General features: G+C 72.2%; 51 protein-coding genes and 2 pseudogenes. 22 read left to right on the forward strand and 31 right to left on the reverse strand.

The genetic code is table 11. From position 1 onward, the window contains the following. Positions 1-496: 496 nt before the first annotated feature. The 3 genes from proC to ACZ60Q_RS25385 form a co-directional block, all read right to left on the reverse strand. Entirely contained in the window at positions 497-1306 is an 810-nt protein-coding gene (gene proC / locus ACZ60Q_RS25375) for a pyrroline-5-carboxylate reductase (protein WP_469638915.1), read from the reverse strand. Between the two features lie 96 nt (positions 1307-1402). Next, the gene (locus tag ACZ60Q_RS25380; protein WP_469638918.1) at positions 1403-1933 is read right to left on the reverse strand and encodes a hypothetical protein; all 531 of its coding nucleotides are present in this window, start codon (positions 1931-1933) and stop codon (positions 1403-1405) included. Positions 1934-1977: 44 nt separating this feature from the next. Continuing rightward, the gene (locus ACZ60Q_RS25385) at positions 1978-2316 is read right to left on the reverse strand and encodes an SH3 domain-containing protein (protein WP_469638921.1); all 339 of its coding nucleotides are present in this window, start codon (positions 2314-2316) and stop codon (positions 1978-1980) included. Between the two features lie 133 nt (positions 2317-2449). On the opposite strand from ACZ60Q_RS25385, the gene ACZ60Q_RS25390 reads away from it, so the two are divergent. After that, entirely contained in the window at positions 2450-4624 is a 2175-nt protein-coding gene (locus tag ACZ60Q_RS25390; protein WP_469639536.1) for a protein kinase domain-containing protein, read from the forward strand. Between the two features lie 59 nt (positions 4625-4683). On the opposite strand, the gene ilvD is transcribed toward ACZ60Q_RS25390, so the two are convergent. The 4 genes from ilvD to ACZ60Q_RS25410 all read right to left on the reverse strand — a co-directional run bounded on the left by ilvD (position 4684) and on the right by ACZ60Q_RS25410 (position 9298). Further along, the gene (gene ilvD / locus ACZ60Q_RS25395; RefSeq protein WP_469638924.1) at positions 4684-6534 is read right to left on the reverse strand and encodes a dihydroxy-acid dehydratase; all 1851 of its coding nucleotides are present in this window, start codon (positions 6532-6534) and stop codon (positions 4684-4686) included. Between the two features lie 161 nt (positions 6535-6695). After that, positions 6696-7313 (reverse strand): TetR/AcrR family transcriptional regulator, encoded by a 618-nt coding sequence (locus ACZ60Q_RS25400; RefSeq protein ID WP_469638927.1) that lies wholly within the window; start codon positions 7311-7313, stop codon positions 6696-6698. Beyond that, a complete protein-coding gene (locus tag ACZ60Q_RS25405) occupies positions 7310-8140 on the reverse strand; it encodes a sugar phosphate isomerase/epimerase family protein (protein ID WP_469639539.1) in 831 nt (276 codons plus the stop codon). Before ACZ60Q_RS25405 ends, ACZ60Q_RS25400 begins: the two co-directional genes overlap by 4 nt. Positions 8141-8347: 207 nt before the next feature. Beyond that, a complete protein-coding gene (locus ACZ60Q_RS25410) occupies positions 8348-9298 on the reverse strand; it encodes a Ppx/GppA family phosphatase (protein ID WP_469638930.1) in 951 nt (316 codons plus the stop codon). A 39-nt stretch (positions 9299-9337) separates the two neighbouring features. On the opposite strand from ACZ60Q_RS25410, the gene ACZ60Q_RS25415 reads away from it, so the two are divergent. Next, positions 9338-10195 (forward strand): DUF3109 family protein, encoded by an 858-nt coding sequence (locus ACZ60Q_RS25415; RefSeq protein ID WP_469638933.1) that lies wholly within the window; start codon positions 9338-9340, stop codon positions 10193-10195. Positions 10196-10252: 57 nt separating this feature from the next. Here ACZ60Q_RS25415 and ACZ60Q_RS25420 read toward each other — a convergent pair whose 3' ends face one another. Beyond that, positions 10253-12151: an RNA polymerase sigma factor gene (locus ACZ60Q_RS25420; protein WP_469638936.1), complete on the reverse strand. Its 1899-nt coding sequence runs from the start codon at positions 12149-12151 to the stop codon at positions 10253-10255. Positions 12152-12369: 218 nt separating this feature from the next. On the opposite strand from ACZ60Q_RS25420, the gene radA reads away from it, so the two are divergent. Together radA and disA are read left to right on the forward strand one after the other, a co-directional pair. Beyond that, positions 12370-13791 (forward strand): DNA repair protein RadA, encoded by a 1422-nt coding sequence (gene radA / locus ACZ60Q_RS25425; protein WP_469638939.1) that lies wholly within the window; start codon positions 12370-12372, stop codon positions 13789-13791. A 79-nt stretch (positions 13792-13870) separates the two neighbouring features. Then, positions 13871-14995 (forward strand): DNA integrity scanning diadenylate cyclase DisA, encoded by a 1125-nt coding sequence (gene disA, locus ACZ60Q_RS25430; protein ID WP_469638942.1) that lies wholly within the window; start codon positions 13871-13873, stop codon positions 14993-14995. A gap of 279 nt (positions 14996-15274) precedes the next feature. Here disA and ACZ60Q_RS25435 read toward each other — a convergent pair whose 3' ends face one another. Then, entirely contained in the window at positions 15275-16006 is a 732-nt protein-coding gene (locus tag ACZ60Q_RS25435; protein ID WP_469638945.1) for a hypothetical protein, read from the reverse strand. Between the two features lie 302 nt (positions 16007-16308). On the opposite strand from ACZ60Q_RS25435, the gene ACZ60Q_RS25440 reads away from it, so the two are divergent. The 5 genes from ACZ60Q_RS25440 to cseC all read left to right on the forward strand — a co-directional run bounded on the left by ACZ60Q_RS25440 (position 16309) and on the right by cseC (position 21056). Continuing rightward, a complete protein-coding gene (locus ACZ60Q_RS25440) occupies positions 16309-17214 on the forward strand; it encodes an HhH-GPD family protein (protein WP_469638947.1) in 906 nt (301 codons plus the stop codon). Between the two features lie 228 nt (positions 17215-17442). Further along, positions 17443-18114 (forward strand): SigE family RNA polymerase sigma factor, encoded by a 672-nt coding sequence (locus ACZ60Q_RS25445; RefSeq protein WP_469638950.1) that lies wholly within the window; start codon positions 17443-17445, stop codon positions 18112-18114. 161 nt (positions 18115-18275) lie between these two features. Next, positions 18276-18944, forward strand: coding sequence for a hypothetical protein (locus tag ACZ60Q_RS25450; RefSeq protein ID WP_469638953.1), 669 nt, complete (start codon positions 18276-18278; stop codon positions 18942-18944). 64 nt (positions 18945-19008) lie between these two features. Beyond that, positions 19009-19722: a two-component system response regulator CseB gene (cseB, locus tag ACZ60Q_RS25455; protein WP_469638956.1), complete on the forward strand. Its 714-nt coding sequence runs from the start codon at positions 19009-19011 to the stop codon at positions 19720-19722. Beyond that, positions 19719-21056, forward strand: coding sequence for a two-component system sensor histidine kinase CseC (gene cseC / locus ACZ60Q_RS25460; protein WP_469638958.1), 1338 nt, complete (start codon positions 19719-19721; stop codon positions 21054-21056). The genes cseB and cseC overlap by 4 nt, the downstream gene beginning before the upstream one ends. Positions 21057-21288: 232 nt before the next feature. On the opposite strand, the gene ACZ60Q_RS25465 is transcribed toward cseC, so the two are convergent. Next, a complete protein-coding gene (locus ACZ60Q_RS25465; RefSeq protein WP_469638961.1) occupies positions 21289-21960 on the reverse strand; it encodes a M23 family metallopeptidase in 672 nt (223 codons plus the stop codon). Between the two features lie 445 nt (positions 21961-22405). Between ACZ60Q_RS25465 and ACZ60Q_RS25470 the strand changes: the two are divergent. Beyond that, a pseudogene (locus ACZ60Q_RS25470) lies at positions 22406-22772 on the forward strand (trypco2 family protein); the annotation flags it as partial. Between the two features lie 280 nt (positions 22773-23052). On the opposite strand, the gene ACZ60Q_RS25475 reads toward ACZ60Q_RS25470, so the two are convergent. Further along, a complete protein-coding gene (locus ACZ60Q_RS25475; RefSeq protein ID WP_469638964.1) occupies positions 23053-25581 on the reverse strand; it encodes an ATP-dependent Clp protease ATP-binding subunit in 2529 nt (842 codons plus the stop codon). A 450-nt stretch (positions 25582-26031) separates the two neighbouring features. Here ACZ60Q_RS25475 and ACZ60Q_RS25480 point away from each other — a divergent pair, with 450 nt between their 5' ends. Beyond that, on the forward strand, positions 26032-26634 hold the full coding sequence (locus ACZ60Q_RS25480; protein ID WP_469638967.1) for an SCO3374 family protein: 603 nt from the start codon (positions 26032-26034) through the stop codon (positions 26632-26634). Here the strand turns inward: ACZ60Q_RS25480 and ACZ60Q_RS25485 are convergent. From ACZ60Q_RS25485 to ACZ60Q_RS25530, 10 genes are all read right to left on the reverse strand, one after another. Continuing rightward, on the reverse strand, positions 26613-26948 hold the full coding sequence (locus tag ACZ60Q_RS25485; protein ID WP_003968298.1) for a histone-like nucleoid-structuring protein Lsr2: 336 nt from the start codon (positions 26946-26948) through the stop codon (positions 26613-26615). The genes ACZ60Q_RS25480 and ACZ60Q_RS25485 overlap by 22 nt on opposite strands. A gap of 144 nt (positions 26949-27092) precedes the next feature. Beyond that, on the reverse strand, positions 27093-27662 hold the full coding sequence (locus tag ACZ60Q_RS25490) for an amino-acid N-acetyltransferase (protein ID WP_469638970.1): 570 nt from the start codon (positions 27660-27662) through the stop codon (positions 27093-27095). Positions 27663-27671: 9 nt separating this feature from the next. After that, positions 27672-28127 (reverse strand): BlaI/MecI/CopY family transcriptional regulator, encoded by a 456-nt coding sequence (locus ACZ60Q_RS25495; RefSeq protein ID WP_469638973.1) that lies wholly within the window; start codon positions 28125-28127, stop codon positions 27672-27674. 132 nt (positions 28128-28259) lie between these two features. Beyond that, entirely contained in the window at positions 28260-28439 is a 180-nt protein-coding gene (locus tag ACZ60Q_RS25500) for a hypothetical protein (RefSeq protein ID WP_469638976.1), read from the reverse strand. 80 nt (positions 28440-28519) lie between these two features. After that, positions 28520-29104 carry a hypothetical protein gene (locus ACZ60Q_RS25505; protein ID WP_469639542.1) on the reverse strand — a complete coding sequence of 195 codons (585 nt, stop codon included), beginning with the start codon at positions 29102-29104 and terminating at the stop codon, positions 28520-28522. 162 nt (positions 29105-29266) lie between these two features. Next, positions 29267-30064 carry a type III pantothenate kinase gene (locus tag ACZ60Q_RS25510; protein ID WP_097915092.1) on the reverse strand — a complete coding sequence of 266 codons (798 nt, stop codon included), beginning with the start codon at positions 30062-30064 and terminating at the stop codon, positions 29267-29269. Next, positions 30064-31122 (reverse strand): carboxylating nicotinate-nucleotide diphosphorylase, encoded by a 1059-nt coding sequence (gene nadC / locus ACZ60Q_RS25515; protein ID WP_469638980.1) that lies wholly within the window; start codon positions 31120-31122, stop codon positions 30064-30066. The genes ACZ60Q_RS25510 and nadC overlap by 1 nt, the downstream gene beginning before the upstream one ends. 111 nt (positions 31123-31233) lie before the next feature. Then, positions 31234-32916 (reverse strand): L-aspartate oxidase, encoded by a 1683-nt coding sequence (locus tag ACZ60Q_RS25520; RefSeq protein WP_469638982.1) that lies wholly within the window; start codon positions 32914-32916, stop codon positions 31234-31236. Continuing rightward, the gene (gene panC / locus ACZ60Q_RS25525; RefSeq protein WP_469638985.1) at positions 32913-33932 is read right to left on the reverse strand and encodes a pantoate--beta-alanine ligase; all 1020 of its coding nucleotides are present in this window, start codon (positions 33930-33932) and stop codon (positions 32913-32915) included. Before panC ends, ACZ60Q_RS25520 begins: the two co-directional genes overlap by 4 nt. Before the next feature lie 112 nt (positions 33933-34044). Then, positions 34045-34995, reverse strand: coding sequence for a Rossmann-like and DUF2520 domain-containing protein (locus ACZ60Q_RS25530; RefSeq protein ID WP_469638988.1), 951 nt, complete (start codon positions 34993-34995; stop codon positions 34045-34047). 179 nt (positions 34996-35174) lie between these two features. Between ACZ60Q_RS25530 and ACZ60Q_RS25535 the strand changes: the two are divergent. Together ACZ60Q_RS25535 and ACZ60Q_RS25540 are read left to right on the forward strand one after the other, a co-directional pair. Next, positions 35175-35570 (forward strand): annotated as a pseudogene (locus ACZ60Q_RS25535) (threonine aldolase); the annotation flags it as partial. Between the two features lie 323 nt (positions 35571-35893). Continuing rightward, entirely contained in the window at positions 35894-37006 is a 1113-nt protein-coding gene (locus ACZ60Q_RS25540; RefSeq protein WP_469639545.1) for a DUF5937 family protein, read from the forward strand. A 172-nt stretch (positions 37007-37178) separates the two neighbouring features. Here the strand turns inward: ACZ60Q_RS25540 and ACZ60Q_RS25545 are convergent, their stop codons facing one another. Both ACZ60Q_RS25545 and ACZ60Q_RS25550 read right to left on the reverse strand, forming a co-directional pair. Continuing rightward, positions 37179-37859, reverse strand: a complete 681-nt coding sequence (locus ACZ60Q_RS25545; RefSeq protein ID WP_469638991.1) for a response regulator transcription factor — start codon at positions 37857-37859, stop codon at positions 37179-37181. Between the two features lie 73 nt (positions 37860-37932). Then, on the reverse strand, positions 37933-39135 hold the full coding sequence (locus tag ACZ60Q_RS25550; protein ID WP_469638994.1) for a sensor histidine kinase: 1203 nt from the start codon (positions 39133-39135) through the stop codon (positions 37933-37935). Positions 39136-39231: 96 nt separating this feature from the next. Here ACZ60Q_RS25550 and ACZ60Q_RS25555 point away from each other — a divergent pair, with 96 nt between their 5' ends. Then, complete coding sequence (locus ACZ60Q_RS25555) at positions 39232-40236, forward strand: SAM-dependent methyltransferase (protein ID WP_469638997.1); 1005 nt, start codon at positions 39232-39234, stop codon at positions 40234-40236. A gap of 51 nt (positions 40237-40287) precedes the next feature. Continuing rightward, the gene (locus ACZ60Q_RS25560) at positions 40288-41430 is read left to right on the forward strand and encodes an NADH-quinone oxidoreductase subunit D (RefSeq protein WP_469639000.1); all 1143 of its coding nucleotides are present in this window, start codon (positions 40288-40290) and stop codon (positions 41428-41430) included. 84 nt (positions 41431-41514) lie between these two features. Here ACZ60Q_RS25560 and ACZ60Q_RS25565 read toward each other — a convergent pair whose 3' ends face one another. From ACZ60Q_RS25565 to ACZ60Q_RS25580, 4 genes are all read right to left on the reverse strand, one after another. Beyond that, complete coding sequence (locus ACZ60Q_RS25565; RefSeq protein ID WP_469639003.1) at positions 41515-42621, reverse strand: hypothetical protein; 1107 nt, start codon at positions 42619-42621, stop codon at positions 41515-41517. 141 nt (positions 42622-42762) lie between these two features. Beyond that, on the reverse strand, positions 42763-43734 hold the full coding sequence (locus ACZ60Q_RS25570) for an ABC transporter substrate-binding protein (protein ID WP_469639005.1): 972 nt from the start codon (positions 43732-43734) through the stop codon (positions 42763-42765). A 131-nt stretch (positions 43735-43865) separates the two neighbouring features. Next, a complete protein-coding gene (locus tag ACZ60Q_RS25575) occupies positions 43866-44540 on the reverse strand; it encodes an ABC transporter permease (protein WP_469639008.1) in 675 nt (224 codons plus the stop codon). 2 nt (positions 44541-44542) lie between these two features. After that, positions 44543-45313 carry an ABC transporter permease gene (locus ACZ60Q_RS25580; protein WP_469639011.1) on the reverse strand — a complete coding sequence of 257 codons (771 nt, stop codon included), beginning with the start codon at positions 45311-45313 and terminating at the stop codon, positions 44543-44545. Positions 45314-45534: 221 nt separating this feature from the next. Between ACZ60Q_RS25580 and ACZ60Q_RS25585 the strand changes: the two genes are divergently transcribed. The 7 genes from ACZ60Q_RS25585 (at position 45535) to ACZ60Q_RS25615 (ending at position 51550) form a co-directional block, all read left to right on the forward strand. Beyond that, complete coding sequence (locus ACZ60Q_RS25585) at positions 45535-46740, forward strand: ABC transporter ATP-binding protein (RefSeq protein ID WP_469639014.1); 1206 nt, start codon at positions 45535-45537, stop codon at positions 46738-46740. Between the two features lie 232 nt (positions 46741-46972). Continuing rightward, positions 46973-48460 carry a phosphatidylglycerol lysyltransferase domain-containing protein gene (locus ACZ60Q_RS25590; protein WP_469639017.1) on the forward strand — a complete coding sequence of 496 codons (1488 nt, stop codon included), beginning with the start codon at positions 46973-46975 and terminating at the stop codon, positions 48458-48460. A 38-nt stretch (positions 48461-48498) separates the two neighbouring features. Then, positions 48499-49359 (forward strand): dihydropteroate synthase, encoded by an 861-nt coding sequence (gene folP, locus ACZ60Q_RS25595; protein ID WP_469639020.1) that lies wholly within the window; start codon positions 48499-48501, stop codon positions 49357-49359. Next, a complete protein-coding gene (locus ACZ60Q_RS25600; RefSeq protein ID WP_469639023.1) occupies positions 49356-49829 on the forward strand; it encodes a nuclear transport factor 2 family protein in 474 nt (157 codons plus the stop codon). The genes folP and ACZ60Q_RS25600 overlap by 4 nt, the downstream gene beginning before the upstream one ends. A 190-nt stretch (positions 49830-50019) precedes the next feature. Next, positions 50020-50379: a dihydroneopterin aldolase gene (gene folB / locus ACZ60Q_RS25605; protein WP_003968268.1), complete on the forward strand. Its 360-nt coding sequence runs from the start codon at positions 50020-50022 to the stop codon at positions 50377-50379. Next, positions 50376-50987, forward strand: a complete 612-nt coding sequence (gene folK, locus ACZ60Q_RS25610; RefSeq protein ID WP_469639027.1) for a 2-amino-4-hydroxy-6-hydroxymethyldihydropteridine diphosphokinase — start codon at positions 50376-50378, stop codon at positions 50985-50987. Before folB ends, folK begins: the two co-directional genes overlap by 4 nt. 74 nt (positions 50988-51061) lie before the next feature. Then, a complete protein-coding gene (locus ACZ60Q_RS25615; protein WP_469639030.1) occupies positions 51062-51550 on the forward strand; it encodes a DUF3180 domain-containing protein in 489 nt (162 codons plus the stop codon). 412 nt (positions 51551-51962) lie between these two features. Here ACZ60Q_RS25615 and folE read toward each other — a convergent pair whose 3' ends face one another. The 4 genes from folE to tilS all read right to left on the reverse strand — a co-directional run bounded on the left by folE (position 51963) and on the right by tilS (position 56734). After that, the gene (gene folE / locus ACZ60Q_RS25620; RefSeq protein ID WP_469639033.1) at positions 51963-52568 is read right to left on the reverse strand and encodes a GTP cyclohydrolase I FolE; all 606 of its coding nucleotides are present in this window, start codon (positions 52566-52568) and stop codon (positions 51963-51965) included. Between the two features lie 163 nt (positions 52569-52731). Continuing rightward, positions 52732-54777 carry an ATP-dependent zinc metalloprotease FtsH gene (gene ftsH / locus ACZ60Q_RS25625; RefSeq protein ID WP_469639036.1) on the reverse strand — a complete coding sequence of 682 codons (2046 nt, stop codon included), beginning with the start codon at positions 54775-54777 and terminating at the stop codon, positions 52732-52734. Between the two features lie 194 nt (positions 54778-54971). Then, on the reverse strand, positions 54972-55511 hold the full coding sequence (gene hpt, locus ACZ60Q_RS25630; protein WP_069756216.1) for a hypoxanthine phosphoribosyltransferase: 540 nt from the start codon (positions 55509-55511) through the stop codon (positions 54972-54974). A 98-nt stretch (positions 55512-55609) separates the two neighbouring features. Next, on the reverse strand, positions 55610-56734 hold the full coding sequence (gene tilS, locus ACZ60Q_RS25635) for a tRNA lysidine(34) synthetase TilS (protein ID WP_469639039.1): 1125 nt from the start codon (positions 56732-56734) through the stop codon (positions 55610-55612). Positions 56735-56781: the final 47 nt, after the last annotated feature.

Raw genomic sequence — 56781 nt, forward strand, 5'->3', positions numbered from 1 at the left:
CCTCCGGGCGCTTCCCTTCGTTACTACTTTGTCTTGCTGTCCTGCGTTTCCGACTCTATCAGACTCTTTCGTGTCCGATTCCCGGTCGAAGCGGGCCCCGCATTTCGCTTCCAGGTCCTTCGCTTTCGCGTTTTCCCTTTCCGGCGAGTCCGACTCTACCAGATCCTTTCGGGCCTGATTCCCGGTCAGCGGGATTCGTCTTCCCGGCTGTTGGGCCGTTCCGACGAGTGAGACTTTAGCGGAATCATGCGCCCCGACGCTAATCGGGGTGCGTCCTCTCGAACGCGGATTCCTCATTTCGCGCAGGCACACGAAAAGGCATGCGGCACGAGGTCGCGCGTCCTGTCGTGATTACTGCGGAATGGCTGTCCGGGGACCGACCGGGGTCGGCGCTCACGTCGGACAACTCGGAGCACACTACGGAGGTGTCCGGGGTGTGTCAACCCCCGGCCGGTGGGGCCGGGGGCCGGGACGGACGGTGGCTCCGAGCCGGGCGTCAGCCGTTGCCGGAGGCCAGTTCGCGGCTGCGGTCGCGGGCCGCCTCCAGGGCCGCGATGAGGGCCGCGCGCACTCCGTGGTTCTCCAGCTCGCGGATGGCGCTGATGGTCGTGCCGGCCGGGCTGGTGACGGCTTCGCGGAGCTTGACCGGGTGTTCGCCACTGTCCCGGAGCATGACGGCGGCGCCGATCGCGGCCTGGACGATGAGGTCGTGGGCCTGGGCGCGGGGCAGGCCGAGCAGGATGCCCGCGTCGGTCATGGCCTCGACCAGGAAGTAGAAGTAGGCGGGGCCCGAGCCGGAGAGGGCGGTCGCCGCGTCCTGCTGGGACTCCGGGACGCGCAGGGTCTTGCCGACGCCGCCGAAGATCTCCTCGGCGGTGGCGAGGTGCGCGCCGGTGGCATGGCTGCCGGCCGAGATGACGGACATGCCCTCGTCGACGAGGACCGGGGTGTTGGGCATGACCCGGACGACCGGGGTGTCCGGGGCGAGCCGGTCCTCGATGAACGCGGTGGTGATGCCGGCCGCGGCGCTGATGACCAGGCGGTCGGAGGTGACGTGCGGGGCGAGTTCGTCCAGGAGTTTGCCCATGTCCTGCGGCTTGACCGCGAGGATGAGGATGTCGGCGTGGCCGGCCGCCTCCGCGTTGGTGACGGACTCGACCCCGTACCGCGTGCGGAGTTCCTGGGCCCGGTCGCCGCGGCGGGTGGTCACCAGGAGGTGGGCCGGTCGCCAGCCCGCCCGGATCATCCCGCTGAGCAGGGCCTCGCCGATCTTGCCGGTGCCGAGGACTGCGACTGTCTGGGTCATGCGTTCACTCTCCGGGCGGTGCTGGTCTGTGCTCTGGGCTGTGCTCTGTCGTCTGGTTCGGGCCGTCTTCGACCCTCGACTGCCCCCCGCCCGCCCTCAGCCGCGCTTCGGGCGCTTGCGGCCGGAGGTCCTGCGGGCCGCCGGGTTGCCGGTACGGGTCGAGCGGCGCTTCTCGAACCGGCCGCGGGCCGTCTCGTACTCGGTGCGTCGCAGCTTCTCGCCCGGGGCCTCGGTGAGCGAGCGGACGAAGTAGGCGAGGAGCGAGCCGATGAAGCCGATCGACTTCAGTCCGCGCAGGGAGTCCTCGCGGGCCGGGTCCTTCGGGCGGGCGGCGAAGCCCTCCCAGGTCTTGCGGAACGCGATGGCGCTGCAGATGGAGAACATCGCGATCACCAGCATCCCGACGAGGCCCCCGACCTCCGCGATCTCCAGTCCCTCGTAGGCGAAGCGCAGGAGGAAGCAGGCGGCCACGGCGGCGGCCAGCGAGCCGACGGCGACGCCGACGCGCCGGAGGCCGTAACCGCCGTCGTGGTCGACCCATGTCGTGCCGAAGAAGCGGATGGGCTCGGGCTGCGGGCCCGGGGCCGTGGCGGGCGGGGGGCCGGGGGCTGCGCTGTTCTCGCTCACGGGGTCGATTATCCCCGTTGCCCCCGGCCGGCCGGGCGGAGCCGTCAGTCGCAGCGCGGTGCGATGTAGCCGTCACGCCCCGTGTAGACGTAGGCGTCCGCGACGAACTGGCCGTTGGCGATGTTGTCCCAGAGATTCGATGTGCCGTACGGGCCGGTGACCCGCTCCCCCGGCTTCTGGCAGTAGATCGGGATCTTCTGGTCGTACGGGAGGGTCCTGACGATGCGGTAACCGGTGCCCGGTCCGGTGCGGACGTTGACCCGGTGGCCCGGGGCGATCGGATAGCGGGTGCCGGTCGCGGCGGCCTCCGCCGCGGCAGTCGCCCCTGCCACCTCTTCCACCTCGTCCCGGGTGGGCTCCGCGGTGTGCTCTTCAACGCCCATGTGGGCCTCCCCCGTTGAGAAACGCGTACGCGGGAACACGTACGACGCGCAGGCTAGCAAGCCCCGTGCCTCTCCTACGCACCATCGACTAGGCTCCGTGCGTCGCATGCGCACGAACACACGGGGGTGGGCGATGCCGCCGCTGCGAGAGCCCGGAGCGCATCCGGAAGCGGAGTTTCCGCAGTACGCCGGCGCCTACCGTCTTGAGGCCCGTCTCGGCTCGGGCGGCATGGGGGTCGTGCATCTGGCGCGCTCGGCCTCGGGGATGCAGCTCGCGGTGAAGGTCGTGCACGCGCCGTACTCGGCGGATCCCGAGTTCAGGGCGCGGTTCCGGCAGGAGGTGGCCGCCGCGCGGCGGGTGAGCGGGGCGTTCACGGCGCCCGTCGTCGACGCCGATCCGGAGGCCGGGCGGCCCTGGATGGCCACCCTCTACGTTCCCGGTCCCACGCTCTCCGAACAGGTCAAGCGGAACGGCCCGATGACCCCCGCCGAGCTGCGCAGACTGACCGCCGGGCTTGCCGAGGCGCTGCGGGACATCCATCGGGCGGGCGTGATCCACCGCGATCTGAAGCCGAGCAACGTGCTGCTGACCGACGGGGGCCCCAAGGTCATCGACTTCGGGATCTCCCGGCCGTACGACAGTGATCTGCGCACCGAGACGGGCAAGCTGATCGGCTCGCCGCCCTATATGGCTCCCGAACAGTTCCAGCGACCGCGCGAGGTCGGGCCGCCGGTGGACGTGTTCGCGCTGGGGGCCGTGATCGTCCACGCGGCGACGGGCCGGGGTCCGTTCGACTCGGACAGCCCGTACATCGTGGCGTACCAGGTGGTGCACGACCAGCCGGACCTCGGCGGGGTGCCGGAGGACCTCGCGCCGCTGGTCGCCCGGTGCCTGGCGAAGGACCCGGCCGAGCGGCCCACGCCGGGCGAGGTGATGGAGGCGCTGCTGCCCCCGTCGTACGAGGCCGACGCGTTCATACCGTCGCAGCGGCGCCGGGCGGTGGTCGCGGCGGCGGTGCCGCCGGCCCGGGAGCGCGACGGTTCGGAGGAGGACACGCATGTGCGCGCCGCGCCTCCGGTAAGGCGCCGGGGTCTGCCGCGCGTCCGGCTGATCGTGGCGGCGGCGCTGCTCCTGCTGGTGGCGGGGGCGGGCGCCGGGGCGTACGCCGTGTGGGGCGGCGGTACGGACGCGAGCCGCCCGGGGCCGGAACGCGCGGGCGCCGGGGGCGGGGAGGGCGACGACGCCGTCACGCCGTGGCGTACCGGGCTGCGGACCTCCGGCACCGCCACTCCCGTCTGTTCCACCGCCGGGGCGGGGGGTGCGCTGTACTGCTCGGCGGCCGGGGCCGGCACCGCCAGGATCGATCCGGCGGACGGGCGCGTGCTGTGGTCGGCCCGGTCCTCCCCGTCCCGGGCGACCGCCCACGCTCCGATCGTCTCGGGCGGGGTCGTGCTGTCCGCCGGCCCGGACGGGAAGCTCCGCGCGTTCGACCCGGTGGAGGGCACCGCGGTCCGGGACACCACGCTGTCCGCGAGTCCCGGCGGCGCGTTCCCGGCGGGCGACATTCTGCTGGCCGTCGCGGACGACGGCACGGTGACGGCGCTGGACGGGGCGAGCGGGGCGGCCCGCTGGAAGGGACCGCTGGCGAAGCACACCCGGCCCGGCTTCGCCCTGTACGACGGGGCGTCCGGGCTCGCCTACGCCTTCGAGCACGCGGCCTCCGGTGCGTCGACCCTGGTCACGGCGGTGGACGCGGTGAGCGGCCGGGCGGCCTGGCAGCGGCGGCTGGACGGGGTGCTCACCCCGGTCGGCACGGCCGGGGCCGGGGAGCTGGTGATGACGGCGATGGACGGGAACTCGGACACCTCCGAGCTGGTCCGGTACGCGCCCGGGACCGGGAGGTCCACCCGGGTGCCGCTGCCCTTCACGTTGGACGGGCCGCAGGTGGTCATGGCGGGGGACGTCGCGTATCTGCTGGCACGGGGCGGGTCGCTGCTGGCCGTCGACACCGCGGCGGGCGGTGCGAAGGCCGAGCTGTGGCGGCTGGAGACGGGGGTCGGGCGGGCTTCCGCCCCGGTGCTCGGGGAGGGCGGCCACCTGTACTTCTCCGCCGCGGACGGGCGGCTGCTGGCCGTCGACACGGACCGGGGTGCGCTGGTGGGGCAGACCCGGGCGCGGCTGAGCGGCGGAAAGCTCGCCTATGCCTCGGACCTGCCCGCGCCGGTGACGGCGGGACGGCTGGTGGTGGGGACGGCGCCGGACGGGTCGGTCTTCGCGGTGGACGGGGCGGACCCGGGCGCCTGGTGAGGCCCCGGGTCCGGCTCCGCGAGTGCTGGAGGGGCTGGAGGGGCTGGAAAGCCGAAGGGTCAGCCGAGCTTGGTGACGTCGCGGACCGCGCCGCGGTCCGCGCTCGTCGTCATCGCCGCGTAGGCGCGCAGCGCGGCCGAGACCTTGCGGTCGCGGTTCTTCGGCGCGTACACGCCGTTCAGCGCCGCGCGGCGGGTGGCCAGTTGCGCGTCGTCGACGAGCAGCTCGATGGAGCGGTTCGGGATGTCGATGCGGATCCGGTCGCCGTCCTCGACGAGCGCGATGGTGCCGCCGGAGGCCGCCTCGGGCGAGGCGTGGCCGATGGAGAGGCCGGACGTGCCGCCGGAGAAGCGGCCGTCGGTGACCAGCGCGCAGACCTTGCCCAGGCCCCGGCCCTTGAGGAAGGAGGTGGGGTAGAGCATCTCCTGCATGCCGGGGCCGCCGCGCGGGCCCTCGTAACGGATGACGACGACGTCGCCCGGCTCGATCTCCTTGCGGAGGATCTTGTCGACGGCCTCGTCCTGCGACTCGCAGACGACGGCCGGGCCCTCGAAGGTCCAGATCGACTCGTCGACACCGGCCGTCTTCACGACGCAGCCGTCGACGGCGAGGTTGCCCTTGAGGACCGCGAGCCCGCCGTCCTTGGAGTAGGCGTGCTCGACGTCGCGGATGCAGCCGCCCGCCGCGTCCAGGTCGAGGGTGTCCCACCGCTCGGACTGCGAGAAGGCGGTCGCGGAGCGGACGCAGCCGGGGGCGGCGTGCCACAGCTCGGTGGCCTCGGGGGACGGGGAGCCGCCGCGCACGTCCCAGTTCTTCAGCCACTCGGCGAGGGTGTCGGAGTGCACCGAGTGCACCTCCTCGTTCAGCAGACCGCCGCGGTGGAGCTCGCCGAGGAGGGCGGGGATGCCGCCGGCCCGGTGGACGTCCTCCATGTAGTACGTACCGCCGGGGGCGACGTTGGGAGCGACTTTGGAGAGGCACGGGACCCGGCGCGAGACCTCGTTGATGTCGTCGAGGTCGTAGGCCAGCTCCGCTTCCTCGGCGGCGGCCAGCAGGTGCAGGATCGTGTTGGTCGAGCCGCCCATGGCGATGTCCAGCGCCATCGCGTTGTCGAACGCGGCGCGGGTGCCGATGGCGCGCGGCAGGACCGTCTCGTCGTCCTGCTCGTAGTAGCGCTTGGTGATCTCGACGACCGTGCGGCCGGCGTCCTCGTAGAGGGCCCTGCGGGCGGTGTGCGTGGCGAGGACGGAGCCGTTGCCGGGGAGGGAGAGGCCGAGGACCTCGGTCAGGCAGTTCATCGAGTTGGCGGTGAACATGCCGGAACAGCTGCCGCAGGTGGGGCAGGCGTTCTCCTCGATGCGGAGGATGTCCTCGTCGGAGATGGACTCGTCGACCGCGTCGCTGATCGCGTTGACCAGGTCGAGTTTGCGGACCGTGCCGTCGACGAGGGTGGCCTTTCCGGCCTCCATCGGGCCGCCGGAGACGAAGACGGTCGGGATGTTGAGGCGCATGGCGGCCATCAGCATGCCCGGGGTGATCTTGTCGCAGTTGGAGATGCAGATCAGCGCGTCCGCGCAGTGCGCCTCGACCATGTACTCCACGGAGTCGGCGATCAGGTCGCGGGAGGGCAGGCTGTAGAGCATGCCGCCGTGGCCCATCGCGATGCCGTCGTCCACGGCGATGGTGTTGAACTCGCGCGGGACCGCGCCCGCCGCCAGGATCGCCTCGGAGACGATCCGGCCGACCGGGGCGAGGTGGGTGTGGCCGGGGACGAACTCGGTGAACGAGTTGGCGACCGCGATGATCGGCTTGCCGATGTCCGCGCTCGCTACGCCCGACGCGCGCATAAGGGCGCGCGCGCCCGCCATGTTGCGCCCGTGGGTGACCGTGCGGGACCTCAGCTGCGGCATCGTCGCTCGCTCCTTCGGCAGAGAAGTCGGCAGAGAAGACTGCCTTCCGGATTCGGGCAGGAAAGACTGTGTTCGAGCCTACGCCCCGAATCCAGGATCTGGACAGCCTGTCCGGAATGCGGGACGTGAAGGTCGGTGGGTGGGCGGCCGTACGGGGACGGTCAGCCCTCGCCCAAGTATCGCTGGAGCGTGGGCGCCACCATCGCGACGATCTCCTCCGGGTCGGCGGAGGCGAGCGGCTCGGCACGGATCACGTACCGCAGCATCGCGATGCCGAGCATGTGCGAGGCGGCCAGTTCGGCGCGGAGGGCGGGGTCCGGCACGTCCAGCTCGGCCGCGATCCGCTCCAGCAGCTGCCGCAGCACGAAGTCGCGCAGGACGTTCGCGGCCGCCTCGTGGGTGACCGCGGAACGCAGGATCGCCAGCAGGGGCGTACGGGTGCCGGGGTCCTCCCACACGGAGAGGAAGAAGCGCGCGAGGCGCTCCCCGATGCCGTCCGGCGGCCCGCCCAGCACGGCCGGGAGGACCAGGGCGGGTTCGAAGGTGACCGCGATGGCGGCGGCGAAGACCTCGTCCTTCGTGCCGAAGTAGTGGTGGACGAGGGCCGCGTCGACCCCGGCGGCCTTGGCGATGCCCCGGATCGACGTCCTGTCGTAGCCGCGCTGGGCGAACTCCGTACGGGCCGCCGCCAGGATGCGGGTACGGGCGTCGGGACCCTCGGACGCGGCCCTGCGGGAGGGGCGCCCCCGGCGGCGCGGGGCGGGAGCGTCCCCGCTCACGGGCGGCGGATCTCGGCGGCCGGGCCGGCGGGGGCGGAGGTGGCCAGGTGGAGGCGGGTGAAGGCCAGCGCCTCCGCGAGGTCGGCCTCGCGTTCGGCGGAGGACATCGCGCGGCGGGTGTTGACCTCGATGACCACATGGCCGTCGAAGCCGGTGCGGGCCAGGCGCTCCAGCAGCTCCGCGCACGGCTGGTCGCCCCGGCCGGGGACCAGGTGCTCGTCCTTGGCCGAGCCCTTGCCGTCGGCGAGGTGGACGTGGGCGAGCCGGTCGCCCATCCGGTCCACCATGGCGAGCGCCTCGGTGCGGGCGGTCGCGGTGTGCGAGAGGTCGACCGTGAAGTGCCGGTAGTCGTCGTTGGTGACGTCCCAGTCGGGGGCGTACGCGAGCATCTCGCGGTCCCGGTAGCGCCAGGGGTACATGTTCTCGACGGCGAAGCGGACGTCGGTCTCCTCGGCCATCCGCCAGATCCCGGTCACGAAGTCACGGGCGTAGTTGCGCTGCCACCGGAACGGCGGGTGCACCACGACGGTGGAGGCCCCGAGCCTCTCGGCGGCGGCCCTGGCCCGTTGGAGCTTGATCCACGGGTCGGTGGACCAGACGCGCTGGGTGATCAGGAGGCAGGGGGCGTGCACCGCGAGAATCGGGACCCGGTGGTAGTCGGAGAGTCGGCGCAGGGCCTCGATGTCCTGGCTGACGGGGTCGGTCCAGACCATGACCTCGACGCCGTCGTACCCCAGGCGCGCGGCGATCTCGAAGGCCGTCGCGGTGGACTCGGGGTAGACCGAGGCTGTTGACAGGGCGACCTTCGCATCGGGGACGCGCACCACTGGTTCTGCCACCTGGACAGCGTACGGGCACCGGTGCGCCGCGCCGAGGGCTCCTGGCGGAAAGTGATCAGGACCATGGGGTCGTCACCGTACGTCACCGGGCCGGTGCGGCTCGTTCCGTCGTCCGGGCGCCCGCGAGCGGTGCGGCCCGGGGCCATCGCCCGCCACCCCGGCGGTGCCGCCCGGAGTCCGTCGCCGCACGTCGGGTCAGCCCGGCAGTGCGGCGTGTTCCACGGGGAGGTGGTCCAGGCGGCGCAGGATGACGCCCTCGCGCAGGGCCCAGGGGCAGATCTCCAGCTCCTCGACGCCGAACAGGTCCATCGCCCCCTCGGCCACCAGGGCCCCGGCGAGCAGCTGGGCGGCCCGGCCCTCGGAGACTCCGGGGAGCCGGCCGCGCTCCTCGACCGTCATCGCCGCCAGCTTGGGCACCCAGTCCTCCAGCGCCTTGCGGCTCAGCGAGCGCTGGACGTACAGGCCCTCGGTGGAGCGGGCGGCGCCGGCGATCCGGGCGAGCTGCTTGAAGGTCTTGGAGGTGGCGACGACATGATCGGGGCGGCCGGCCCGGCTGAACTCGCCCACCGTCCGCGCGATGCCGGCCCGGACATGCCGGCGCAACGCCCTGACCTGCTCGGGGTCGGCCGGGTCGTCCGGCAGCCAGGCGCCGGTGAGGCGGCCCGCGCCGAGCGGCAGGGAGACGGCGATGTCCGGCTCCTCGTCGATGCCGAAGGCGATCTCCAGGGAGCCGCCGCCGATGTCGAGGACGAGCAGCCTCCCCGCCGACCAGCCGAACCAGCGGCGGGCGGCCAGGAAGGTCAGCCGGGCCTCCTCCTCGCCGCTGAGCACCGCGAGGTCGACGCCGGTCTCCAGCCGTACGCGCTCCAGGACCAGGTCGGCGTTGGTCGCCTCGCGCACCGCGGAGGTGGCGAAGGCGAGCACGTCCTCGCACCCCTTGTCCTCGGCGGCCTGGACCGCCCCGGCGATCGTCGCCACGAGCCGGTCCACGCCCAGGGGGCCGATCGCGCCGTCCTCGTCGAGGAGTTCGGCGAGCCGGAGCTCCTCCTTGTGCGAGTGCGCGGGCAGCGGGCGGGCGCCGGGGTGGGCGTCGACCACCAGCAGATGAACCGTGTTCGATCCCACGTCGAGGACTCCGAGTCTCATACGGGAACGCTACTGCGCTGTTGGACCTACGCTGGGCGCGTGCCAAAGACGAAAAAGGCTAAGCAGGACAAAGCCACGAAGAAGCAGAAGTCGAACAAGCAGACAGCACAGCCGGAGGCGAGCGGACCGGACCCGTCCGACGAGAAGGGCATCGACTTCGCCCGGGCCTGGGTGGAGTTCCCCGACCCGGCCGACGACGAGCAGGTCTTCCGCTGCGATCTGACCTGGCTGACCTCCCGCTGGACCTGCGTCTTCGGCAGCGGCTGCCAGGGCATCCAGGCGGGCCGCGCGGACGACGGGTGCTGCACGCTGGGGGCGCACTTCTCCGACGAGGACGACGAGAAGCGGGTCGCCGGGCACGTGGCGCGGCTGACCCCGGAGCTGTGGCAGTTCCACGATGTCGGTGCGGAGACGGGCTGGGTCGGCGTCGACGAGGACGGCGAACGTCAGACGCGCCGCTGGGAGGGCTCCTGCATCTTCCAGAACCGGCCCGGCTTCCCCGCCGGGGCGGGCTGCTCGCTGCACATCCTGGCGCTGCGGGAGGGCAAGGAGCCCCTGGAGACCAAGCCGGACGTGTGCTGGCAGCTGCCGGTGCGGCGGACGTACGACTGGATCGACCGGCCCGACGACACGCGGGTGCTCCAGGTGACGATCGGTGAGTACGACCGCCGGGGCTGGGGTCCGGGCGGTCACGACCTGCACTGGTGGTGCACCTCGGCCACCTCGGCGCACGGGGCCGGTGACCCGGTGTACGTGTCCTACCGCCCGGAGCTGATCGAGCTGATGGGCAAGGAGGGGTACGACCGGCTGGTCGAGCTGTGCGAGGAGCGGCTGTCGTCGCTGCTGCCGATGGCCCCGCACCCGGCGGACCCGCTCCCCGCGCCGAAGAAGCGCTGAGGCGCACCGGGGATCCCTGGGCCGGCGCGGTCGGCGGCCCCTGAGCCCGTCGGCCCCTCAGCCCGTCGGGTCCGGGGCGGTGGGGCTCGGGTCGGTGGGGTCCGGTGTCGGTTCGGGCGGGCCCGTGGGGGCGGTCGGGTCCGGCGGATCGGTCGGGCCCGGGTCGGTGGGACCCGGATCGGTCGGACCGGGGTCCGTCGGACCCGGATCGGTCGGTCCGGGGTCGGTGGGACCCGGATCGGTCGGACCGGGGTCCGTCGGACCCGGATCGGTCGGTCCGGGGTCGGTGGGACCCGGATCGGTCGGACCCTGGTCCGTCGGACGGGGGGAGTCCGTTCCGGGGCGCGTGGGGTGCGGGCCGCCCGTCGTCGGGGACGTGCGCCCGTGGCCGTCGATGAGCACGGCGGATCCCGAGGGCGTCAGCGAGATCCGGGCCCGCCACGGGCCGTCCGGCTGCGCGTCCCGGATCACCGGGACCACGATCGTGGTGCTCTGCCCGGCCCCGAGCGTGCCCGACGTACGGCTGAGGCGCAGCCACGGGGCATCCGTCGCCGCCGACCAGGTGACCGGCCCCCGACCGGAGGCGGTCAGCGTGATCGTCGTGACGGCCCCGGAGGTCCGGGCCGTCACCGCCAGCCGGGCGTCGCCGTGCCGCGCGCCGCCGGTGCTGACGACCTCGGCGATGACGTCCGGGTCGCGGGCGCCGAAGCGATCGCCGGGGCGGCCGTCGCCGGTGCTGTCGGAGCCGTCGGAGGGGGCGCCGCTCATACCGCCGGCGCCGTCGGCCTCGGTGGCGGTGACCGAGGTCCCGTCGTGGCCCTCGCCGGTCTGGGGCGCCCCCCGGTACGCGGCCCACAGGGCGATCACGGGGGCGGCGACCACCGTCGCGACGACCGTGGTCGTCACGACCCGGGCGCGCAGCCGGTCCCGGCGGGCGGCCTGGTCCTTGGGGTCGAGCGGAAACCCGGCCCGGTCCAGGCGCGGGCCCGCGTCGCGGGAGCGCTGGGCCTGGGCCATCGCGACGTACACCGAGGGACGGGGGGCCTCGACGACGGGCAGGGCGGTGACCGGGGCCAGGGCCGCTCCGGGCCAGGGCCCCGCGGCATCGGCCCGCTCGGCCGCGCGGCGGCAGCGGGGGCAGTCGTCGACGTGCCGGACGAGCTCGCGGCGCAGGGTGGCGGAGAGCAGCACCTGGTGGTCGCCGGTGAGCCGGGCGACGGTGGGGCAGTCGCCGGCCTCGACGACGCCGAGGGCCGCGCGGGTGCGCTCCACCTCGCAGGCCGCGCCGGCCAGCAGCTCCCGGGCGGTGGCCGGCTCCAGACCGAGCACGGCGGCGACGGCGCGGGGGGCGAGCCGGTGACGTACGGCCAGTTCGAGGGCTTCGCGCTGCTCCGGGGTGGTGCCCGCGGCCTCGGGCCAGGCGAGCGTGGCGAGCTCCCGGCGGCGGGCTTCGGCGGCCGGCGACTCGGAAGGGGTGGGAGTGACGGCGTCCTCGGGGGTGGCCGGCGAGGTGTGCTCCGGCGTGCGCCGGGCGGTGTACGCCCCCTGGTGCCGGGACGGTGCGGGGTTCCTGGAGCCCTTGCGCGTATCGGGGGCCTTGGCCGTTCGGGGCGGCCCCACCGCCTCGGAGGGGCGGCGGTGGGCCTGGCGGCCGCGCCCGCGCTCGGTGAGGATGCGCAGGCAGGTCCAGCGGGCCAGCGCGTACAGCCAGGTTCTCCGTTCCTCCTCGGCCGTGGGGCCCCTGGCGTCCTGCCGGTCCGCGACCGACAGGACCGCGCCGAGCGCTTCGGCGGCCGCGTCGTGGTCGCAGAGCACGGAGAGGCAGTAGGTGAAGAGTCCGTCGAGATACGGCTCGTAACGTGCGGGCGGTCGCTGTGCCGGGGCGTGGGGCGCTCGACGGTGCGCCCAGTGTGCGCCGGTGGTGTGCGTCGGGGTCTCCAGCCTGCTGCTCGTCACCCGCCGACCGTAGGCAAGGGAGCGCATGCCCCAAGTACCCCTTGAGCACATTTAATCCTTACGGGTGAAGGTATCCCTCGAAAGAGTCGTAAAAGGGCACAGAGATCGCAGATTCCGCCCGTAGTGCTCCGGAGTGCATCCGTGCGCCCTGCGCGCGGATGCGCCCCGCGCGCCGCCGCCCGGGAGGCACTGTCGTACCCCACCTATACGGTGGCGTCATGGCTGCCCGTACGAAATCCGCGAAGGACCGGCCGTCCTACCGCTGCACCGAATGCGGCTGGACCACCGCCAAGTGGCTCGGCCGTTGCCCCGAGTGCCAGGCGTGGGGGACGGTCGAGGAGTTCGGCGGCGCCCCCGCCGTGCGCACCACCGCGGCCGGCCGGGTCTCCACGGCGGCCGTGCCGATCGGCCAGGTCGACAGCCGTACGGCCACCGCCCGTTCGACCGGCGTCGGTGAGCTGGACCGGGTGCTCGGCGGCGGGCTCGTGCCGGGCGCCGTCGTCCTGCTGGCGGGCGAGCCGGGCGTCGGCAAGTCGACGCTGCTGCTGGATGTGGCGGCCAAGGCGGCGAGCGGGGACCACCGCACGCTCTATGTGACCGCCGAGGAGTCCGCCAGCCAGGTCCGGCTGCGGGCCGACCGGATCCGGGCGATCAACGACCACCTCTACCTCGCGGCGGAGACCGATCTGTCCGCGGTGCTCGGCCACCTGGACGCGGTGAAGCCCTCGCTGCTCGTCCTGGACTCGGTGCAGACGGTCGCCTCGCCCGAGATCGACGGCGCGCCCGGCGGAATGGCCCAGGTCCGGGAGGTCGCCGGAGCGCTGATCCGGGCCTCCAAGGAGCGCGGGATGGCCACGCTGCTCGTCGGCCACGTCACGAAGGACGGCGCGATCGCCGGGCCCCGGCTGCTGGAGCACCTGGTGGACGTCGTGCTGTCCTTCGAGGGGGACCGCCACGCCCGGCTGCGGCTGGTGCGCGGGATCAAGAACCGCTACGGGGCGACCGACGAAGTCGGCTGCTTCGAGCTGCACGACGAGGGCATCACCGGACTCGCCGACCCCTCGGGCCTCTTCCTGACCCGCCGCGACGTGGCGGTGCCGGGCACCTGTCTGACGGTGACCCTGGAGGGCAAGCGGCCCCTGGTCGCCGAGGTACAGGCGCTCACCGTCGACTCGCAGATCCCCTCGCCCCGGCGCACCACCTCGGGTCTGGAGACCTCCCGGGTCTCGATGATGCTCGCCGTGCTGGAGCAGCGCGGCCGGATCAGCGCGCTCGGCAAGCGGGACATCTACAGCGCGACGGTGGGCGGCGTGAAGCTCACCGAGCCCGCCGCCGACCTGGCGATCGCGCTCGCGCTGGCCAGCGCGGCCAGCGACACCCCGCTCCCGAAGAACCTGGTCGCGATCGGCGAGGTGGGGCTCGCGGGCGAGGTCAGGCGGGTCACCGGGGTACAGCGGAGACTGGCCGAGGCACACCGTCTGGGCTTCACCCACGCGCTCGTTCCGACGGACCCGGGGAAGGTCCCGGCCGGTATGAAGGTCACCGAAGTCGCCGACATGGGCGATGCCCTGCGGGTCCTCCCGCGCCGGTCTCGGCAGGAGGCGCCGCAGCCTCGTCAGGAAGACAACGCGCGCCGGTAGACTTTGCCCTGGTCTCGCCCGCCCGTGGACACGGCATGGGGGACGCAAGGGCACCGCGACCTGTGACCGGAGGAGTGCAGTGGCAGCCAACGACCGGGCGACGACGCCCGGAAAGTCCGGCCAAGGCACCGGTAACGAGGCGCTGATGCGCGCCTCGTTGAGCGCGGTCGCGCCCGGAATGGCCCTGCGGGACGGCCTGGAGCGCATTCTCCGCGGCAATACCGGTGGGCTGATCGTGCTGGGCATGGACAAGACGGTCGAGTCGATGTGCACCGGCGGATTCGTGCTGGACGTGGAGTTCACGGCGACGCGCCTGCGCGAGCTGTGCAAGCTCGACGGGGCGCTGATCCTCGACAAGGACATGACCAAGATCCTGCGGGCCGGCGTGCAGCTGGTCCCGGACGCCTCGATCCACACGGAGGAGACGGGCACCCGTCACCGCACGGCGGACCGGGTCTCCAAGGCGTGCGGCTTCCCCGTCGTCTCGGTCTCCCAGTCGATGCGCCTGATCGCGCTGTACGTGGACGGGGAGCGGCGGGTCCTGGAGGAGTCCTCCGCCATCCTGTCCCGGGCCAATCAGGCGCTCGCCACGCTGGAGCGGTACAAACTGCGCCTCGACGAGGTGGCGGGCACCCTGTCCGCGCTGGAGATCGAGGACCTGGTCACCGTCCGGGACGTGACGGCGGTGGCGCAGCGGCTGGAGATGGTGCGGCGGATCGCCACGGAGATCGCGGAGTACGTGGTCGAGCTCGGCACCGACGGACGCCTGCTCTCGCTCCAGCTGGACGAGCTGATCGCCGGGGTGGAGCCGGAGCGCGAGCTGGTCGTCCGCGACTACGTGCCCGAGCCGACGGCGAAGCGGTCGCGCACGGTGGCCGAGGCGCTGACCGAGCTGGACGCGCTGAGCCACACGGAGCTGCTGGAGCTGGCGGTGGTGGCGCGGGCGCTGGGCTACAGCGGTTCGCCCGAGACGCTGGACTCGGCGGTCTCCCCGCGCGGCTTCCGGCTGCTGGCGAAGGTGCCACGGCTGCCGGGGGCGGTCATCGAGCGGCTGGTGGAGCACTTCGGCGGGCTCCAGAAGCTGCTGGCGGCGAGCGTGGACGACCTCCAGACGGTGGAGGGCGTCGGCGAGGCGCGGGCGCGCAGCGTGCGGGAGGGGCTGTCGCGGCTGGCGGAGTCGTCGATCCTGGAGCGGTACGTCTGAGGTCGGCCGCACCGGTCGAGTCGTCCGGCGGTCGAGGACGGACCCGGGCCGGGGCGGGCGGTGCTCATACGGGCTCGCCCGACCCCCCCATGGGTGCCTCGCCGGACCGCCATGGGCGCGTCGCCCGACCGCGTGGCTGGTCCGTCCTCAACCGCCGGACCGGCCGGGTTACCGCGCTTGCCCGGACCCTTGGGTGCGACGCCCGCCCACCTTGACGGTTCCGTCCTCGAACGCCGGACGGGCTCGAAGGGTCGCCGGACGAGCTGAACAGGGCCGGGCTCAGTCCTTCGCCAGCACGAAAGAGGCTCGCTGGACCGGTTCGCCGGGGGCCTTCGCCTCCAGGAGGTACGTTCCCGGGCCGGCCTTGCCGGCCGGAGGGGTCGCGCAGCCGGGGGCGGACAGCGCGCGGTTCCAGTCGACCGTGTGGATCACCGTCGCGCCCGCCGGGACCTTCAGGAACAGCGGGCCGGCCGCGGCCGGGCAGTCCTTCGAGGACCAGATCGGATCGTCGTCCTCGCCGCCTGCCTCGGTGACCGTGAGGACCGCGCTCTTCGGCCCGAGGTCGGCCTTGCAGGTGGCCGACGAGGTGTTCTTCGCGATCAGTTCGAACTTCGGCTTGTCGTCGGGGCCGTAACTGACCTTTGTCCGCAGGGTCACCCGCACCGCGGCGGGCTTGCACTCGGAGAGCGGGGAGCCGGCCGGGACCTGTTGGCCCGCCGTGCCACCGCCACCCGAACCGGCCGTGTCCGCACCGCCCGTTGACGCCCCGTCGGACGAGGCCCCGTCGCCGGAGGACGCGCCCGCGCCACCGTCGGAGCCGCCCGACCCGCCCGAGCCCCCGGATCCGCCGTTCTCGCCCGACTCGTCGCGGCCGCCCGGCTGTTGGCTGATCGCCGGGCCCGATCCCGACGGCCCGGGAGTGATCGACTCGACCGGGTCGAAGCCGCCCGACTTGCCGTCGTTCCGGCTCCCCCCACCGCCTCCGGACGTCACGCCCCAGGCGATCAACACGGCGAGCAACGCAGCCAGAAGTCCCGCTACCGCCCTTCGTCGCCAGTAGATGCTGGAGGGAAGCGGACCGACCGGATTGCGCATAGATCCCACGGCCCGAACTCTACGAGAGATCCGGGCCGGCTCAGGCCCCACCCGCCGCTCCGGTCGCAAGTTTTGCCGATCATCATCACGGGAACGGGGCGCGACCCGGTCACAGGGGACAGAACGGGTGGCGTTGTCGCCCCCTGGGCCGCCGCGTGGGCCGACACCCCCGTGCCCGTGACCGCCGCTCCCTCTTCCGTGCCAGGATCGTCCGTGCGATGACTGCCATGACTTCGACACAGACGCCCCCCGCCGCCTCCCTCCACACCCCCGTCATCGGGTGGTTCGAGCAGCATGCCCGCGATCTGCCCTGGCGCCGCCCCGAGGCGGGCGCCTGGGGCGTGATGGTGAGCGAGTTCATGTTGCAGCAGACCCCGGTGAGCCGGGTCCTCCCGGTGTACGAACAGTGGCTCGCCCGCTGGCCCCGCCCCGCCGACCTGGCCGCCGAGGCGCCCGGGGAGGCGGTCCGCGCCTGGGGCCGGCTCGGCTACCCACGCCGTGCGCTGCGCCTGCACGGGGCCGCGCAGGCGATAACGGAACGGCACGGCGGCGATGTGCCGAGCGAGCACGCCCAGCTGCTGGCGCTGCCCGGGATCGGCGAGTACACGGCGGCGGCCGTGGCCTCGTTCGCGTACGGGCAGCGGCACGCGGTGCTCGACACGAACGTCCGCCGGGTGTTCGCCCGCGCCGCGTCCGGGGTCCAGTACCCGCCGAACGCGACCACCGCCGCCGAGCGCAAGCTCGCGCGGGCGCTGCTGCCCGAGGAGGACGAGCGGGCGGCACGCTGGGCGGCGGCGACGATGGAGCTGGGCGCCCTCGTGTGCACCGCGCGCAACGAGGACTGCGACCGGTGCCCGATCGCCTCGCGGTGTGCCTGGCGGCTGGCCGGGAAGCCCGCGCACCAGGGCCCGCCGCGCAAGGGGCAGACGTACGCCGGCACCGACCGCCAGGTCCGCGGGCGGCTGTTGGCGGTGTTGCGGGACTCGGTGAGCCCCGTGGCCCAGGCCGCGCTGGACACGGTGTGGGAGGAGCCGGTGCAGCGGGCCCGCGCACTGGACGGACTGGTGGCCGACGGACTGGTCGAACCGCTGGCCGACGGCCGGTACCGGCTGCCGCTGGCCTGATCCCCGGTCCCGGGCCCCGGTCCCGGGCCGGGGCCCTGGCCAGGTTCGGGTGAGCGTCTTCTCCCGCGCTGTTACACAACCGATGGGCAGCCGTGCACCGGCCTACGGCTGCTCCGCACATCGCCGTGACAACGCCTCCGTAGCGTCTCCGACAGCAGGACAGCCGGACCGCGGAACACCCGCGGCCCGGCGGTGACACGGGGATGTTCGGGGACGGAGGCGGTTGTCATGGCGCAGGGCGAGGTACTCGCGTTCGAGGACTACGTACGCACACGGCAGGAGGCGCTGCTGCGCAGCGCGCGCCGTCTGGTTCCCGATCCCGTGGATGCTCAGGACCTGCTGCAGACCGCCCTGGTGCGGACCTACGGCCGCTGGGACGGCATCGCCGACAAGTCCCTGGCCGACGCCTATCTGCGCCGCGTCATGATCAACACCCGTACGGAGTGGTGGCGGGCGCGCAAGCTCGAAGAGGTCCCGACCGAGCAGCTGCCCGACGCGAGTGTCGAGGACGGCAGCGAGCAGCGCGCCGACCGCGCCCTGCTGATGGACATCCTGGGCATTCTGGCTCCCAAGCAGCGCAGCGTCGTCGTACTGCGACACTGGGAGCAGATGAGCACGGAGGAGACGGCCGCGGCACTCGGCATGTCGGCCGGTACGGTCAAGAGCACGCTGCACCGGGCCCTGGCACGACTGCGTCAGGAGCTGGAGAGCCGTGAGCTGGACAGTCGTGAGGCGGTCGCCAGGGAGCACGGCGGTCACCGGGGCGCGGCGTCGGCCACCTCCGTCCGTGTTCCCGCCCAGCGGTCGCCGCTCACGACGGTGCCGGGGGCGAGGACACACACACCGGCGCAGCGGAACGGGCGTCACGACGAGCGGGGGATGGAGCGGTGCGCGGCCTGAGTGGCAGCAGCGGCGGCGGGGGCGGCTTCGGGGGTGATTCCCCGTGCGGCGATCCGGGGATGGCCGCTGCCTCGAGCGATTCCTCCTTGAGTGGTTCCGGGGGCTCGGACGACGGCGACGATCCGGGGAGATCGAGCCGGAGCCGGGGATTCCGGAGCAGTATGGCGGCGAGTGGCACGGCCTTGGCCGGACTCGTCGCCTTCGGGCTGTTCGGCGTCGGCTGCTCCACGGGCGGCACCGGTACCCGGGACGAGGGCCCCGCCGGCAGTCAGCCGGTCGCCCAGATCACCCCCCAGGCCAGCCCTTCCGGCACGGCCCCGCCCGTCAGGCGGGTCGACGCCGTGCGGCTCCTCAAGGACGATCCCCAGGTGGGCGAGCAGGTCAGGGACGGGCTCAGGCCCTGCGCGGGCAAGGCCTATCCGGTCGACACCTCCTACGGGTCGATGACGGGCGGCCGGGCCGCCGACGTGGTGGTCAACGTGATGAGCTGCGCCGACTCGGTGGGCGTCGGAACGTATGTGTACCGGGCGGACGGCGACGGCTCGTACAAGAACGTCTTCGCGGCCGAGGTCCCCGCCGTCTACGGAACGATCGACCGGGGCGACCTGGTGGTGACGACCCAGGTCTACGGGTCGAAGGATCCGCTGGCGTACCCGTCCGGCTCGGAGGTGGTCACCTACCGTTGGGCGAGCGACCGCTTCGCCGAGCACGACCGGGTGCACAACGACTTCAGCCGTGCCGTCGAGGGCACGGACGGCGAACTGCCGGTGCAGTCGGAGCCGGTGGAACCGGTTCCGTCGGAGGCGCCGGTGCAGCGGGGCAGGAATTGAGACCGGTCAGGCACGGAGCCGTGCCGGTGGAACCGGGCGGGAACGGAAAGCGAGAAGCAGCCCCATGGCCGAGACCCACGTCCTCTTCGTCGAGGACGACGACGTCATCCGCGAGGCCACCCAGCTGGCCCTGGAGCGGGTCGGCTTCACGGTCACCGCGATGCCCGACGGGCTCTCCGGTCTGGAGGCGTTCCGCGCCGACCGGCCGGACATCGCCCTGCTCGACGTGATGGTGCCGGGCCTGGACGGGGTGAGCCTGTGCCGTCGTATCCGGGACGAGTCGACCGTCCCGGTGATCATGCTCTCCGCGCGGGCCGACTCGATCGATGTGGTGCTGGGCCTGGAGGCCGGGGCCGACGACTACGTCACCAAGCCCTTCGACGGCGCGGTCCTGGTCGCCCGCATCCGGGCGGTGCTGCGTCGCTTCGGCCACGCGGCCGGGCCGGACGGTCCGGGCCAAGGCGGTGTGGAGGGGGCTGCCGGGGCGTTCGGCGGGGTGCTGGTCTTCGGCGATCTGGAGGTCGACACGGACGGCATGGAGGTGCGGCGCGCCGGTGAGCAGGTGGCGCTGACACCCACCGAGATGCGGCTGCTGCTGGAGTTCTCGTCCGCGCCGGGCACCGTCCTGTCCCGCGACAAGCTCCTGGAGCGGGTCTGGGACTACGGCTGGGGCGGTGACACCCGGGTCGTGGACGTCCACGTCCAGCGGCTGCGCACCAAGATCGGCCAGGACCGGATCGATACGGTCCGCGGCTTCGGCTACAAGCTGCGCGGATGAAGCGACCGGCCCTGCGGACCGGAGTCCGCTGGAAGATCAGCATCGCCATCGCGGCGGTCGGCGCGCTCGTCGCGGTGGCGCTGAGCCTCGTGGTGCACAACGCGGCCCGCGTCTCGATGATCGAGAACGCCCGCGAGGTGCAGATGGAGCGGCTGCTGGGCGCCCAGCGCTTCTACGAGGCGACGAGCATGCAGAAGGGCGGGCCGAAGTTCGGGGCGAAGCTCAACGACCCGACGATCCCGCCGAGCCTGCGCGACGAGGTCCGCAAGAACCGCCGGGCCACCCATGTGACGCAGGGCTCCGACGGGGTCCCCGAGGTCTGGGCGGCGGTTCCGCTGGCGGGCGGGGACGTGCTCTCGCTGCACTCCCGGTTCGCGGACCGCTCCGCCACGATCATGGACGACCTGGACCGGGCCCTGATCATCGGCTCGGTCTCGGTGGTCTTCGGCGGCTGCGCGCTCGGGGTCCTCATCGGTGGCCAGCTCTCGCGCAGGCTGCGCAAGGCGGCGGCCGCGGCGGGCCGGGTCGCCCAGGGGCAGACGGACGTACGGGTCAGGGAGGCCGTCGGCGGGGTCGTCGGCGACGAGACCGACGAGCTGGCGCGGGCGGTCGACGCGCTGACCGACGCGCTGAACGAGCGGATCGAGGCGGAGCGCCGGGTCACCGCGGATATCGCCCATGAGCTGCGTACCCCGGTGACCGGGCTGCTCACGGCGGCCGAGCTGCTGCCGCCGGGCCGCCCCACCGAGCTGGTACGGGACCGGGCGCAGGCGATGCGCACGCTGGTCGAGGACGTACTGGAGGTGGCCCGCCTGGACAGCGCCTCGGAACGGGCGGAGCTTCAGGAACTGCCGCTCGGTGAGTTCGTCAGCCGCCGGATCGGGCTGCTGAACCCCGAGGTGACCGTGCGGGTGGTGCACGAGTCGTGGGTCTCCACCGATCCGCGCCGGCTGGAGCGCATCCTCGGCAATCTGTTGGGGAACGCCGCCAAGCACGGCTCGACCCCGGTGGAGGTCACGGTCGAGGGCCGGGTGGTGCGGGTCCGCGACCACGGTCCGGGATTCCCGGAGGAGCTGCTGCGGGACGGACCGAGCCGGTTCCGTACCGGAAGCATGGACCGGGCCGGGCACGGACACGGGCTCGGGCTGACGATCGCGGCAGGCCAGGCGAGGGTGCTGGGGGCCCGGCTGACCTTCCGCAACGCGGCGCCCTCGGGCGCGGCGGAGGGCACGGGCGGGGCGATCGCGGTGCTGTGGCTGCCGGAGCACGCGCCGACGGTCACCGGGAGCTTCCCGGTGTTGCGGATGGCGGACCAGCTTCAGGCGTCGGACTGAGCCGTACGGCCGTCGAGCGCTTCTCGGGCCGGAAACGCCGACGGCGACCCCGAGGAGTGAGCCGTGAGGCTCTCCTCGACGTCGCCGTCGGTCGGGTGGCCCGGGCGCACGCCCCGGGTACCGGGGTGCAGCGGGTCCACTGACTCTGTTCGGTTGTGCCGCGCGCCCGCCGGGGTTCCGGCGGGGCCGCGCGGTAGGGGGTGTCCGCCGGGCACCCCCTGCGCCGGGCGGATCAGATGGAGACGTGCACCGAGCGGAGGAACGCGGCCGGGTTCAGCGCCGAGCCGTAGTTCGGGGTGGTGCGGATCTCGAAGTGCAGGTGCGGGCCGCTGGAGTTTCCGGTGTTGCCGGACAGGGCGATCTTCTCGCCCGTCTTCACGGTCTGGCCGATCTTCACGTTGACCTTCGACAGGTGCGCGTACTGCGAGTACTTGCCGTTGGAGTGCTTGATCACGACGGCGTTGCCGTACGCGGGGCCGTCGCCGCCGCCGTTCGGGCCGGCCTTCACGACGGTGCCCTTGTTGGCGGCCACGACGGTGGTGCCGACCGGCACGGCGAAGTCCTGGCCCGAGTGCTTGGCGGCCCAGCGGGCGCCGCCGGTGCCGTAGCCGGCGGTCAGCGTGTACTTCTTGACCGGGGACTTCCAGGAGGTGGCCTTCTTCTTCGCGTCGGAGGCCTTGTTCTTGGCGGCCTCGGCTGCCTTGCCCTGCGCGGTCGCCTGCTGGGCGAGCGAGTCGGCGGCCGTGGCGGCGGCGAGCGGAGCCACAGCGGCTTCACTGCCGCTGGACGCGAACGCCGATCCGGCACCCAGCACCACGGACGCTCCCAGGCCGGCGGCCAGGACGGCGCCACGGACGCGGAAGGCGGACGGGCGGATGGTGTGCTGGTTCGTTGCGCGCTTCATACGAGGAAGTCCTCCGAAGGTGAGTGGACCCGGCGTGCTGTCCGGGCTTGCTCCACCTTGGTAACCCGCACCCCCGCCGGTACTCAACCACCCCATCTACGAAGAAAAGCCGTAGAAGGGTCCGGGGGAATTCATCGCACTTGTCCCCCTGCGAGGAGTCTGCGCGGGCTGCGAGATCGTTCGCGCGGAAGGCGTTCAACACCAGCCCAATAGGCCCTTTTCCGGACATGGCGCCACGAAAGGTCCGTACCTCCCAGAACCTCGAAAGGGCCCGTCGACGGCGGGCCGAAGGTCCCGCGGCCGATCACCACCCTTTCTCCTAGTCCGGGTAGTAGGCCTGTTTCGGGCTGTGCGCCTTGTCACCGCCGGTGGGACCCAGGTCCTTCCGATTCGGGACCTTCGGCGTGCCGCCTCACTACGCCGGCGGGAGAGCGGCACCGCGCCCCTGGGTGGCCCCAGGACGGCCGAGCACACCCACGCCCTGGACGGCATCGAGCTCGCCGATGCCGTCGCGTCCATCCGCAACCAGCTCATCGACGCGGCGACCCGGGCCACGGACCACCCGGTCTCCTTCGCGGTCGGCGACATCCAGCTGGGGTTCACCCTCGAACCGCGCCGGGAGGCCAAGGCGGGCGGCAAGGTGAGGGCGTGGGTGGTCGAGGCGGGTGCGGACGCCGCCCGCACTACGGGCCGCACGCACGAGGTGGCCTTCACCCTGACCCCGCGCGACACCGCGAAGGGGCGAGGCCCGGGAGATCGGGACCAGGGACGACGGGTCGGCGGCGGTGTTCGGTGACGGAGCGGCGAGGCCACCCGGGTGCGAGATCACCGGCTTCCCGCGCGTCCAGCGCCACGGCCGCGACCAGCGCCTGGAGGCCGCCCCTGCACGGCGGCGGTGCTGCCCCTGGCAGGCCGGGTCCGCGACCTGCCGGTCCTCGCCCCGGACGGCCCGCCCTCCGCCCGCCCGGACGACGAGCCGGCCGCCTCACCTACCGACCCGGTCGGCAACAGGAAAGGGGCTGCCCCGGACCGGTAGGAAAACCGGTTCCGGGGCAGCCCCTTCACACGCTCGGACTCACGCCGCGCCGCGCGTCACGCTTCCTTCGTGAGGTTCGGGCCGGCGCCGCCTGCCGCCTGCTCGATCGGCGGGACGTCGGGCAGAGCCGACTTCTCCTCGCCGCGGAAGGTGAACGTCTTGTCGTCACCCTCGCCCTCGGTGCCCACGACCACGATGTGACCGGGACGCAGCTCACCGAAGAGGATCTTCTCGGAGAGGATGTCCTCGATCTGCCGCTGGATCGTCCGGCGCAGCGGCCGGGCGCCCATCACGGGGTCGTAGCCCTTCTTCGCGAGCAGCATCTTGGCCTCGCCGCTGAGCTCGATGCCCATGTCGCGGTCCTTGAGGCGCTCGTCGACCTTGGCGAGCATGAGGTCGACGATCTGGATGATGTCTTCCTCGGTCAGCTGGTGGAAGACGACCGTGTCGTCGACACGGTTGAGGAATTCCGGCCGGAAGTGCTGCTTGAGCTCTTCGTTGACCTTGGTCTTCATCCGCTCGTAGTTCGTCTTGACGTCGCCCTGGGCGGCGAAGCCCAGGTTGAAGCCCTTCGAGATGTCCCGGGTCCCGAGGTTGGTCGTCATGATGATGACCGTGTTCTTGAAGTCCACGACCCGACCCTGGGAGTCGGTCAGGCGACCGTCCTCCAGAATCTGGAGCAGGGAATTGAAGATATCGGGGTGGGCCTTCTCGACCTCGTCGAAGAGGACGACGGAGAACGGCTTCCGGCGCACCTTCTCGGTGAGCTGGCCGCCCTCCTCGTAGCCCACGTAGCCGGGGGGCGAACCGAAGAGACGGGAAACCGTGTGCTTCTCGCTGAACTCCGACATGTCGAGGGAGATCAGCGCGTCCTCGTCACCGAAGAGGAATTCGGCCAGCGTCTTGGAGAGCTCGGTCTTACCGACACCGGACGGACCGGCGAAGATGAACGAGCCACCGGGGCGCTTCGGGTCCTTCAGACCGGCTCGCGTACGGCGGATCGCCTGCGAAAGGGCCTTGATGGCGTCCTTCTGCCCGATGACGCGCTTGTGGAGCTCGTCCTCCATGCGCAGCAGACGGGAGGACTCCTCCTCCGTCAGCTTGAAGACCGGGATTCCGGTGGCCGTGGCCAGGACTTCGGCGATGAGCTCGCCGTCGACCTCGGCGACGACGTCCATGTCGCCGGCCTTCCACTCCTTCTCGCGCTTGGCCTTCCCCGCCAGCAGCTGCTTCTCCTTGTCGCGGAGGGAAGCCGCCTTCTCGAAGTCCTGGGAGTCGATGGCCGACTCCTTGTCACGGCGGACGCCCGCGATCTTCTCGTCGAACTCGCGGAGGTCCGGCGGCGCGGTCATCCGGCGGATGCGCATCCGGGATCCGGCCTCGTCGATCAGGTCGATCGCCTTGTCCGGCAGGAAGCGGTCCGAGATGTACCGGTCGGCCAGGGTCGCGGCCTGGACCAGTGCCTCGTCCGTGATGGAGACCCGGTGGTGGGCCTCGTAGCGGTCGCGCAGACCCTTGAGGATCTCGATGGTGTGCGGCAGCGACGGCTCCGCGACCTGGATGGGCTGGAAGCGGCGCTCGAGAGCGGCGTCCTTCTCCAGGTGCTTGCGGTACTCGTCGAGCGTGGTGGCGCCGATGGTCTGGAGCTCACCGCGCGCCAGCATGGGCTTCAGGATCGAAGCCGCGTCGATGGCGCCTTCCGCGGCACCCGCACCGACCAGCGTGTGGAGCTCGTCGATGAACAGGATGATGTCGCCGCGGGTGCGGATCTCCTTGAGGACCTTCTTCAGGCGCTCCTCGAAGTCACCCCGGTACCGGGAGCCGGCGACCAGGGCGCCGAGGTCCAGGGTGTAGAGGTGCTTGTCCTTGAGGGTCTCGGGCACCTCGCCCTTGACGATCGCCTGGGCCAGGCCCTCGACGACCGCCGTCTTGCCGACACCGGGCTCGCCGATGAGGACCGGGTTGTTCTTGGTCCGGCGGGACAGCACCTGCATGACCCGCTCGATCTCCTTCTCGCGCCCGATGACCGGGTCGAGCTTGGACTCACGAGCGGCCTGGGTGAGATTCCGGCCGAACTGGTCGAGCACCAGGGACGTGGAGGGCGTGCCCTCGGCGGGACCGCCTGCGGTGGCCGCCTCCTTGCCGCCCGAATACCCGGAAAGCAGCTGGATGACCTGCTGCCGGACCCGGTTCAGGTCGGCGCCCAGCTTCACGAGGACCTGGGCGGCGACGCCCTCGCCCTCGCGGATCAGGCCGAGCAGGATGTGCTCGGTGCCGATGTAGTTGTGGCCCAGCTGAAGCGCCTCGCGGAGCGACAGCTCCAGGACCTTCTTGGCTCGCGGAGTGAAGGGGATGTGCCCGGAAGGAGCCTGCTGCCCCTGCCCGATGATCTCCTCCACCTGCTGGCGGACCGCCTCGAGCGAAATCCCGAGGCTCTCCAGGGCCTTAGCGGCGACACCCTCACCCTCATGGATCAGGCCCAGGAGGATGTGCTCGGTGCCGATGTAGTTGTGGTTGAGCATCCGGGCTTCTTCCTGAGCCAGGACGACAACCCGCCGCGCGCGGTCGGTGAACCTCTCGAACATCGTTAATCGCTCCTCAGAGCGGTCGGTCAGTGAGGGGTCGGTCCCCTCCCAGTCCTTCCGCATGCTAGTCCCGCAGGACGGGACAGCTCATTCCAACTGCCGACATCCGTCCGGATCACCCCCGCACCGGCGGGGATTCTTACTGCCGAACAGCGGACAACTGCTCCAACCCGATGGTGCGAGACGATGTTCCCGCAGGCCAGGCAGATACCCCTTTCGCCAGTACGCCGATGGCGAACGTGAGACGTCTCGGCCAGCGTGTCGCCCCTTCCCACTAGGAAAGTCTTACCCGCAATCACTGACAGTCCATGCGGCGCACCCCGGTTCCCTCCGCTACGGGCGAACATCCTTGCGCTGCTGAATGCTCTCGCGCGCCCCCACGGCCAGGACTGAACGTGACACGTCGGGGACCCTGCGTAACCATGGGGGCGGTTCGACGGTTCATCGGACATGCCACCCACCATCCCTCAGCCCCGATCGTCACCCGATTCCGCTCCGGGTTCAGCCGACGCCGCACTCGCCCGGCGCTACGCGAGGGAGCTGGGCTGGGCCACCGCGGGGCGGACTCCGCTGCGACTGCTCACCGGGGCGCTCTTCGATGTGCTGGAGCTGCCCGCCGAGGCCGGTCACGCCGTGCTGCGGCGCGGCGTGCGCACCGGCCCCGTGCTGCTGTCCGGTACGCGGATGGGGCTGCTGGTCGCCGCGGGCGGCGCCGATGAGCTGCCGGGGCTGCTCGACTGGCTGGAGTGGGGCCCTCTCGCGCGGGACCTGACCGCCGTGGGCGCGGGGGGCCGCGTCACGGCCCCGCCTCTCCCGGGCGCCCCGGGGGACTCGCCGGGGGCCGCTGTCTGGCTGCGGCCCCCAGAGCCGAGGCGTGCACCCGAGCCGGGGCTGCCGGCCCTCGCGGGTTTCGGGAGCAGGGGTGGGGGTGCCCCCGATCTCGTACGCCTGGTGGACGCCGCGGCTACCGAATGCCATCGGGTCCGGCTGTCACGCGCCCGTTCCGGGGCGCCGACAAGGGGTGGAGCGGATCAGCCGTTGGCCTTCTCGTAAGCCTCACGGATCTCGGCGGGAACGCGGCCTCGGTCATTCACGTTGTGGCCGTTCTCCCGCGCCCACCGGCGGATTTCCGCGGTGTCCTTGTTACCGCCGGCCACGGCACGGCCCTTGCCGCGGCCCGTGGCGGCACGGCCACCGGTACGACGTCCACCCTTGGTGTAGGGCTCGAGAAGGCCGCGAAGCTTGTCCGCGTTGGCCGTGGTGAGGTCGATCTCGTACGTCTTGCCGTCAAGGGCGAACGTGACGGTCTCATCGGCCTCGACACCATCGAGGTCATCGACAAGAAGGACCTGAACCTTCTGTGCCACGGGATTTCCTTTCATCGAAAATGGAGTACGCGGAAAGGAAACCGCTTTTCTCTCGAAAACACAAACCCCCTGCAGAGGTTCAGCAGCCCGAGAAGACGGGAAACGTGCGCGATTCGGACATAGGGTTGCAGGTTCTTCTGCAGATCACAGGTTCAGAAGCATCCGACTGTTGCCCAAGGTGTTCGGCTTCACTCGTTCGAGACCGAGGAACTCCGCGACGCCCTCGTCGTAGGAACGCAGCAGCTCACTGTAGACATCGGTGTCGACGGGCGTCTCTCCGATCTCGACGAAGCCGTGCTTCGCGAAGAAATCCACTTCGAAGGTGAGACAGAAGACCCTGCGGACACCGAGCCATCGCGCGGTCTGCAAGAGCTTGTCCAGCACGTGATGCCCGACTCCCGCGCCCTTGATGCGGGGGTCGACGGCAAGGGTCCGCACTTCCGCCAGGTCTTCCCACATGACATGAAGCGCGCCGCAGCCGATGACCGTCGCGTCCTCGTCGCGTTCCGCGACCCAGAACTCCTGGATGTCCTCGTAAAGGGTGACGGTCGCTTTGTCGAGCAGGATGCCTCCGGACGCGTACCCGTCGAGGAGTCGCCGCACGGACACGACATCACTGGTCCTGGCCCGTCGGACGGTGATGGCGGGCTTATTTACCGACGGGTCGGTATGGAGTTCGGTATCCGGATCGCTTCGCGGCTGCTCTGAGGACATACCCCGACGCTATCGCCCGCTCTCCGGCGGCACGTCATCGGCCGGGGCGTCATCCCTGGTGGCGCCGGGTGTCGGTTCCTCGGGGCCGCCGGGGGTTTCGGCAGGGCCGGGGGAAACCATGCGAACAGCGTCCTGGAGTGCTTCGCGCTGTTCGGCGGACATCATGCCGAAGAACGCGACAAGTGCGGCGGCGGGGTTGTCGCTGTGTGACCAGGCTTCGTTCATCAGTGCGGCCGAGTAGGCGGCCCTGGTGGAGACGGCCGTATATCGATAGGCCCGGCCGTCGACTTCCCTGCGTACCCAGCCCTTCTGATGGAGATTGTCCATTACCGTCATCACGGTCGTGTAGGCGATGGACCGTTCCTGCTGAAGGTCCTCAAGGACTTCCCGCACCGTGACCGGTCGGTTCCATTGCCAGACGCGTGTCATCACGGCGTCTTCCAGGTCTCCCAATTGACGGGGCACGGGATCACTTTAGTGCTAGATGTCCCGAATGTTCTGGTATTTACACAGAGAAAGAGCGCACGACTCCGATGAGTCGTGCGCTCCGGGGACACGCTTCGGGAAGATTACGGGGCGGACGGGCCGCTCACCCGGTCAGACCTTCTCCGGACGAGCGGTCTGCTTTACGGATTCCGCGCGGGCGAGCGCCGCGTCCACCACGGCGTCCTCCTTGGTCTTGTTCGGACCGCCCTGGCTCTTGACGATGATCACGATCAGGGCGATGAAGAAGACGGCCATCACCACGGGGGGCACGAGCGCGGATACGTAGTCCATGCCGTCCAGAGTAGCGAGCCCGGAACGGCCCGACGCGGCGACCTCCCGGTGGGGGCCGCCGCGTCGGACGCCGCTCGGGGTCAGCCGGCCGCCCGCTCCTCGGACGGGGGCGGCGCGGGACGCCGACGCGGCGGGAAGACCTCGGAGGGCTTGGGCATCGGGCGGTCGCCGGGCTTCTGCGGGCGGTCCGGGGCGGCCGGGGTCCTGGGCCGGTCCGGTTCCCGGTCGGCGGCGCGGCCACCAGGAAGGGCCAGCAGCCGGCTGCGGGGCCCGGGAGCCGTGAGCCCGACGGAGCGGCCGGCCAGCCGGGCCCGCACGGAACGCTCGGCGAGCACCTGGCAGCGCTCCAGGAGAGCCGCCGCGAGCCGCCCCCCGCGCAGGGCCCGCAGAGCGGCCAGATCGTCCGGGCGGGGGTCGTAGCCGGCGGCCAGGGCATCCTGGAGCAGCTCCAGGTAGCCGGCGGCGGAGCCGGGGAGGGCGTTGCGGTAGCGGGCGAGGTCGGCGAGCAGGAAGGCTCGCAGCCGACCCGCCTCGCCGGCCGCCTCGTCCACGGAGCCGGCGAGCCGCAGGCAGTCCTGGACGTCCTCGTCGGACAGGGGCATGGGGTGGAGGGCGATGGCAAGGGCACGTCGGAGCACCCGCAGCTCGTCCGCGCTGAACGCCATGCCGCCTCGTGAACCGTAGGGCGTGGGCATGACGCGACAATACGTGCTAAATGGACAAAATCCGTTTAACTGGTCGTCGGTGGCGCGGCGGGCCCGGCCCGGCGTCCCGGCCACGCCTCCGGCCGTTCCCGCAGGTACACGGGGTTCCGGCGGAACGGCTCCCTACGACCGGGAGACGTTCCGCTCGTACACCAGGCGCAGCCCGATGAGCGTCAGCCACGGCTCGTGCTCGTCGATGACCGAGGACTCCCCCAACACCATCGGAGCAAGGCCGCCCGTCGCGATGACGGTGACATCGTCCGGGTCCGCGGCCAGCTCCTTCTTCATCCGGGCCACCACCCCGTCGACCTGGCCCGCGAAGCCGTAGACGATGCCGGACTGCATGGCCTCGACGGTGTTCTTGCCGATCACACTGCGCGGCCGGGCCAGCTCGATCTTGCGGAGCTGGGCGCCCTTGACGCCGAGGGCCTCGACCGAGATCTCGATGCCGGGGGCGATCACCCCGCCCGTGTACTCGCCGCGCGGGGAGACCGCGTCGAAGGTGGTGGCGGTGCCGAAGTCGACGACGATCGCCGGGCCCCCGTACAGCTCGACGGCGGCGACCGCGTTGATGATGCGGTCCGCGCCGACCTCCTTGGGGTTGTCCATCAGGATCGGCACGCCCGTCTTGACGCCGGGCTCCACCAGGACGGCGGGGACGTCGCCGTAGTAGCGGCGGGTGACCTCGCGCAGTTCGTGCAGGACCGAGGGGACGGTGGCGCAGATCGCGATGCCCTCGATGCCGTCGCCCAGCTCCATGCCGAGCAGCGGGTGCATGCCCATCAGGCCCTGGAGCAGGACGGCCAGCTCGTCGGCGGTGCGACGGGCGTCCGTGGAGATCCGCCAGTGCTCGACGATCTCCTCGCCGTCGAAGAGGCCGAGGACCGTGTGCGTGTTGCCGACGTCGATGGTGAGCAGCATCAGGCGTCGGCCCCGTCGGTGGAGTCGGCGTCGCGGAAGTCCAGGCCGATGTCGAGGATCGGCGAGGAGTGGGTGAGCGCCCCGACCGCGAGATAGTCGACACCCGCGTCGGCGTAGGCGCGGGCCGAGTCGAGGGTGAGCCGGCCGGAGGACTCCAGGACCGCGCGACCGGCGACCAGGGCGACCGCCTCGGCGGTCTCGGCGGGGGTGAAGTTGTCCAGCAGGATCAGGTCGGCGCCCGCGTCCAGCACCTCGCGGACCTGGTCCAGCGTGTCGACCTCGACCTCGATGGGCAGCTCGGGGAACTCGGCGCGGACCCGCAAGAACGCCTCGGCGACGCCGCCGGCGGCGATCACGTGGTTGTCCTTGACCAGGGCCGCGTCGGAGAGCGACATCCGGTGGTTGACGCCGCCGCCGCAGCGCACCGCGTACTTCTCCAGCGCGCGCAGGCCGGCCGTGGTCTTGCGCGTGTCGCGGACCCTGGCCCTGCTGCCCTCCAGGACGTCCGCCCAGGCGCGGGTGGCGGTCGCGATGCCCGAGAGGCGGCAGAGCAGGTTCAGCGCGCTGCGCTCGCCGGTCAGCAGGTCGCGGGTGCGGGTGGTGACGGTCAGCAGCTTCTCGCCGGGGGCGATCCGGTCGCCGTCCTCGACGTGCCGCTCGACCTCGAACTCCTCGGTGCAGACGATCGACAGGACCGCCTCGGCGACCCGGAGCCCGGCGACCACGCCCGCCTCGCGGGCGGTGAAGTCACCGGTGATCACGGCACCCTCGGGGACGGTCGCCACGGTCGTGACGTCCACCCCGCCGTCGAGGTCCTCCTCGATCGCCACATGGGCGACGTCCTCGACCTGGACGGGGTCGAGCCCCGCCCTGGCCAGCAGCAGGGCGAGCGCGGGGTCCAGGCCGCACTCCAGGGCTTCGGGGTCGAAGTCGTCACCGCCGCAGCCGCAGCCGTCGCCGCAGCCGCCTCCCGCCGGCGTCGACGATGCGGGCGCGCCGACGCTGATCAGCGGTACGTCCACGGGTGTGGGGCGCGGATTCTCTTCGGGCGTGCTCACGGTGACGGCTCCTCGGGGGCGTGGCGGGTGGTGCGGGTACGGCTGGTGCTTCTCGTGCCGCTGGTGCCGCCCCGCGGTGTCCGGCGGTGCGGCTGCTTCCCAGCAGTCTGCTCAATCCGACGGGCGTACGGGCGGGAATGCGGCGGTCTCCGTGCGGTGGACGACCGGGGTGCGGTCCGGCGCGATGCGCACGACCAGGTGGCGGCGGCCGTGGGTGTCGTCACGGTCGGGCCGGTCCTCGCGCCAGTGGCAGCCACGGGTCTCCTCGCGTTCCCGGGCGGCGGCGACCAGGACCCGGGAGACCAGGAGGAGGTTGGTGACCTCCCAGGCGTCGACCCCGGGGACGACCGCCTTGGACCCGTCCGCGTCGGCGGCGGCCTCGCGGTGCAGGGCTTCCAGCTCCTCGGCCGCGGCGGCCAGGCCGTCGGCGGAACGCAGGACTCCGGCGCCCCGGGTCATGGTGCGCTGGATCGCCGTACGGGCCTCGGGGGCCAGCAGCGGGACGGGATCGCCGGCGTCCGGGCTCCCGGCCGCTTCGGTGCGGGGCGGGCGGGCCCCGGCGATGTCGGCGGCGATGCGCTCGGCGAAGACCAGGCCCTCCAGGAGGGAGTTGGACGCGAGGCGGTTGGCCCCGTGCACACCGGTGCAGGCGACCTCGCCGCAGGCGTACAGGCCGGGGACCGTGGTGCGGCCCCGCAGGTCGGTGCGGATGCCGCCGGAGGCGTAGTGCGCGGCCGGGGCGACGGGGATCGGCCCGGTGACCGGGTCGATGCCGTGGGCCCGGCAGGCGGCCAGGATGGTGGGGAAGCGCCGCTCCCACATCCGCGCCCCGAAGTGCCGGGCGTCCAGATACATGTGCTCGGCGCCGTGCTCGTGCATCCGGCGGGTGATGGCCTTGGCGACGATGTCGCGGGGGGCCAGCTCGGCCAGCTCGTGCCGGCCGAGCATGAAGCGGACGCCGTCGCCGTCGACGAGGTGCGCCCCCTCGCCCCGTACGGCTTCGGAGACCAGCGGCTGCTGGCCCTCGGAGTCCGCGCCGAGGAACAGGACGGTCGGGTGGAACTGGACGAACTCCAGGTCGGAGACCTCCGCCCCGGCCCGCAGCGCGAGCGCGACGCCGTCCCCGGTGGAGACGGAGGGGTTGGTGGTGGCGGAGAAGGCCTGGCCCATGCCGCCGGTGGCGAGGACCACCGAGGGGGCCCGGACCGCGCCTACGCCGTCGTGCTGGCCCTCGCCCATGACATGCAGCGAGACGCCCGCCGTACGGCCTTCGGCGTCCGTGAGCAGGTCCAGGACCAGGGCGTTCTCGATCGTGTGCAGGGCGGCCTCGCGCACCGCCCCGACCAGGGCGCGGGAGATCTCCGCGCCGGTCGCGTCGCCGCCCGCGTGGGCGATGCGGCGGCGGTGGTGGCCGCCCTCGCGGGTCAGCGCGATATCGCCGCTGTCCGTGGTGTCGAAGTGGGCGCCGGTGCCGATGAGCCGGCGTACGGCGTCGGGGCCCTCGGTGACCAGGGTGCGCACGGCCTCCTCGTCGCAGAGGCCCGCGCCCGCGACGAGGGTGTCGTCGAGGTGTTGCTCGGGGGTGTCGCCCTCGCCGAGTGCGGCGGCGATGCCGCCCTGGGCCCAGCGGGTCGAGCCGTCGTCGAGGCGGGCCTTGGTGACGACGACGGTGTCCAGGCCGGCGGCGGCGCAGCGCAGCGCCGTGGTGAGCCCGGCGACGCCGGAGCCGACCACCACGACGTCCGCGTCGATGGCCCAGCCGGGGGCGGGGGCGGTCAGCCGTATTCCGGTCACGTCAGGGCTCCGAAGGTGAGGGGGATGTTGTCGATGAGGCGGGTGTCCCCGACCCGGGCCGCGACGGCGAGGACCGCCTCCCCGTTCTCGCGGTCGTCCGGGATCTCGGTGAAGTCCGCCGGGTCCACCAGGGCCAGGTAGTCCAGGGCGAGCGGCGCCCGGCCCCGGGCGGCGGCCTCGTCCAGCACGGTCCGCGCGGCGGCCCGGACGGCGGCGGGCGCCCCGCCCGGCCGGACCAGTGCCACGGCCTGGGCGTCGGCGGCGGCGCGGGCCTCGCCGAGCCTGTTGAGTCCGGCGGCCCGGTCGCCGCCGGGCGCGGTGGCCCGGGCCCGCTCGTGCAGGGCCTGCTGGGCGGCGAGCCGGTCGCGGGCCGCGAACAGGGCACGGGGCAGGGCGAGCGCGGTGTGCCGCTCCTCGGGGGTCAGGAAGCGGTTGCGGCTGGAGAGCGCGAGGCCGTCCGGGTCGCGGACGGTGGGCACGGCGGTGATCCGGACGCCGAAGTTCAGGTCGCGGACCATGCGGCGGATCAGGGCGAGCTGCTGGACGTCCTTCTGCCCGAAGAACGCCCCGTCGGGCCGGGTGAGGTGGAGGAGCTTGGCGACGACGGTGAGCATCCCGTCGAAGTGCCCGGGGCGGGCCGCGCCTTCGAGGCGTTCGCCCATGGGTCCCGCGGCGATCCGGACCTGTGGCTCTCCGCCGGGGTAGACCTCGTCCACGCCGGGGGCGAAGACGGCGTCGGCCCCCGCCGCCGCGGCGATCTCCAGGTCGGCGTCCAGGGTGCGCGGATAGCGGTCCAGGTCGGCGGCCTCGCCGAACTGGAGCGGGTTCACGAAGACGGTGACCACCACCTGGCCCTCCACCCCGGCCGCCGTGCGGGCGGCCCGGATCAGGGCGGCGTGGCCGTCGTGGAGCGCGCCCATCGTCATGACGACGGCCCGCTCGGCACCGGCGGGGCGCGGCAGTGCGTCCAGCTCGGCGGCGGTGCGCAGGAGGGCGGGCCGGACCGTGCGCGTCATCGGGTCTCCCCCGGTCCGGCACAGCCGGTGATCGTCTTCGGGGCTCTCCCGGATCCCGTACAGCCGATGATCGTCATCGGGCAGCCCCCGGATCCCGTACAGCCGGTCATCGTCATCGGGCAGCCCCCGGCCCGGGGCCGCCGGGGCGGCGCTCCTGGTCGGCCAGGACGACGAGGAGGTCCTCGGCCAGCTCGGCCTTGAGCAGGCCGTGGGCGAGCGCCCGGTCGGCCGTGGCGCGGGCCATCGCGATGTATCCGGCCACCGCCTGCGGGGCGTGCTCGCGCAGTTCGCCGATGTGGGCGGCGACCGTGCCCGCGTCACCCCGGGCGACCGGGCCGGTCAGCGCGGCGTCGCCGGAGCGCAGGGCGTTGTCCAGGGCCGCGCCGAGCAGCGGGCCGAGCATCCGGTCGGGGGCGGTGACTCCGGCCTCGGCCAGCAGCTCCATCGACTGGGCGACCAGGGTGACCAGGTGGTTGGCGCCGAGGGCGAGGGCCGCGTGGTAGAGCGGGCGGGACTCCTCGGCGATCCACTCGGGCTCGCCACCCATCTCGATGACCAGGGCCTCCGCGGCGAGCCGCAGCTCCTCGGGGGCGGTGACGCCGAAGGAGCAGCCCGCGAGCCGCTGGACGTCGACGGCCGTGCCGGTGAACGTCATCGCGGGATGCAGCGCGAGCGGCAGGGCCCCGGCCCGCAGCGCGGGGTCCAGCACCCGCGCCCCGTACCGCCCGGAAGTGTGGACGAGCAGTTGGCCGGGGCGTACGGCGCCGGTCTCCGCGAGGCCTTCGACCAGCGTGGGCAGCACATCGTCGGGGACGGTCAGGAGCACCAGCTCGGCACGGGCCAGCACCTCGGCGGGCTCCACCAGGGGCACGTCGGGGAGCAGCGCCGCGGCGCGGCGGCGGGAGGCGTCGGAGACTCCGGACACGGCGACCGGGCGGTGCCCGGCGAGCTGGAGCGACGCGGCGAGGGCGGGCCCGACCCGGCCCGCGCCGACGACACCGACCGTGAGCCGGGCGGGGCGGTCCCTCGCGTCGAGGGGTTCCTTCGAAACTGGTGCGTTCACGGGGCGATGGCCTTCCGTTCCAGTCCGCAGCGGGTACCGGACGATTTCTCTGCATGCTACGCCAGCGTTTCGGCGGAGCTCATCCGCCGCCCACAGCCTGTGGATAACCTTCCGCACCGGACGCCGGCCGTGCGGATATCAACGGGCGCGCCGCCCGGCCTCCGGGCGATGATCGTCCCATGGTGAGCACGGATGAGCAGGAGCGGCGGCGGCGCAGGCTGACCGCGTGGCGGGCGTCGCGGCGGACGCTGGCCCGGGTGAGCGCGGACGGCACGCTGGGCGAGCGGCTGGCGGCGCCGGCCGCCGACGCCCCTTCCGTGCACGATCCGCGGGACTGGACCGATGTGTACGGGGGCGGGGTCGTCGCCGATCTGGAGCGGCGGGTGGCCGGGCTGCTGGGCATGGAGGCGGCGGCCTTCTTCCCCACCGGGATGGCCCAGCAGATCGCGCTGCGGTGTTGGGCGGGGAGTACGGGGACCGCGACGGTGGCGCTGCACCCCCTGTCCCACCCGGAGCTGCACGAGGGCGGGGCGCTGGGGTCGGTGAGCGGGCTGCGCACGGTGCGTCCGGCGTCGGCGGCCTTGTCGCGCGGCCGGGCCCCCGGTGTCAGGGTTCCGTCCTCAGACGCCGGACGGGCCGGTGTCGCCGGACCGGCGCTTCGACGGGTTCGTCAGCCGGTGCCGGTACAGGTCGCGCAGGACGGAGCGGTCGTGCCGGCCCGGCGGCGGGGGCGCGGGTTCCGACAGCCGGGCCGCGCGGTAGGTGTCGAGCAGGTGCTGCTGGATGGCGTCCATACGGACAGCCTGCGCAGGTCACGGCGGTGCCGTCGCGTTGATTGACGGCCCCCGTCAAACGGGACGACGGCCCGCCCGCGTACCCGCACTATGGAGGGGTGAGCGTGCACATAGACATCGCGGGCCTGCCCGCCGACCGCATCGTATTCGCGACCTCTCCCCTGGCCGAGCTGGGCCTCGCCCTGCACGCGCTCTCCGAGCCCGGACACCATCCGGGGCTGCACGGCTGGGCCACCGCGACCTCGACGGCCCTGGAGCCCGATCTCGCGGACCGGCTGCTGGAGGCGGAGTTCCTCTGGCGGAACACCTTCTCCGACGTGTTCATGCCGTTCTCCGGGATCCGGGGCGGCGAGGGCACGACCGGGGCGACCCTTGCCGAGGACCTGGACCTGCTGGAGCGACTGGACGACGAGCGGTTCGTCGCCGCGGCCCTGGAGTTCACCTGCGCCAGTCACTACGGGGCCGGGTCGCCGTCACCCCTGGACGACGCCGGGATGCGGGGCCGCGCCCTGGACCTGGCGGCGGCGCGTGGCCCGCAGCAGATGGAGTTCACCCGGCGGCTGCTGGCCGACCCCGCCTCCGTACGCGGCTGGATCCGGCGGCTCTTCGAGGACTGCGACCAGGCGTTCTTCGCCGACACCTGGCGCCGGGTCTCGGTCCAGCTGGTCGCCGACGCCCGGCACAAGACGGAGCTGCTGCGGCGCAAGGGCCTGGCCGACGCGGTCGGGGCGGTGTCGGCCGCCGTGACACTGGAGGAGGACGCGGGCCGGATCAGCATCGACAAGCTGTCCGAGGGCCGGACCACCGCCGTCGACCCGGGCGTCGGCCGGGGCCTGACGCTCATCCCGACCAGCTTCGGCTGGCCGCATCTGATGGTGCTGCACGCCCCGGGCTGGCGGCCGGTGATCCACTACCCGGTCCACCTGCCCGACCTGCCGGCGCCCGCCTCCGTGGAACTGCTCCAGCTGCGTCTGGAGGCGCTGGCCCACCCGATGCGGATGCGGCTCTGCCGCAACCTGGCCCGCTCCCCCTACACCACCGGCGAGCTGGCCGACTCCAACGGCATCACCTCACCCGAGGTCTCCCGCCATCTGTCCATGCTCAAGAAGGCCGGTCTGGTCACGACGCGCCGCCGCGGCCGCTACGTCCTGCACCAGCTGGACCTGACGGTCGTCGCCCGGCTCGGCAGCGACTTCCTGGAGGGCGTCCTGCGCTGAGCCGGTGGCTGCGGCGGACCTGGACGGGTCCGGTACAGCCCGAAGCCGATGTGCCCGGGGTCGCGGACCATGCTGCCGGGGGCCGCCGGTGCGGCTCGTACGCCGTCCGCGTCCTGCCCGCCCCCGAACGGTCCGTCGGTCCACAGCAGCGTGCCCGCGGCCGGTCCCGTCCTCAGCCCGCGCCGCCGCCGGCCCGGACCAGGCCGGTCTCGTAGGCGAGGACGACGACCTGGACCCGGTCGCGGAGGTTCAGCTTGGTGAGGATGCGGCCGACGTGCGTCTTGACCGTGGCCTCGGAGAGCACGAGCCGGGCCGCGATCTCCCCGTTCGACAGTCCCTGGGCGACCAGGAGCATGACTTCCCGTTCCCGCCCGGTGAGCTTGCCGATGTGCTTGTTCTTCGGCTCCTTGTCACCGCTGGGCAGCATCGGCGAGAAGCGGTCGAGCAGCCGGCGGGTGGTGGACGGGGCGACGACCGCGTCTCCGCTGTGCACCGAACGGATCGCGGCGAGCAGCTCGGCGGGCGGCACGTCCTTGAGCATGAAGCCGCTGGCCCCCGCCTTCAGCCCGGAGAAGGCGTACTCGTCAAGGTCGAAGGTGGTCAGGATGAGGACCTTCGGCGGGTCCTGCTGCGCGCAGATGCGGCGGGTCGCCTCGACGCCGTCCAACCGGGGCATACGGACGTCCATCAGCACCACGTCGACAGCGGTGGACCGCAGGATCTCGATCGCCTCCGCCCCGTCCCCGGCCTCGGCCACGACCTCCATGTCGGGCTGGGCGGCGAGCACCATCCGGAAACCGGTCCGCAGCAGCACCTGGTCGTCGACGAGCATCACGCGGATGGCCGTGGTCATGGGGATCGTGTCCTGTCCTGGTTCGGTCGTGGAAGGGGGGCGGCGGCGGGGTCGAAGGGGCGTGGCCGCCGGGTCAGCCCGGGGGCTTGAGCGGCAGCAGGGCGCTGATCCGGAATCCGCCGCCGGGCCGGGGCCCCGCGTCCAGGGTGCCGCCGACCATGCCGACCCGCTCCCGCATCCCGATCATCCCGTGCCCGGCGCCGTCCGCGCCGCCGTCCGCGTACAGCTCGTGCGCCGCGCCCCGGCCGTCGTCCTCGATCAGCAGTCCGAGGCCGTCGTCGAAGTAGACCAGCCGGACGCTGGCCCCGGCGTCGGGTCCGCCGTGCTTGCGGGTGTTCGTCAGGGCCTCCTGGACGACGCGGTACGCGGTCAGCTCCACGCCGCTGGGCAGTGGGCGGGGCGTGCCCTCCACCTTGAAGTCGACCACCAGGCCGGTCTGCCGCACCTGCGCGACCAGGTCCTCGATCTGCTCCACATCGGGCTGGGGGACGTACTCCCCGCTCTCCGGGGCGTCACCGGTCCGCAGCACCCCGAGCAGCCGCCGCATCTCCGCGAGCGCCTGGCGGCCGGTGCTGGAGATGGTCTCCAGGGCCTGACGGGCCTGGTCGGGAGCGGCGTCCATGACATAGGCGGCGCCGTCGGCCTGGACGACCATCACGGACACGTTGTGCGCGACGACGTCGTGCAGCTCGCGGGCGATCCGGGCCCGCTCGGCGGCGACCGCGACCTTCGACTGCGCCTCGCGTTCCCGCTCCAGGCGGGCGGCACGCTCCTCCAGCTGGTCGAAGTAGGCCCGCCGGGTCCGCAGCGAGTCCCCGAGCACCCAGGCCAGCACGAACGGCACGGTCATGATGATCGTCACGAAAATCGCCTGAGGCCAGGACGAGCCGGGCTGGGCCTCCCACCGCAGCTGGGACAGGGTCGCCGCGCTCAGGCTGCAGACCAGGGCGAGCCGGGACGCCCAGCGCTCCCCGACCGTGGCGACGGTGTAGGTGATCACCAGCATCGCGAAGTTCCCGATGCCGGGCCGGACGTCGAACACCAGTTGCACGACGCCCACCAGGATGGCGAGCAGCAGCATCTTCTCCGGGGCTCTGCGGCGCAGCGCCACCACCGCGGAGAGCCCCAGCACCACCGGAACGGCGACGATCTCCTCGCGCCCCGCGTCGTACATGCCCGACGCCATCGACACGCCGGAGAGCCCGAGGAGGAAGACGGCCCAGAAGACGTCGACGCCCGTCGGGTGGCTGCGGATGAAAGCGTAAAGGCGTTGCACGTAGCCCAGCGTAAGGACAGCGGATCGGTGCCCGGGTCAACCGGAGGGCCGATCCGGGTCCTGGGACCGTACTCCCCAAGGTGGAGACTTGCCTACGTGATGGACGAGTGGCGCGGGTGGCGGGAGGCGGCTCAGGCCGCTCTGTACGGAGATGGGGGCTTTTATCGCAGCCCGCTGCGGAGCCCGGAGGGACCGGCGGGCCACTTCCGCACATCGGTCCACGCCTCGCCCCTCTTCGCGGCGGCGGTGGCCCGGCTGCTGACCGGAATCGCCCGGGAGCTGGACACCCGCACCGTCGCGCTGGTCGACGTCGGGGCGGGGCGGGGCGAACTGCTGACCGGGGTGCTGGCCGCGCTGGCCGCACTGCCGGAAGGACCGGACGTGACCCCGTACGCCGTCGAGATCGCGGACCGGCCCCCGGGCCTGGACCCCCGGATCGAGTGGTGCGCCGAACCTCCCGCGGGGGTCACCGGGCTGCTGTTCGCCAACGAGTGGCTGGACAACGTTCCGGCCGAGGTGGCGGAGGCGGACGCGGACGGCGTCCCCCGGTACGTCCAGGTGCGGACCTCGGACGGCGCGGAGCGCCTCGGCACTCCGGTGAGCGGGGCGGACGCGGCGTGGCTGGAGCGCTGGTGGCCGCTGACCGCGCCGGGCGAGCGGGCGGAGATCGGCCGTCCCCGGGACGCGGCCTGGGCACGAGCGGCCGGCTCCCTCGCCGCCGGTCTCGCGGTGGCGGTGGACTACGCCCATGTACGGGGCGCCCGGCCGCCCTTCGGGACGCTGACCGGCTTCCGGGGCGGGCGCGAGGTGCGTCCGGTGCCGGACGGCTCCTGCGACCTGACCGCCCACGTGGCGCTGGACGCCTGCGCGGCGGCGGCCGGGCACGCGAACGCCGAGCTGACCGACCAGCGGGCGGTGCTGCACCGGCTGGGCGTCGGCGGCGACCGGCCGCCGCTGAGCCTGGCCGCGACCGATCCCACAGGCTATGTACGGGCGCTGGCGGCCGCGGGCGAGGCGGCGGAGCTGACGGCCCGCGGCGGTCTCGGCGACTTCGGCTGGCTGCTGCACCGGGTGGGGCCGGTGCGGCCGGATCGCGGGTGACCCCTGCCGCGGGTCGGCGTCAGGGGGCGGCGTCAGGGAATACTGGCCCGCATGACGGAGACGACGATCGGCATCGGCGGAGCGGCGGAGAGCACCGACATGGTGCTGAACATCGGTCCCCAGCACCCCTCGACGCACGGGGTCCTCCGGCTGCGGATCGTGCTGGACGGCGAGCGCGTGCGGCACGCCGAGCCGGTCATCGGCTATATGCACCGGGGCGCGGAGAAGCTCTTCGAGGCACGCGACTACCGGCAGATCATCATGCTCGCCAACCGCCATGACTGGCTCTCCGCGTTCTCGAACGAGCTGGGCGTGGTGATGGCCGTCGAGCGGATGCTCGGTATGGAGGTCCCCGAGCGCGCGGTGTGGACGCGGACGCTGCTCGCCGAGCTGAACCGGGTCCTCAACCACCTGATGTTCCTCGGCTCCTACCCCCTCGAACTCGGCGGCATCACCCCGGTCTTCCACGCCTTCCGGGAGCGCGAGGAGCTCCAGGCGGTGATGGAGGAGGTCTCCGGCGGGCGGATGCACTACATGTTCAACCGGGTCGGCGGGCTCAAGGAGGACGTCCCGGCGGGCTGGGCAGGCCGGGTCCGTGACGCCGTCGCCTCCGTCCGCTCCCGCATGGACGTGTACGAGAACCTCGTCCTCGGCAACGAGATCTTCCGGGGCCGTACGCGCGACGTGGGCGTGCTGTCCGCCGCCGCGGTGCACGCGTACGGGGTGTCGGGGCCGATCGCGCGCGCCTCGGGCGTCGACTTCGACCTGCGGCGCGACGAGCCGTATCTCGCGTACGGGGAGCTCCAGGACGCCCTGAGGGTCGTCACCCGGGCCGAGGGCGACTGTCTGGCCCGCTTCGAGTGCCTGCTGGAGCAGACACTCAACTCCCTGGACCTGGCGGACGCCTGCCTGGACCGGATGGCCCACCTGGCGCCGGGGCCGATCAACCAGCGGCTGCCCAAGGTGCTCAAGGCGCCCGAGGGCCACACCTACGCCTGGACGGAGAACCCACTCGGCGTCAACGGCTACTACCTGGTGTCCAAGGGCGAGAAGACGCCCTACCGGCTGAAGCTTCGCTCCGCCTCGTTCAACAACATCCAGGCGCTCACCGAGCTGCTGCCGGGCACCCTGGTCGCCGACATGGTGGCGATCCTGGGCTCGCTGTTCTTCGTCGTCGGCGACATCGACAAGTAGACCGACAGGCAAGGGGCCTGGGGCTTTCTCGCAGGAGACCGCGCCCCCTCAGGAGACCGCGCCCCCTCAGGAAGCCGCGCCCCCTCAGGAAGCCGCGCCGCGCAGCTCCGCCACCTCGATCTGCTCCGTCTCGTCGTGCGCGGTGAGGTCGATGACCTTGCCGACGGCCCGGTTGTCGACGGCTCCCGTGCGGTGGGCGGCGAGCGCCTCCTCGCCGACGACGTCCGCGAGGTCCTCGTTCTGCACGGACTCGATCACGGCGTTCGCCTTCTCGGCGTTCTCAGCATTCTGAGCGTTTTCGGCGTTCTGAGCCTTCTCGGCGTTCTCGGCACCGAAGAAGTCGAAGTTGCCCTGGGGGGCCAGGTGGCGGCGCGCGGCGTGCGGGACGACGGCCGAGGCGGCCGGAATCGCGCGCGGCACGGGCACCGGCGTCATGGCGGCCGGGGCCTTCACGCTCGGGAGCGCGGGGGCGGGCAGGGGGGTGGCGGGGCGGCGGTGCTGGTGGTCCCGGTGCTCGCCCATCCCGAGGGCCGCCGCGTGCTTCCCCCGCGGGCTCTCCGCCTCGGTGTCCCGGTGCCGGTCGTCGACGGCCGCCTGCCGCCGCCGGACCGCCTCCACCGTCCGACGGGTCTCCTGGAGCGCCGCGTTGCGCGTGAGGTTCATCAGGGCCTCGTCCGCGCGCCGGTACGACTCGGGGGTCGGCGTGGACCGCGCGGGCAGCAGCTCCTTGGGGGCCGCGGCCTCGATGGCGAGCTGCCTGCGGCCCTCCAGCGCGCTGGCCCGCTCGGTCTCGGCGTTGGCGTAGCGGCGCAGCAGTCCGGCGTGCTCCCCGCGCAGTCCCGCGAGCTCGACACGTTTGCGGCGGAGCTTGGTCTCCAGACGGGTGCGCAGCTCGCGCGACTCCTCCAGATCCTGCTCCAGCTCGGCTATCCGCTCCTCGGCCCGCCATGCGTCACTGGCGCGGGCCCGGGTCAGCTCGGCGACCCGCAGCCCCGCAGCCCGGTCCCAGCTGCGCATCAGATACGCGCCGGTGACGGCGGCGGCGGCCACGGCGGCCACCAGGCCCCGCAGGACCAGGGGTTCGGCCAGGAGCCAGGCGCCGGCGGCACCGACGACCGAGACTCCCGCCACCACGGAGGGGGGCAGGATTCTGTGGAGGGGCGGCGAATGGCGGTGGCGTCCACGTGGCATGGCCTGAAATTTACCGTGTGCACGGACCGCTTGGGGGGCCGCCCGGCAATCTGTTCCCCGCCGGTTACCTCGCGGCCCCCCAAAGGCGCTCCACCCGGCTCTTTTCTCCGTGATCGAGCGCTGCTGCTCCGTGATCGAGCGCTACTTCTTGATCAGGTCCTTCGACTCCAGATACCGCTTGGCCACATCGGCCGGCTTGGCGCGCTCGGCGTCGACCTTCCGGTTCAACTCGGCGAGATCTTCCGTGGTGAGCGTGGAAGTGAGCTTGCCGAGGGCGTCGGCGATCTCCGGCGCGCCCGCGTCCGCGGCATTCAGAACGGGAAGGACGTTGTCCGCGTTCTGAAGCTTCTTGTCGTCCTCCAGGAACACCAGGCCGTCCAGCACCGCGTCCGTAGTGGTCGTCAGGACCAGCTGGACCTTGCCGTCGCGGACGGCCTGCTTGGACTGCGGGGTGCCGACGCCCTTGGGGTCGATACCGGTGACGTCGATGCCGTACGTCTTCTTCAGACCGGGTGCGCAGAACGGCCGCACCTCGCACTCGTCGCCCGCCGCGATCTTGACCTTGATCTTCGACTTCCCCAGATCGGAAAGCGTCGTGAGGTTGTTCTTCTCGGCGAATTCCTTCGAGACCGCGAAGGCGTTCTGGTCGACGGCCTTCCCCGCCGGGAGGACCTTGAGGCCCAGCGGCTCGGCGAGCTTCTCCAGAGCGGCCACCGTGGCGGCGGCGTCCCCGGAGGCCACAGGCTCGGCCTGGGCCTCCTTCGCTCCGTTGACCTTGGCGTTGAGGAATTCGGCGATGGTGGCGGCGTACTCCGGTACGACGTCGATCTCGCCCTTCTCCAGCGAGGGCTCGTAAAGCTCACGGTTCTTCACCGTGGTGATCGAGGTGCTGTATCCGGCGTCGCCCAGGATCTGCGCGTACAGCTCGGCGAGCACCTTGGACTCGGTGAACGAGGCCGAGCCGACGACCAGGGAGCCCTTCTCCCCATCGCCGGCCGAGGCACCCGGGCCGGCCTTCTCCTTCTCCAGGCTGTCGCCGCCGCAGGCTGCGAGCGACCCGGCCAGCGCCACCATGCCGACGACCGCTCCAGCTATCCGCGAGGTCCTGCTCATATGCGTTGTTCTCCGTCCGAACAGAAGAAAAGTGACCAGATGAAAGTGATCCGGAGGAAGTGATCCGGAAGACGGTGATGCGGAAGAAGAAGGTGATGCGGACGTAGGTGATGCGGAAGAAGGGCCTGCGCTCACGCGGGTCGACGGCGGCGCAGGGGTGACAACAACCGGTCCAAGCCCACCAGCACCCCTTCCACCAGCAGGGCGAGGCCGGCTACCAGGACAGCGCCCGCGAAGACCTGGGCGGTGTCGTAGGTGTTGAACCCGGCGGTGATGATCCGGCCGAGACCACCGAGGCCCACCATCGCGGCGATCGACGCGGTGGCCACGACCTGGACGGCGGCGGACCGCAGCCCGGTCATGATCATCGGATAGGCGAGCGGCAGCTCGACCCGGACGAAGAGCTGCCCGCCCGACATCCCCATGCCGCGCGCCGCCTCCACCACGGCCCGGTCCACCTCTCGCATGCCGACGTAGGCGTTGGTGAGCAGCGGCGGCACCGCGAACAGCACCAGCGCGATGATCGTGGGCCAATACCCCGCATTACGCAGGGGCGTGACCATGAACAGGGCGAGCACCGCGAAGACCGGGACGGCCCGCCCCACGTTGGAGATGTTCACCGCGAGCGCACCACCCCTGCGGATGTGCCCCAGATACAGGGCGAGCGGCAGGGCTGTCGCGCAGGCCACCGCGAGCGCGACCCCGCTCACGTACAGATGCTCGCCGAGCCGGTGCGCGGCCCCGCCGTCGCCCGACCAGTTGGCCCCGGTCGTCAGCCAGGTCCAGGCATCGCCGATGACTCCCACGGTCAGCCCGCCTCCGCCTTCGCCGGGGCGGGCAGGCCCGCCGGTCCGCCCGGATCGGTGCGCCTGTCCCCGGCCGTCCCTGGCGTCCCGGCCGTACGGGACGCCCCGGGTATCCGGGTCCAGGGCGTCAGCAGCCGCTGGAGGCCGAGCAGCAGCAGGTCCGCCGCCACCGCGAGCAGCACGCACAGGACCGAGGCGGCGAGCACCTGGGCCTTGAAGAAGCTGGGCAGCGCGTCCTCGATGAGATTGCCGAGGCCCCCCTTGCCGACGAGCGAGCCGACCGTGGTCAGCGCGACCGTCGACACGGTGGCTATCCGCAGCCCCGCCATCACCGCGGGCAGCGCCAGCGGTAGCTCCACCTCCCACAGCAGCCGCGCCGGCCCGTATCCCATACCGCGGGCGGCGTCCCGGGCCTCCTCGGGCACCGCTTCGAGCCCGGCCAGGATGTTGCGTACGAGGATGGTCAGCGAATAGAGCACCAGGCCCGTGACGACGAGCGCGGCCGACAGCCCGAACAGGGGCAGCAGCAGCGAGAACATGGCCAGCGAGGGCACGGTGTAGAGCACGGTCGTCAGCCCGAGCACCGGCCCGGCGAAACGCCGGCCCCGGCGGGCGAGCAGCGCAAGCGGAAAGGCGACCGCGAGCCCGATCAGCACCGAGACCACCGTGATACCGATGTGCTGCACGGTCGCGTCGGTCAACTCCTGGCTGCGGGAGCGCAGATACTCCCCGCAGACCCAGTCGTTCGTCACCAGGCAGTTCTGCTCGGCCATCCGCTCCCCACCTCCTGCTTTCCCTCGTCGTCCCGGATCCCGTCGCCCCGGATCCCGTCGCCCCGGATCCCCTCGCCCCGCGTCTCCGCCGGATCGAACCGGGGCGTGTTTCGGAGCACGACCTGGTGATGGGCGAGCCTATCCTCGACCACTGACAATCGCGGAGGCTGTCGCATTCCGGCAACATGCCCTTCACGGAACGCCCTCCACAATGGGGAACCATGATCCGTTTCGAGCACGTCACCAAGCGGTACGCCGACGGCACCACCGCCGTCGACGACCTTTCCTTCGAGGTCGCCGAGGGTGAACTGGTCACGCTCGTCGGACCTTCCGGTTGCGGCAAGACGACCACCATGAAGATGGTGAACCGGCTGATCGAACCGACCGAGGGCGGGATATTCCTCGACGGGGACGACATATCCACCATCGATCCCGTCCGGCTGCGCCGCCGAATCGGCTATGTGATCCAGCAGGTGGGACTCTTCCCGCACAGGACGGTGCTGGAGAACACCGCGACCGTTCCCCATCTGCTGGGCTGGAAGCGCGGAAAGGGACGCGAGCGCGCCGCCGAACTCCTCGACCTCGTCGGGCTCGACCCCTCCGTTTATGGCGGCCGCTATCCGGAACAGCTTTCCGGCGGCCAGCGCCAACGCGTGGGCGTGGCACGCGCACTGGCCGCCGATCCACCCGTTCTCCTGATGGACGAGCCTTTCGGGGCGGTCGATCCGGTCGTCCGCGAACACCTCCAGAACGAATTCCTGAAACTCCAGGCCCAGGTGCGCAAGACCGTGCTGTTCGTCACGCACGACATCGAGGAGGCCGTCCGGCTCGGCGACCGGATCGCCGTCTACGGTCAGGGCCGCATCGAGCAGTTCGACTCCCCCGCCACCGTGCTCGGAGCCCCCGCGACCCCGTATGTGGCCGACTTCGTCGGGGCGGACCGCGGGCTCAAGCGGCTCTCGGTGACGCCCATCGAGGAGAGCGACCTCGACCAGCCGCCGGTCGTCCACCTCGACGACCCGCTGGCCACGGCCACCGAACGGCTCAGGTCCCAGGGCTCGCGCTGGGCGGTCGTCCTGGACGGCCGGGACAACCTCCACGGCTGGATCCCCACCGACGCGACGGCCGGCACGGCGACCGGCGGCGCATCGGCCACCGCCAAGGGCACCGTCCGCGAACACGCCCGCCGGATGGAGGCCTGGCTTCCGCTCGGCGCGCCCCTCAAGCAGGCCTTCGCCACCATGCTCCAGCACGACGCGGGCTGGATCGCCGTCATCGACAAGGAGAGTGAGGGCCGCTTCCTCGGCGTGCTGACCCCCGCCCGGCTGCACGAGGCGCTGCGCCGCTCCATCGACGCGGACGCCCAGGACGTGCCGCGCACCGAGGTCGCCGTGGAGTCGGTCGCGACGATCACCCGGGCCACCTGACCGGGGGCGGTGTCCGCGCGCCGACCGAGGCACCCGGCCGACCGCCGGAACGACTGCCCTGATGAGACCCCATGAGCGTGCTCCCTCCGTACGTCCTTACGGGGGCCTGATGCGGGAAATTTCCGGAATATGGGTGAACCCGCGCCCCACAACCCACGTCCTAGAGGGCGCACATCGTCCGTGGGCTCCAGCCGGCGGACTCCGGGAGTCTCTCGCGAAGCCACGGGAAGCGATGTCTGTCACGCCAGATGGGGATGGTTCGGTGTCGGTTCCGCAGCGCGTCCGCCGGTTGCTCCACGGGCCGCGCCCCGAATCCGTACCGGCGCTCGTCGGCAGCGCCTGCACCGTCGTCGGGCTGATCGACGTCGCCGCCGGGGTCTTCCCCCGCTTCCGGCACAGCCGGACGCACACCCTCGCCGAGGTGCTCCCCGGGACGCTCGACCCGTTCGCCGCCGCGCTCTCGCTCAGCGCGGGCATGCTGCTGCTCCTGCTCGCGCACGGGCTGAAGCGGCACAAGCGGCGGGCCTGGCGCGCTGCGGTGATCCTGCTGCCCGCGGGGGCCGTGGCCCAGTTCGCGTACCGCCACTCGGTCGTCGGGGTGCTCGTCCCCCTGGCCCTCTGCTGGCTGCTGGTGCGCCACCGGGACCAGTTCCGGGCGCTGCCCGACCCCCGCAGCCGCTGGCGCGCACTCGCCAACTTCGTCCTGCTCGGGGCCGGTTCGCTGGGGCTCGGGCTGATCATCGTGAGCGTCCACCCCGGCCGGGTCGTCGGCGACCCGGCCATCGCCGACCGCCTCCAGCACGTGCTGTACGGCCTGTTCGGCGTCGGAGGGCCCGTCGACTACGCCGGGCGCACCGACTGGACCGTGGCCTACTCGCTGGGAGCGCTCGGCCTGCTCACCGCCCTCACCACCCTCTACCTCGCCTGCCGCCCCGGACACCCGGCCGCCCGCCTCACCGAGGAGGACGAGAGCCGGCTGCGGGCCCTGCTGGAGCGGCACGGCGGCCGGGACTCGCCCGGCCACTTCGCGCTCCGCCGCGACAAGGGCGTCGTCTTCTCCCCCAGCGGCAAGGCCGCCGTCCGCTACCGGGTCGTCTCCGGGGTGATGGTGGCCGACGGCGACCCCATCGGCGATGTGGAGGCCTGGCCGGGCGCGATCGAACGCTTCATGGACGAGGCGCAGGCGCGCTCCTGGACCCCCGCGGTGACGGGCTGCAGCGAGAGCGGCGGCCAGGTCTGGACCCGCGAGACCGGACTCACCGCCCTGGAGCCGGGCGACGGGGCGGTGGTGGACGTCGCGGATTTCTCCCTCGCCGGACGGGCCATGCGGAACGTGCGTCAGATGGTCGAGCGCATCGAACGCAACGGCTACGGGACCCGGGTCCGGCGGGCACATGACATCGGCGACACCGAACTGGACCCCATCCGCCGCGCTGTCTCCGACCGGATGCGGGCGGAAGGCTTCGTGGACCTCTCGCCGCCCCGCCCGTTCCGCCCCCGCCGCCCACGCCCGTGCGGCCACACGCGACCCAAGCGCCCAGGAGCACGAGGTACGCGCGGCGTGGCAGGCGACGGGACGGGCCAAGGGCTGCCCCGTCATCCCCGGCGGGCGCACGACGACAGCTACGGCACCCCGCCGCGTTGCCGGAACGCCCGAATACATCCAGGGTGCGCACGCCCCTCCGTCTCGCGATGCACCGCACCTGGCGCCGGGCTCTGATCCACCAGGGACTACGGGACAGCCCTTAGGCTGGCGGTATGAGTACGACACGCACGCGGGGCACGGTCACAGGGCTGCCGGAGTGGGACCGCTGCGCGGTCATGGGCGTCGTCAACGTGACGCCCGACTCCTTCTCCGACGGCGGCCGCTGGTTCGACACCACCGCCGCGGTCAAGCACGGTCTGCACCTGGTGTCCGAGGGCGCGGACCTGGTGGACGTGGGCGGTGAGTCGACCCGTCCCGGCGCCAGCCGGGTGGACGAGGCCGAGGAACTGCGCCGGGTCGTCCCGGTCGTGCGGGGACTGGCCTCCGAGGGCGTCACCGTCTCCGTGGACACCATGCGCGCCCGCGTCGCCGAGCAGGCCGTCACCGCCGGGGCCGCCCTGGTCAACGACGTCAGCGGCGGCCTGGCCGACCCGGACATGATCCCGGCCGTCGCCGCCGCCGAGGTCCCGTTCGTCGTGATGCACTGGCGCGGCTCCAGCGAGTCGATGAACAGCCGGGCGGTGTACGAGGACGTGGTCGCCGAGGTCCTCGACGAGCTGCGGCAGCGGATGGACGCGGTGATCGCGGGCGGCGTCGCCCCCGAGCGCATCGTGATCGACCCCGGCCTCGGCTTCGCGAAGGACGCCGCCCACGACCTGTCGCTCGTCGCGCACCTGGCCGGCCTGCACACCCTGGGCCGTCCGCTGCTGGTGGCCGCCTCCCGCAAACGTTTCCTCGGGCACGTCCTGGCCGGGCCCGGCTCGGCCCCGCCGCCCGCCCGCGAACGCGACGCGGCGACCGCGGCCGTCTCCGCGCTGTCCGCGTCGGCCGGGGCCTGGGCGGTCCGGGTCCACGAGGTACGGGCCACCGCCGACGCCGTCCGCGTCGCCCGCGCGGTCGAGGGAGCCGCGTGAACGAGGAGCACGCACAGGCCGCCGCCGACATCGCGGGGGTCGAGGCGGCCAACACCGCCTTCTACGAGGCGCTGGAACGCGGCGACCACGACGAGCTCTCCGCCCGGTGGCTGCCGGGCGAGGACCTCACCGTCTCCTGTGTCCACCCCGGCTGGCCGGTGCTCACGGGCCGCGGCGAGGTGCTGCGGAGCTACGCCCTGATCATGGCGAACACCGAGTACATCCAGTTCTTCCTCACCGACGTCAACATCGCGATGACCGGCGACACCGCTCTGGTCACCTGCACCGAGAACATCCTCAGCGGCGGACCGGCCGAGGAGGGCAACGCGCTGGGCCCGCTCGTGGGCCAGCTGGTCGTCGCCACGAACGTCTTCCGGCGCACCGCCGACGGCTGGAAACTCTGGTCCCACCACGGGTCGCCCGTCCTGACCGAATCCGATGAGGACGACGACGAGGAAACACCCTCCTGAGTGGGTACGGGACCAGGAGGGATTGGAACCGATGACCCCGGGGTATGGGCGGCTACCAGCCCGGTGCGGCGCTGCCCTTGGCCCCCACGGGCGAGCACGGTCGGTGCTCGCAGGTAGATTCGAAGGAAGGCACCTCGCCGCCCGCACGCGGCCGGGTGCCTCTCGACCAACGACAGCAGGAGTGATTCGCGTGGATCGTGTCGCGCTGCGCGGCCTCAAGGCCCGTGGGCACCACGGGGTCTTCCCCCGGGAGCGGGAAGAGGGCCAGACCTTCATCGTCGACCTGGTGCTCGGCCTCGACACCCGCCCCGCGGCAGCCACCGACGACCTGGCCCGCACCGTGCACTACGGCGTGGTGGCCGAGGAGGTCGTCGATGTGGTGACCGGCGAACCGGTCGATCTGATCGAGACGCTCGCCGAGCGCATCGCCCAGCAGTGCCTGAAGCACGAAGGCGTCCAGGAGGTCGAGGTCGTGGTGCACAAGCCGGACGCACCGATCACCGTCCCCTTCGACGACGTGACCATCACCATCACCCGGAGCCGAGCATGACTGCGTTTTCCACCGAAGGGCAGAGCGACCCGACCGTACAACCGGTTCCGACCGCCGTCGTCCGGCAGGTGGACGCCGCCGACGTCACGCTCTCCAACCCCAAGATGGCCGTGATCTCCCTCGGCTCCAACCTGGGCAACCGGCTGGAGACCCTCCAGGGGGCCGTCGACGCCCTGGAGGACACCCCGGGCCTCCGGGTCAAGGCCGTCTCCCCGGTCTACGAGACGGAGCCCTGGGGCGTCGAGGCGGATTCCCAGCCCTCGTACTTCAACGCCGTCATCCTCGTGAAGACGACACTGCCCCCCGCCTCCCTGCTGGAGCGCGGCCAGGCCGTCGAGGAAGCCTTCGACCGGGTCCGCGAGGAGCGCTGGGGTCCCCGCACCATCGACGTCGACATCGTGGCGTACGCCGACGTCATCTCCGACGACCCGGTGCTCACGCTCCCCCACCCGCGCGCCCAGGAGCGGGCCTTCGTCCTCGCCCCCTGGCACGACATCGACCCCGAGGCCCAGCTGCCCGGTGCCGGCCCGGTGGCCCAGCTCCTCGGCGAGATCGGCCGCGACGGCGTCCTGCCCCGCGCCGACCTGGAACTGCGCCTGCCGGAGTAATCGTTAGGCTCGACGGACGGTGGTCCGGCGCACGGCCGGACCGGGCACAGGCGGCGCGAAGGGCGGCTCACTCGGTGAAGCAACTACGGCTCGGGGTACTGGCGGGCCTCTTCGCCGCCGCCGGTGTCCTCTCCTGGGGCGGGGCCCGCCTCTGGGACTCCCTCGGCACCCTGCCGGGCGTCCCGCTGGCCGCGTCGATCGTGCTCGCCGTGATCGCGGCGATCCTCCTCGCGACCGCCCTCTCCACCCGCACCCGCCTCCGCGCCCAGCGCGAGCGCCGCCCCGGCGCCAAGGGCGTCGAGCCCCTCTTCGCGGCCCGTGCGGTCGTTTTCGGCCAGGCGAGCGCCCTGGTCGCCGCCCTGATCGCCGGAATGTACGGCGGCATCGGCGTCTTCCTCCTGAGCTATCTCGACATCCCGCCCCGCCGCGACCAGGCCATCTACGCGGGCGCGGCGGTGGTGGCCGGCATCGCGGTCATCGCGGCCGCGCTCTTCCTGGAACGCGTCTGCCGCCTCCCGGAGGCCGGCAACGACCACGACGGCACGGGGGCGGCGGCCGCTTAGAGCGGCGGTCCGGGCCCGCCCTGCCCCGCCTCCCGCACCAGGCGCCCGTTGACAGGGAAGGTCGGGTGCGGCCCGAGCCGGTGACCGTACGGGGTGAACGGCTCGCCCGGCGCGGCACGGGCCGCACGGTCGCTTGTCCCACCCGGGACCTGAGCCGCTCGCGGCAGGGCCTGCGGTCGTGGTCCAGGCGACGGTCCGGCCTGCGGCGTCCTCGGCGCGGCAGGCCGCAACCGTCCGGGGTGATCAGCGGGAGGCGGGCGGCCACCATGAACGCCACGTGACCGGTGACGGCCGCCACGGCCGCGCGTTCCTCGGCCCGCTCACCATCCCGGGCCGAGGAACGTATCGGGCACCACTGGCAGAGCGGGCCGAGGGAGTGCAGGAGGTCCGGCGGATCAGGGCCGGACGCCCCTCAGCGGGCCAGTATCAGGCTCATCGCCTCGGCGCGGGTGGAGGCGTCGCGCAGCTGCCCCCGCACGGCCGAGGTGGTCGTCTTCGCACCCGGCTTGCGGATGCCCCGCACCGACATGCACATGTGCTCCGCCTCGATCACCACGATCGCGCCGCGCGCCTCCAGGATGCGCATGAGCGAGTCCGCCACCTGTGTGGTGAGGCGCTCCTGCACCTGGGGCCTGCGGGCGAAGACGTCCACCAGCCGGGCCAGCTTCGACAGGCCGGTGATCTTGCCGCTGTCGGCCGGGATGTAGCCGACGTGTGCGACACCGTGGAAGGGCAGGAGGTGGTGTTCGCAGAGAGACATGATCTCGATGTCCTTCACCAGGACCATCTCGTCATGCCCAAGGTCGAACGTGGTGGTCAGGACATCCTCGGGCTCCTGGCGGAGGCCCGCCAGTATCTCCTTGTACGCCCGCGCCACCCGCCCCGGGGTCTCTCGCAGGCCCTCGCGGTCCGGGTCCTCCCCGACGGCGATCAGCAGCTCGCGTACGGCCGCCTCGGCCCGCTTCTCGTCGAATTCGCCGATCGAACTCTGGCCGTCCAGCGTCACCGGGTCGGTCATCTGTGCCTCGTTCCTCTGTGCTGTCCCGTGCGCGGGTTCGCGCTCAGACCTCGCAGGCATACGGAAAGCCGCGCCCCCACAGGCTAAAACCTGGGGGGCGCGGCATCCATTCCGGGACCGGTTCGGCCCCCGTGACGGGGGTCTCACCGGCATCGGTCCGGGACTAGCTTTCGGGACGCTCCTCGGTGGACGGGGCGACGTCCTTCGTCAGGTCCGTCGGGGCGATCTCCGGCGGGGTGGCCGAACCGTTGGCGATGGATGCGCCATTGGTGAGGGCCAGCTCCTTGGGAGAGAGCACCGGGGGCCGCGTCGACGGGGTGCGTCGGGCGGATCCGGTCCATGCCGGTCGGGCGGGACGCCTGACGAGCGGGGCGAAGATCTCCGCGATCTCGTCCTTGCCCAGCGTCTCCTTCTCCAGCAGTTCGAGCACCAGGGCGTCGAGGATGTCGCGGTTCTCGACGAGGATCTCCCACGCGTCGTTGTGGGCGGTCTCGATGAGCTTCTTGACCTCCTCGTCGACCAGTGCCGCGACCTCTTCCGAATAGTCGCGCTGATGGCCCATCTCGCGGCCCAGGAAGGGCTCCGCGTTGTCGCTGCCGAACTTGATCGCGCCGAGGCGCTCCGTCATGCCGTACTGCGTGACCATCGCGCGGGCCGTCGCCGTGGCCTTCTCGATGTCGTTCGAAGCGCCGGTGGTCGGGTCGTGGAAGACCAGCTCCTCGGCCGCACGCCCGCCCAGCATGTACGCCAGCTGGTCGAGCATCTCGTTGCGGGTCGTGGAGTACTTGTCCTCCTCCGGGAGCACCATCGTGTAACCGAGGGCGCGACCGCGGGAGAGGATCGTGATCTTGTGGACCGGGTCCGACTGGGGGGAGGCCGCCGCGACCAGGGCGTGTCCGCCCTCGTGGTACGCGGTGATCTTCTTTTCCTTCTCGGACATGATCCGGGTCCGCTTCTGCGGGCCCGCCACGACGCGGTCGATGGCCTCGTCGAGGCTCTCGTTGTCGATGAGCTTCTTGTTGCTGCGCGCCGTCAGGAGCGCGGCCTCGTTGAGCACGTTCGACAGGTCGGCGCCGGTGAAGCCGGGCGTGCGTCGGGCGACGGCGCCGAGGTCGACGTCCTCCGCCACGGGCTTGCCCTTCTGGTGCACCTTGAGGATCTCCAGGCGTCCCTGCATGTCCGGGCGGTCGACCGCGATCTGCCGGTCGAAGCGTCCCGGACGCAGCAGCGCCGGGTCGAGGATGTCCGGGCGGTTCGTGGCGGCGATCAGGATGACGCCGCCCTTCACGTCGAACCCGTCCATCTCGACGAGCAGTTGGTTGAGCGTCTGCTCGCGCTCGTCGTGACCGCCGCCCATGCCGGCGCCGCGGTGGCGGCCGACGGCGTCGATCTCGTCGACGAAGACGATCGCCGGGGCGTTCGCCTTGGCCTGTTCGAAGAGGTCACGCACTCGGGAGGCGCCGACGCCGACGAACATCTCGACGAAGTCGGACCCGGAGATCGAGTAGAACGGCACGCCCGCTTCGCCGGCGACGGCGCGTGCGAGCAGCGTCTTGCCCGTACCGGGCGGCCCGTAGAGCAGGACGCCCTTGGGGATCTTGGCGCCGACGGCCTGGAACTTCGCCGGCTCCTGGAGGAACTCCTTGATCTCGTGGAGTTCTTCGACCGCCTCGTCGGATCCCGCCACATCGGAGAAGGTCGTCTTGGGGGTGTCCTTGGTGATCAGCTTGGCCTTGGACTTGCCGAACTGCATGACCTTGGAACCGCCGCCCTGCATCTGATTCATCAGAAACAGGAAGACGACCACGATGAGGACGAAGGGCAGCAGCGAGAGGAGGATCGAGACGAACGGGGACTGCTTCGACGGCGAGACGGTGTAACCCTTGTCGATGTCACCCGCCTCGAACTTCGACTGCAGCGTGTCGGCGAGCTCGACGCCCTGGTTGCCGATGTAGCTCGCCTGGAACTTGCTGCCGGACTCGCCTGCGAGCTTCTGGCCCTTCTTCAGCTCGATCTTGAGGATTTGTTCGTCACCGGTGGTCAGCTTGGCCTGCTCCACCTGGTCCTTGCTGATCGCCTGGATCACCTTGCCGGTGTCCACCGTCTTGTAGCCGCCGGACGAGCCGACGACCTGCATCAACACGACCACGGCGAGGACGGCCAGCACGATCCACATGACGGGCCCACGGAAGTATCGCTTCACGTCCATCCATACGGAGCGAAGACGCCCCGTCCCTCCTGCCCGTAGGTAAATGCTGCTGTGAGAGCTGCTATGAGAAAAGACTGTTCTTCGGACGGTACCCCAGCATCGTCACCCGCGACTGCCGGGTACGACGGAGAAACCTGCTTTCGCAGCTTCAACGGCCCGAGGGCGGTGAGGGTTCCCCGGCGGGTCGGCCGGGGTCAGCCGCCGTAGACGTGCGGGGCGAGTGTGCCGACGAAGGGCAGGTTGCGGTACTTCTCCGCGTAGTCCAGCCCGTAGCCGACGACGAACTCGTTGGGGATGTCGAAACCGATCCACTTCACATCGATCGCGACCTTCGCGGCATCCGGCTTGCGCAGCAGGGTGCAGACCTCCAGCGAGGCCGGTTCCCGGGAGCCCAGGTTGGACAGCAGCCAGGACAGCGTCAGACCGGAGTCGATGATGTCCTCGACGATCAGGACGTGCTTGCCCTTGATGTCGGTGTCGAGGTCCTTGAGGATCCGGACGACACCGGAGGACTGGGTGCCGGCCCCGTACGAGGAGACGGCCATCCAGTCCATCGTGACGGGGGTGGACAGCGCGCGCGCCAGGTCCGCCATGACCATCACCGCGCCCTTGAGGACGCCGACGATGAGCAGGTCCCTGCCCGCGTACTCCGCGTCGATCTTCGCGGCCAGCTCGACGAGCTTCGCGTCGATCTCTTCCTTGGTGAGGAGCACCGACTGAAGGTCGGTACCCATGTCCTTCTCGTTCACCCACGTCTCTTTCTCTGCCTGCCGGCCCGGGAAAGTGCCCCGGGCCGGGCCGGCTGTTCGCCTGCACTTCAGCCGCTTGCGCGTCAGCTCTGCCGAATGACCAGTCTGCCACTCTGCCGTACGGCCTCGACGCGGCCGGGCAGGTTGATGGCCCGCTGGCCGCGCCAGCCGGTGATCAGACGGTCGACTTCTTCGAGGTGCCGGGCGAAGAGGGAGCCGGCGGGCGCCCCGGCCTCGATCAGTGCGCGGCGCAGCACCCGGCGGCGTACCGCGGGCGGCAGGACGTAGAGCTTGGCGCACTCCAGACGGCCGGTCTCGTCGCGAACGGACAGCTCTGCCTCGGCGGCCCAGGTGTCCAGGGCGTCGGCGTCGTCGCGGGAGAGCTGGGCGGTACGGGCGAGGGCTTCGACGACGCCTTTGCCGAGCGCCTTCTCCAGGGCGGGCAGGCCTTCGTGGCGGAGCCGGGAGCGGGTGTAGGCGGGGTCGATGTTGTGCGGGTCGTCCCAGACGGGCAGCGACTGGACCATGCAGGCCTTGCGGACGGTCTGCCGGTCGAGCTGGAGGAAGGGGCGGCGGTAGCGTCCGGCCGGTCCGGAGGCCGCGGCCATACCGGAGAGCGAGCGGATGCCGGAGCCGCGGGCGAGGCCGAGGAGAACCGTCTCGGCCTGGTCGTCGCGGGTGTGGCCGAGCAGGACGGCGGCGGCGCCGTGGCGTTCGACGGCGGCGTCCAGCGCGGCGTAGCGGGCGTCGCGGGCGGCGGCCTCGGGGCCGCCCTCGCGTCCGACGTGCACGGCGAGGGCCTCGACGGGGTCGAGGTCCATGGCGGTGAGCCGGGTGACGACCTCGACGGCGCGGAGACCGGATCCCGGCTGAAGGTTGTGGTCGACGGTGATGCCGCCGGCCCGGACGGAGAGTTTGCGGGCCTCGAACGCGAGGGCTGAGGCGAGCGCCATGGAGTCGGCGCCGCCGGAGCAGGCGACGAGGACGAGCGGGGTGTCGGGCCGGTCGGGGAGTGCGGGCCGGTCGGGGAGAGCGGCCCTGCCCGCGGCGCCGGCCTCGGCGTAGCGGGAGCGGGCGGCGCGCGCGGGGCGCCTCGCCGCGTCGGCGGGCCGGTCGTGGTCGGCGTGCCGGTGGAATTCGGTCAGTACGTCGTGGAGTACGCGGCGGACCGCCAGGCGTATCGCCGCGACCGCAGGATGGGGACCCATGTCCGGTGCCCTTCGTGGAGTTCGGGAGGAGCGTCGAGCGCCGGAAC

It is taken from the genome of Streptomyces sp. NPDC104313, assembly GCF_055583985.1.

What these genes read in the sequence shown, in the direction of transcription:
- ACZ60Q_RS25570 (WP_469639005.1), bottom strand. Translation starts at nt 43,734, where the DNA reads ATGAGCAGGACCTCGCGGATAGCTGGAGCGGTCGTCGGCATGGTGGCG.
- ACZ60Q_RS25500 (WP_469638976.1), bottom strand. Translation starts at nt 28,439, where the DNA reads ATGGACTACGTATCCGCGCTCGTGCCCCCCGTGGTGATGGCCGTCTTC.
- ACZ60Q_RS25505 (WP_469639542.1), bottom strand. Translation starts at nt 29,104, where the DNA reads ATGGCGTTCAGCGCGGACGAGCTGCGGGTGCTCCGACGTGCCCTTGCC.
- ftsH (WP_469639036.1), bottom strand. Translation starts at nt 54,777, where the DNA reads ATGGACGTGAAGCGATACTTCCGTGGGCCCGTCATGTGGATCGTGCTG.
- folK (WP_469639027.1), top strand. Translation starts at nt 50,376, where the DNA reads ATGACTGCGTTTTCCACCGAAGGGCAGAGCGACCCGACCGTACAACCG.
- ilvD (WP_469638924.1), bottom strand. Translation starts at nt 6,534, where the DNA reads ATGCCGCAGCTGAGGTCCCGCACGGTCACCCACGGGCGCAACATGGCG.
- ACZ60Q_RS25445 (WP_469638950.1), top strand. Translation starts at nt 17,443, where the DNA reads ATGGCGCAGGGCGAGGTACTCGCGTTCGAGGACTACGTACGCACACGG.
- ACZ60Q_RS25440 (WP_469638947.1), top strand. Translation starts at nt 16,309, where the DNA reads ATGACTGCCATGACTTCGACACAGACGCCCCCCGCCGCCTCCCTCCAC.
- cseB (WP_469638956.1), top strand. Translation starts at nt 19,009, where the DNA reads ATGGCCGAGACCCACGTCCTCTTCGTCGAGGACGACGACGTCATCCGC.
- ACZ60Q_RS25385 (WP_469638921.1), bottom strand. Translation starts at nt 2,316, where the DNA reads ATGGGCGTTGAAGAGCACACCGCGGAGCCCACCCGGGACGAGGTGGAA.
- ACZ60Q_RS25590 (WP_469639017.1), top strand. Translation starts at nt 46,973, where the DNA reads ATGTCTGTCACGCCAGATGGGGATGGTTCGGTGTCGGTTCCGCAGCGC.
- ACZ60Q_RS25490 (WP_469638970.1), bottom strand. Translation starts at nt 27,662, where the DNA reads ATGTCCTCAGAGCAGCCGCGAAGCGATCCGGATACCGAACTCCATACC.
- ACZ60Q_RS25465 (WP_469638961.1), bottom strand. Translation starts at nt 21,960, where the DNA reads ATGAAGCGCGCAACGAACCAGCACACCATCCGCCCGTCCGCCTTCCGC.
- proC (WP_469638915.1), bottom strand. Translation starts at nt 1,306, where the DNA reads ATGACCCAGACAGTCGCAGTCCTCGGCACCGGCAAGATCGGCGAGGCC.
- hpt (WP_069756216.1), bottom strand. Translation starts at nt 55,511, where the DNA reads ATGGGTACCGACCTTCAGTCGGTGCTCCTCACCAAGGAAGAGATCGAC.
- cseC (WP_469638958.1), top strand. Translation starts at nt 19,719, where the DNA reads ATGAAGCGACCGGCCCTGCGGACCGGAGTCCGCTGGAAGATCAGCATC.
- tilS (WP_469639039.1), bottom strand. Translation starts at nt 56,734, where the DNA reads ATGGGTCCCCATCCTGCGGTCGCGGCGATACGCCTGGCGGTCCGCCGC.
- ACZ60Q_RS25410 (WP_469638930.1), bottom strand. Translation starts at nt 9,298, where the DNA reads ATGAGACTCGGAGTCCTCGACGTGGGATCGAACACGGTTCATCTGCTG.
- ACZ60Q_RS25565 (WP_469639003.1), bottom strand. Translation starts at nt 42,621, where the DNA reads ATGCCACGTGGACGCCACCGCCATTCGCCGCCCCTCCACAGAATCCTG.
- ACZ60Q_RS25475 (WP_469638964.1), bottom strand. Translation starts at nt 25,581, where the DNA reads ATGTTCGAGAGGTTCACCGACCGCGCGCGGCGGGTTGTCGTCCTGGCT.
- radA (WP_469638939.1), top strand. Translation starts at nt 12,370, where the DNA reads ATGGCTGCCCGTACGAAATCCGCGAAGGACCGGCCGTCCTACCGCTGC.
- ACZ60Q_RS25450 (WP_469638953.1), top strand. Translation starts at nt 18,276, where the DNA reads ATGGCGGCGAGTGGCACGGCCTTGGCCGGACTCGTCGCCTTCGGGCTG.
- ACZ60Q_RS25545 (WP_469638991.1), bottom strand. Translation starts at nt 37,859, where the DNA reads ATGACCACGGCCATCCGCGTGATGCTCGTCGACGACCAGGTGCTGCTG.
- folP (WP_469639020.1), top strand. Translation starts at nt 48,499, where the DNA reads ATGAGTACGACACGCACGCGGGGCACGGTCACAGGGCTGCCGGAGTGG.
- ACZ60Q_RS25390 (WP_469639536.1), top strand. Translation starts at nt 2,450, where the DNA reads ATGCCGCCGCTGCGAGAGCCCGGAGCGCATCCGGAAGCGGAGTTTCCG.
- ACZ60Q_RS25585 (WP_469639014.1), top strand. Translation starts at nt 45,535, where the DNA reads ATGATCCGTTTCGAGCACGTCACCAAGCGGTACGCCGACGGCACCACC.
- ACZ60Q_RS25580 (WP_469639011.1), bottom strand. Translation starts at nt 45,313, where the DNA reads ATGGCCGAGCAGAACTGCCTGGTGACGAACGACTGGGTCTGCGGGGAG.
- ACZ60Q_RS25510 (WP_097915092.1), bottom strand. Translation starts at nt 30,064, where the DNA reads ATGCTGCTCACCATCGACGTCGGCAACACGCACACGGTCCTCGGCCTC.
- folE (WP_469639033.1), bottom strand. Translation starts at nt 52,568, where the DNA reads ATGACCGACCCGGTGACGCTGGACGGCCAGAGTTCGATCGGCGAATTC.
- ACZ60Q_RS25480 (WP_469638967.1), top strand. Translation starts at nt 26,032, where the DNA reads ATGCCACCCACCATCCCTCAGCCCCGATCGTCACCCGATTCCGCTCCG.
- ACZ60Q_RS25560 (WP_469639000.1), top strand. Translation starts at nt 40,288, where the DNA reads ATGACGGAGACGACGATCGGCATCGGCGGAGCGGCGGAGAGCACCGAC.
- panC (WP_469638985.1), bottom strand. Translation starts at nt 33,932, where the DNA reads ATGACGCGCACGGTCCGGCCCGCCCTCCTGCGCACCGCCGCCGAGCTG.